The 53,958-nt window shown below is 68.1% G+C and carries 58 protein-coding genes and 2 tRNA genes (2 of these 60 only partly in view); 39 read left to right on the top strand and 21 right to left on the bottom strand.

Annotation, left to right across the window (positions count from 1 at the left end):
- The 3 genes in view from ftsH to glmM are tightly spaced (at most 59 nt apart) and all read left to right on the top strand, a layout consistent with a single transcriptional unit that may run on beyond the window.
- On the top strand, positions 1-872 hold the end of the coding sequence (ftsH, locus tag ACG00X_RS13785) for an ATP-dependent zinc metalloprotease FtsH (RefSeq protein WP_394488761.1). Its footprint begins 1,027 nt before the window's first position; 872 of the gene's 1,899 nt are visible here — the last part of the coding sequence; its start codon lies beyond the left edge, outside the window; the stop codon is at positions 870-872.
- A 59-nt stretch (positions 873-931) separates the two neighbouring features.
- Positions 932-1,774: a dihydropteroate synthase gene (folP, locus tag ACG00X_RS13780; protein ID WP_394488760.1), complete on the top strand. Its 843-nt coding sequence runs from the start codon at positions 932-934 to the stop codon at positions 1,772-1,774.
- A 13-nt stretch (positions 1,775-1,787) separates the two neighbouring features.
- On the top strand, positions 1,788-3,119 hold the full coding sequence (glmM, locus tag ACG00X_RS13775; RefSeq protein WP_394488759.1) for a phosphoglucosamine mutase: 1,332 nt from the start codon (positions 1,788-1,790) through the stop codon (positions 3,117-3,119).
- Between the two features lie 85 nt (positions 3,120-3,204).
- On the opposite strand, the gene ACG00X_RS13770 is transcribed toward glmM, so the two are convergent.
- On the bottom strand, positions 3,205-3,684 hold the full coding sequence (locus ACG00X_RS13770) for a fasciclin domain-containing protein (RefSeq protein WP_394488758.1): 480 nt from the start codon (positions 3,682-3,684) through the stop codon (positions 3,205-3,207).
- 222 nt (positions 3,685-3,906) lie between these two features.
- Here ACG00X_RS13770 and pstS point away from each other — a divergent pair, with 222 nt between their 5' ends.
- The 7 genes from pstS to phoR all read left to right on the top strand — a co-directional run bounded on the left by pstS (position 3,907) and on the right by phoR (position 10,780).
- Positions 3,907-4,947, top strand: coding sequence for a phosphate ABC transporter substrate-binding protein PstS (gene pstS / locus ACG00X_RS13765; RefSeq protein ID WP_394488757.1), 1,041 nt, complete (start codon positions 3,907-3,909; stop codon positions 4,945-4,947).
- A 166-nt stretch (positions 4,948-5,113) separates the two neighbouring features.
- On the top strand, positions 5,114-6,073 hold the full coding sequence (gene pstC, locus ACG00X_RS13760; protein ID WP_394488756.1) for a phosphate ABC transporter permease subunit PstC: 960 nt from the start codon (positions 5,114-5,116) through the stop codon (positions 6,071-6,073).
- Positions 6,070-6,933 carry a phosphate ABC transporter permease PstA gene (pstA, locus tag ACG00X_RS13755; RefSeq protein WP_394488755.1) on the top strand — a complete coding sequence of 288 codons (864 nt, stop codon included), beginning with the start codon at positions 6,070-6,072 and terminating at the stop codon, positions 6,931-6,933. Before pstC ends, pstA begins: the two co-directional genes overlap by 4 nt.
- Positions 6,934-6,945: 12 nt before the next feature.
- Positions 6,946-7,731, top strand: coding sequence for a phosphate ABC transporter ATP-binding protein PstB (gene pstB / locus ACG00X_RS13750; RefSeq protein ID WP_394488754.1), 786 nt, complete (start codon positions 6,946-6,948; stop codon positions 7,729-7,731).
- A 9-nt stretch (positions 7,732-7,740) separates the two neighbouring features.
- Entirely contained in the window at positions 7,741-8,448 is a 708-nt protein-coding gene (gene phoU / locus ACG00X_RS13745; protein ID WP_394488753.1) for a phosphate signaling complex protein PhoU, read from the top strand.
- A gap of 113 nt (positions 8,449-8,561) precedes the next feature.
- A complete protein-coding gene (gene phoB / locus ACG00X_RS13740; RefSeq protein WP_394488752.1) occupies positions 8,562-9,263 on the top strand; it encodes a phosphate regulon transcriptional regulator PhoB in 702 nt (233 codons plus the stop codon).
- Between the two features lie 149 nt (positions 9,264-9,412).
- Positions 9,413-10,780, top strand: coding sequence for a phosphate regulon sensor histidine kinase PhoR (gene phoR / locus ACG00X_RS13735; protein ID WP_394488751.1), 1,368 nt, complete (start codon positions 9,413-9,415; stop codon positions 10,778-10,780).
- On the opposite strand, the gene ACG00X_RS13730 is transcribed toward phoR, so the two are convergent.
- From ACG00X_RS13730 to trxA, 4 genes are all read right to left on the bottom strand, one after another.
- On the bottom strand, positions 10,774-12,414 hold the full coding sequence (locus ACG00X_RS13730; RefSeq protein ID WP_394488750.1) for a hypothetical protein: 1,641 nt from the start codon (positions 12,412-12,414) through the stop codon (positions 10,774-10,776). The two genes, phoR and ACG00X_RS13730, sit on opposite strands and share 7 nt — an antisense overlap.
- Positions 12,415-12,580: 166 nt before the next feature.
- Complete coding sequence (locus ACG00X_RS13725; RefSeq protein ID WP_394488749.1) at positions 12,581-12,832, bottom strand: type B 50S ribosomal protein L31; 252 nt, start codon at positions 12,830-12,832, stop codon at positions 12,581-12,583.
- 205 nt (positions 12,833-13,037) lie between these two features.
- The gene (gene rho / locus ACG00X_RS13720; protein ID WP_394488748.1) at positions 13,038-14,303 is read right to left on the bottom strand and encodes a transcription termination factor Rho; all 1,266 of its coding nucleotides are present in this window, start codon (positions 14,301-14,303) and stop codon (positions 13,038-13,040) included.
- Positions 14,304-14,560: 257 nt separating this feature from the next.
- Positions 14,561-14,890 (bottom strand): thioredoxin TrxA, encoded by a 330-nt coding sequence (gene trxA / locus ACG00X_RS13715; protein ID WP_394488747.1) that lies wholly within the window; start codon positions 14,888-14,890, stop codon positions 14,561-14,563.
- Between the two features lie 143 nt (positions 14,891-15,033).
- Between trxA and ACG00X_RS13710 the strand changes: the two genes are divergently transcribed.
- From ACG00X_RS13710 to ACG00X_RS13690, 5 genes are all read left to right on the top strand, one after another.
- Positions 15,034-17,586, top strand: coding sequence for a PD-(D/E)XK nuclease family protein (locus ACG00X_RS13710; protein ID WP_394488746.1), 2,553 nt, complete (start codon positions 15,034-15,036; stop codon positions 17,584-17,586).
- Positions 17,583-20,783, top strand: a complete 3,201-nt coding sequence (locus ACG00X_RS13705; RefSeq protein ID WP_394488745.1) for a UvrD-helicase domain-containing protein — start codon at positions 17,583-17,585, stop codon at positions 20,781-20,783. Before ACG00X_RS13710 ends, ACG00X_RS13705 begins: the two co-directional genes overlap by 4 nt.
- 22 nt (positions 20,784-20,805) lie before the next feature.
- Positions 20,806-20,882 (top strand) — tRNA-Pro (locus tag ACG00X_RS13700).
- Positions 20,883-21,048: 166 nt separating this feature from the next.
- Positions 21,049-23,031 carry an OPT family oligopeptide transporter gene (locus ACG00X_RS13695; protein WP_394488744.1) on the top strand — a complete coding sequence of 661 codons (1,983 nt, stop codon included), beginning with the start codon at positions 21,049-21,051 and terminating at the stop codon, positions 23,029-23,031.
- 135 nt (positions 23,032-23,166) lie between these two features.
- Positions 23,167-23,243 (top strand) — tRNA-Arg (locus ACG00X_RS13690).
- On the opposite strand, the gene ACG00X_RS13685 is transcribed toward ACG00X_RS13690, so the two are convergent.
- The 14 genes from ACG00X_RS13685 to ACG00X_RS13620 all read right to left on the bottom strand — a co-directional run bounded on the left by ACG00X_RS13685 (position 23,244) and on the right by ACG00X_RS13620 (position 29,628).
- On the bottom strand, positions 23,244-24,248 hold the full coding sequence (locus tag ACG00X_RS13685; protein ID WP_394488743.1) for a tyrosine-type recombinase/integrase: 1,005 nt from the start codon (positions 24,246-24,248) through the stop codon (positions 23,244-23,246).
- Positions 24,245-24,499, bottom strand: a complete 255-nt coding sequence (locus ACG00X_RS13680; RefSeq protein ID WP_394488742.1) for a DUF4224 domain-containing protein — start codon at positions 24,497-24,499, stop codon at positions 24,245-24,247. The genes ACG00X_RS13685 and ACG00X_RS13680 overlap by 4 nt, the downstream gene beginning before the upstream one ends.
- Positions 24,496-24,816 (bottom strand): hypothetical protein, encoded by a 321-nt coding sequence (locus ACG00X_RS13675; RefSeq protein WP_394488741.1) that lies wholly within the window; start codon positions 24,814-24,816, stop codon positions 24,496-24,498. Before ACG00X_RS13675 ends, ACG00X_RS13680 begins: the two co-directional genes overlap by 4 nt.
- The gene (locus ACG00X_RS13670) at positions 24,813-25,055 is read right to left on the bottom strand and encodes a hypothetical protein (protein WP_394488740.1); all 243 of its coding nucleotides are present in this window, start codon (positions 25,053-25,055) and stop codon (positions 24,813-24,815) included. The genes ACG00X_RS13675 and ACG00X_RS13670 overlap by 4 nt, the downstream gene beginning before the upstream one ends.
- A complete protein-coding gene (locus ACG00X_RS13665) occupies positions 25,048-25,431 on the bottom strand; it encodes an ASCH domain-containing protein (protein ID WP_394488739.1) in 384 nt (127 codons plus the stop codon). Before ACG00X_RS13665 ends, ACG00X_RS13670 begins: the two co-directional genes overlap by 8 nt.
- 5 nt (positions 25,432-25,436) lie before the next feature.
- Entirely contained in the window at positions 25,437-25,676 is a 240-nt protein-coding gene (locus ACG00X_RS13660) for a hypothetical protein (RefSeq protein ID WP_394488738.1), read from the bottom strand.
- Positions 25,669-26,088 carry a hypothetical protein gene (locus tag ACG00X_RS13655; RefSeq protein ID WP_394488737.1) on the bottom strand — a complete coding sequence of 140 codons (420 nt, stop codon included), beginning with the start codon at positions 26,086-26,088 and terminating at the stop codon, positions 25,669-25,671. Before ACG00X_RS13655 ends, ACG00X_RS13660 begins: the two co-directional genes overlap by 8 nt.
- Positions 26,085-26,567: a hypothetical protein gene (locus tag ACG00X_RS13650; RefSeq protein ID WP_394488736.1), complete on the bottom strand. Its 483-nt coding sequence runs from the start codon at positions 26,565-26,567 to the stop codon at positions 26,085-26,087. Before ACG00X_RS13650 ends, ACG00X_RS13655 begins: the two co-directional genes overlap by 4 nt.
- On the bottom strand, positions 26,564-27,214 hold the full coding sequence (locus ACG00X_RS13645) for a hypothetical protein (RefSeq protein ID WP_394488735.1): 651 nt from the start codon (positions 27,212-27,214) through the stop codon (positions 26,564-26,566). Before ACG00X_RS13645 ends, ACG00X_RS13650 begins: the two co-directional genes overlap by 4 nt.
- A gap of 79 nt (positions 27,215-27,293) precedes the next feature.
- Positions 27,294-28,385 (bottom strand): AAA family ATPase, encoded by a 1,092-nt coding sequence (locus tag ACG00X_RS13640; RefSeq protein ID WP_394488734.1) that lies wholly within the window; start codon positions 28,383-28,385, stop codon positions 27,294-27,296.
- A gap of 14 nt (positions 28,386-28,399) precedes the next feature.
- Entirely contained in the window at positions 28,400-28,759 is a 360-nt protein-coding gene (locus tag ACG00X_RS13635) for a hypothetical protein (protein ID WP_394488733.1), read from the bottom strand.
- Entirely contained in the window at positions 28,756-29,079 is a 324-nt protein-coding gene (locus tag ACG00X_RS13630; RefSeq protein WP_394488732.1) for an acyl carrier protein, read from the bottom strand. Before ACG00X_RS13630 ends, ACG00X_RS13635 begins: the two co-directional genes overlap by 4 nt.
- Positions 29,080-29,197: 118 nt before the next feature.
- On the bottom strand, positions 29,198-29,425 hold the full coding sequence (locus ACG00X_RS13625) for a hypothetical protein (RefSeq protein WP_394488731.1): 228 nt from the start codon (positions 29,423-29,425) through the stop codon (positions 29,198-29,200).
- Positions 29,422-29,628, bottom strand: coding sequence for an AP2/ERF family transcription factor (locus ACG00X_RS13620; protein ID WP_394488730.1), 207 nt, complete (start codon positions 29,626-29,628; stop codon positions 29,422-29,424). Before ACG00X_RS13620 ends, ACG00X_RS13625 begins: the two co-directional genes overlap by 4 nt.
- Positions 29,629-29,673: 45 nt before the next feature.
- On the opposite strand from ACG00X_RS13620, the gene ACG00X_RS13615 reads away from it, so the two are divergent.
- The 20 genes from ACG00X_RS13615 to ACG00X_RS13520 all read left to right on the top strand — a co-directional run bounded on the left by ACG00X_RS13615 (position 29,674) and on the right by ACG00X_RS13520 (position 47,977).
- On the top strand, positions 29,674-30,858 hold the full coding sequence (locus ACG00X_RS13615; protein ID WP_394488729.1) for a phage major capsid protein: 1,185 nt from the start codon (positions 29,674-29,676) through the stop codon (positions 30,856-30,858).
- A gap of 55 nt (positions 30,859-30,913) precedes the next feature.
- Entirely contained in the window at positions 30,914-31,204 is a 291-nt protein-coding gene (locus ACG00X_RS13610; protein WP_394488728.1) for a hypothetical protein, read from the top strand.
- Positions 31,205-31,231: 27 nt separating this feature from the next.
- Complete coding sequence (locus ACG00X_RS13605) at positions 31,232-33,040, top strand: GDSL-type esterase/lipase family protein (RefSeq protein WP_394488727.1); 1,809 nt, start codon at positions 31,232-31,234, stop codon at positions 33,038-33,040.
- A 27-nt stretch (positions 33,041-33,067) separates the two neighbouring features.
- Positions 33,068-33,637 (top strand): head-tail connector protein, encoded by a 570-nt coding sequence (locus tag ACG00X_RS13600; RefSeq protein WP_394488726.1) that lies wholly within the window; start codon positions 33,068-33,070, stop codon positions 33,635-33,637.
- On the top strand, positions 33,637-33,951 hold the full coding sequence (locus ACG00X_RS13595; RefSeq protein ID WP_394488725.1) for a phage head closure protein: 315 nt from the start codon (positions 33,637-33,639) through the stop codon (positions 33,949-33,951). The genes ACG00X_RS13600 and ACG00X_RS13595 overlap by 1 nt, the downstream gene beginning before the upstream one ends.
- 17 nt (positions 33,952-33,968) lie before the next feature.
- Positions 33,969-34,490: an HK97 gp10 family phage protein gene (locus ACG00X_RS13590; protein ID WP_394488724.1), complete on the top strand. Its 522-nt coding sequence runs from the start codon at positions 33,969-33,971 to the stop codon at positions 34,488-34,490.
- Positions 34,487-34,837 (top strand): DUF3168 domain-containing protein, encoded by a 351-nt coding sequence (locus ACG00X_RS13585; protein WP_394488723.1) that lies wholly within the window; start codon positions 34,487-34,489, stop codon positions 34,835-34,837. Before ACG00X_RS13590 ends, ACG00X_RS13585 begins: the two co-directional genes overlap by 4 nt.
- Before the next feature lie 110 nt (positions 34,838-34,947).
- Positions 34,948-35,601, top strand: a complete 654-nt coding sequence (locus tag ACG00X_RS13580; protein WP_394488722.1) for a phage tail tube protein — start codon at positions 34,948-34,950, stop codon at positions 35,599-35,601.
- Between the two features lie 112 nt (positions 35,602-35,713).
- Positions 35,714-36,091: a phage tail assembly chaperone gene (locus ACG00X_RS13575; RefSeq protein WP_394488721.1), complete on the top strand. Its 378-nt coding sequence runs from the start codon at positions 35,714-35,716 to the stop codon at positions 36,089-36,091.
- A gap of 101 nt (positions 36,092-36,192) precedes the next feature.
- Entirely contained in the window at positions 36,193-36,393 is a 201-nt protein-coding gene (locus ACG00X_RS13570; protein ID WP_394488720.1) for a DUF1799 domain-containing protein, read from the top strand.
- Positions 36,394-36,404: 11 nt separating this feature from the next.
- The gene (locus ACG00X_RS13565) at positions 36,405-40,154 is read left to right on the top strand and encodes a phage tail length tape measure family protein (RefSeq protein WP_394488719.1); all 3,750 of its coding nucleotides are present in this window, start codon (positions 36,405-36,407) and stop codon (positions 40,152-40,154) included.
- Positions 40,155-40,166: 12 nt separating this feature from the next.
- Positions 40,167-40,490 (top strand): hypothetical protein, encoded by a 324-nt coding sequence (locus tag ACG00X_RS13560; RefSeq protein WP_394488718.1) that lies wholly within the window; start codon positions 40,167-40,169, stop codon positions 40,488-40,490.
- Positions 40,487-40,996, top strand: coding sequence for a hypothetical protein (locus ACG00X_RS13555; RefSeq protein WP_394488717.1), 510 nt, complete (start codon positions 40,487-40,489; stop codon positions 40,994-40,996). Before ACG00X_RS13560 ends, ACG00X_RS13555 begins: the two co-directional genes overlap by 4 nt.
- A gap of 9 nt (positions 40,997-41,005) precedes the next feature.
- Positions 41,006-44,632 carry a phage tail tip fiber protein gene (locus tag ACG00X_RS13550; RefSeq protein ID WP_394488716.1) on the top strand — a complete coding sequence of 1,209 codons (3,627 nt, stop codon included), beginning with the start codon at positions 41,006-41,008 and terminating at the stop codon, positions 44,630-44,632.
- Between the two features lie 2 nt (positions 44,633-44,634).
- Positions 44,635-45,663 (top strand): hypothetical protein, encoded by a 1,029-nt coding sequence (locus ACG00X_RS13545; protein WP_394488715.1) that lies wholly within the window; start codon positions 44,635-44,637, stop codon positions 45,661-45,663.
- A gap of 1 nt (position 45,664) precedes the next feature.
- Complete coding sequence (locus ACG00X_RS13540; protein WP_394488714.1) at positions 45,665-46,330, top strand: DUF4376 domain-containing protein; 666 nt, start codon at positions 45,665-45,667, stop codon at positions 46,328-46,330.
- Positions 46,331-46,390: 60 nt separating this feature from the next.
- Positions 46,391-46,735, top strand: coding sequence for a hypothetical protein (locus ACG00X_RS13535; RefSeq protein WP_394488713.1), 345 nt, complete (start codon positions 46,391-46,393; stop codon positions 46,733-46,735).
- Positions 46,732-47,142 carry a DUF5675 family protein gene (locus tag ACG00X_RS13530; protein WP_394488712.1) on the top strand — a complete coding sequence of 137 codons (411 nt, stop codon included), beginning with the start codon at positions 46,732-46,734 and terminating at the stop codon, positions 47,140-47,142. Before ACG00X_RS13535 ends, ACG00X_RS13530 begins: the two co-directional genes overlap by 4 nt.
- Positions 47,142-47,498 carry a hypothetical protein gene (locus tag ACG00X_RS13525; RefSeq protein WP_394488711.1) on the top strand — a complete coding sequence of 119 codons (357 nt, stop codon included), beginning with the start codon at positions 47,142-47,144 and terminating at the stop codon, positions 47,496-47,498. Before ACG00X_RS13530 ends, ACG00X_RS13525 begins: the two co-directional genes overlap by 1 nt.
- Positions 47,499-47,677: 179 nt before the next feature.
- The gene (locus ACG00X_RS13520; RefSeq protein WP_394488710.1) at positions 47,678-47,977 is read left to right on the top strand and encodes a hypothetical protein; all 300 of its coding nucleotides are present in this window, start codon (positions 47,678-47,680) and stop codon (positions 47,975-47,977) included.
- A gap of 294 nt (positions 47,978-48,271) precedes the next feature.
- On the opposite strand, the gene ACG00X_RS13515 is transcribed toward ACG00X_RS13520, so the two are convergent.
- Positions 48,272-48,949 carry an NUDIX hydrolase gene (locus ACG00X_RS13515; protein ID WP_394488709.1) on the bottom strand — a complete coding sequence of 226 codons (678 nt, stop codon included), beginning with the start codon at positions 48,947-48,949 and terminating at the stop codon, positions 48,272-48,274.
- A 116-nt stretch (positions 48,950-49,065) separates the two neighbouring features.
- Between ACG00X_RS13515 and ACG00X_RS13510 the strand changes: the two genes are divergently transcribed.
- From ACG00X_RS13510 to ACG00X_RS13495, 4 genes are read left to right on the top strand one after another with little or no spacing between them, the layout of a single operon-like run.
- Positions 49,066-49,908: a cysteine hydrolase family protein gene (locus ACG00X_RS13510; protein ID WP_394488708.1), complete on the top strand. Its 843-nt coding sequence runs from the start codon at positions 49,066-49,068 to the stop codon at positions 49,906-49,908.
- An 8-nt stretch (positions 49,909-49,916) separates the two neighbouring features.
- Entirely contained in the window at positions 49,917-51,113 is a 1,197-nt protein-coding gene (pncB, locus tag ACG00X_RS13505) for a nicotinate phosphoribosyltransferase (RefSeq protein ID WP_394488707.1), read from the top strand.
- A complete protein-coding gene (locus ACG00X_RS13500; protein WP_394488706.1) occupies positions 51,110-52,822 on the top strand; it encodes an NAD+ synthase in 1,713 nt (570 codons plus the stop codon). The genes pncB and ACG00X_RS13500 overlap by 4 nt, the downstream gene beginning before the upstream one ends.
- Positions 52,819-53,856, top strand: coding sequence for a bifunctional nicotinamide-nucleotide adenylyltransferase/Nudix hydroxylase (locus ACG00X_RS13495; RefSeq protein ID WP_394488705.1), 1,038 nt, complete (start codon positions 52,819-52,821; stop codon positions 53,854-53,856). The genes ACG00X_RS13500 and ACG00X_RS13495 overlap by 4 nt, the downstream gene beginning before the upstream one ends.
- A gap of 25 nt (positions 53,857-53,881) precedes the next feature.
- Here ACG00X_RS13495 and ACG00X_RS13490 read toward each other — a convergent pair whose 3' ends face one another.
- A protein-coding gene (locus ACG00X_RS13490; protein WP_394488704.1) for an N-acyl amino acid synthase FeeM domain-containing protein crosses the window boundary here: on the bottom strand, positions 53,882-53,958 show its 3' portion. It continues 610 nt past the right edge of the window; 77 of the gene's 687 nt are visible here — the last part of the coding sequence; the start codon falls outside the window, past its right edge; it ends in the stop codon at positions 53,882-53,884.

The raw sequence follows: 53,958 nt of genomic DNA, 5'->3' as shown, positions 1-53,958 counted from the left end.
GCAAGGTGCCCATCGGGCAGGACGTCAACGCGTCCATCCTGGCGCGCGGCACGCCTGGCATGAGCGGTGCCGACCTGGCCAACCTCGTCAACGAGGCGGCGCTGTTCGCGGCTCGCCGCAATGGTCGCCTCGTGGAAATGATCGACTTCGAGCGCGCCAAGGACAAGCTCTACATGGGCCCCGAGCGCAAGAGCATGGTCATGTCCGAGGACGAGAAGCGGGCCACGGCCTACCACGAGTCCGGGCACGCCATCGTCGCGGAGATGCTGGAGGGGACCGACCCCGTCCACAAGGTGACCATCATGCCGCGCGGCCGTGCGTTGGGTGTGACCTGGCAACTGCCCGAGCGCGACCAGTACAGCAAGTACTTCAAGCAGATGCTCAACGAGATCAGCATCCTGTTCGGCGGCCGTATCGCCGAGGATCTGTTCGTCAAGGACATCTCCACCGGCGCGTCCAACGACTATGAACGCGCGACGCGCATCGCCCGCGACATGGTCACGCGCTACGGCATGAGCGAGTTGCTCGGCCCGATGGTCTATGCCGAGAACGAGGGCGAGGTCTTCCTCGGCCGCAGCATGACCAAGACGGCCAACATCAGCGAGAACACGCAGCAGAAGGTCGATTCCGAGATGCGCCGCATCCTGGACGAACAGTACGCGGTCGCGCAGAAGATCCTGGAGGACAACCGCGACAAGGTGGAAGTGATGACGGCAGCGCTGATGAAATGGGAAACCATTGATCGCGACCAGATCATGGACATCATGGCCGGCCGCCCGCCGCGCGAACCCGGTGGCGGTACGCCGACCGCCAGCAGCGGCCCCAGCGGCACGCCGCCCGTCAGCACCGACGGCGCCCCGGCAGCGGCCTGATTTCTCTTCACACGACGGGCCCGGCTTTCACCGGGCCCGTTTTTCATTCCAGCCGACCCATGCACTGGCAGACCCGCCGCTTTCGTATCGACCTCAGCCGGCCCCGGGTGATGGGCATCGTCAACGCGACGCCCGATTCGTTCTCCGATGGCGGGCGCCACGATGAGGCCCGCGCCGCGATTGCCCACTGCGAGCGCCTGGTGGCAGAAGGGGTCGACATCCTGGACATCGGCGGCGAGTCGACTCGCCCCGGCGCGCCGCGTGTCGATGCCGACAGCGAGTGGGCGCGCATTGAGCCCGTGCTCGCAGCCGCCGTGACGCTGGGCGTGCCCGTATCCGTCGACACCTACAAGCCCGACGTGATGCGGCGCGCGCTGGATGCCGGCGTGGACATCATCAATGACATCCAGGCCTTGCAGCTGCCCGGTGCGCTGGCTGCCGTGGCGGACAGCGAGGCCGGTGTCTGCCTCATGCACATGCGTGGCGAGCCGGCGTCGATGGCGGAGCTGGCGCACTACGGTGACGTGGTGGCCGAGGTGGCCGCGTTTCTCGCGCAGCGCGCCCAGGCGACACGGGCCAGTGGCCTGGCGGCGGAGCGCATCGTGCTGGACCCGGGCTACGGTTTTGCCAAGACGGGCGCGCACAACCTGCAGTTGCTGGCGGGGCAGCGCCGGCTGGCCGAGCTGGGTTATCCGCTGCTCGCGGGCTGGTCGCGCAAGCGCACGCTGGGTGACATCACGGGCAGGCCGGTGGATCAGCGCCTGCCTGCCAGCCTGGCCGCCGCGCTGCGATCCATCGCGGCGGGGGCCAGCATCGTGAGAGTGCACGATGTGGCGGCGACCGTGGACGCGGTCAAGGTCTGGGCGGCGGTCGACGCGGCGACAATGCCAGCCATTGCATAAGAGGACGCTCGCGATGAGCCGCAAGTATTTTGGAACCGACGGCATTCGAGGCACCGTCGGACAGGCGCCGATCACGCCGGACTTCATGCTGCGCCTGGGTCACGCTGTTGGTCGCGTGCTGCGCAAGACCAGCCAGCGCCCCACCGTGTTGATCGGCAAGGACACGCGCATCTCCGGCTACATGATCGAGTCGGCGCTGGAGGCCGGCTTCGCGTCGGCCGGCGTCAACGTGCTGCTGACCGGCCCGCTGCCCACGCCCGGCGTGGCCTATCTGACGCGCGCGCTGCGCCAGGATCTGGGCGTCGTCATCAGCGCCTCGCACAACCCGTTTGAGGACAACGGCATCAAGTTCTTCTCCGCCAAGGGCGAGAAGCTGCCGGACGCCTGGGAGCTGGCCGTCGAGGCGGCGCTGGACGAAGAGCCGCAGTGGGTGGATTCGGCCAGCCTCGGCCGTGCCAAGCGGCTGGAAGACGCGCGTGGCCGCTACATCGAGTTCTGCAAGGCCAGCTTCGGCTCCGACCTGACGCTGAAGGGCTTGAAGATCGTCGTCGACGCGGCCAACGGGGCGGCCTATCACGTGGCCCCTGACGTTTTCCACGAGCTCGGCGCCGAGGTCATCTCCATCGGCTGCAAGCCCGATGGCTTCAACATCAATGCCGGCTTTGGTGCCACCGCGCCGGGGGCGCTGGTCGAGGCCGTCAAGGCGCATGGGGCTCACTATGGCGTGGCGTTGGATGGCGATGCCGACCGCCTGCAATTGGTCGACGACCAGGGCCGTCTCTACAACGGCGATGAACTGCTGTTCGCCATGGTGGCCGATCGGCTGGACCAGGGGCAGCGCGTGCCCGGCGCCGTGGGCACGCTGATGACCAACATGGCGGTCGAGCTGGCGCTGCGCTCGCGTGATGTCGAGTTCGTGCGCGCCAAGGTGGGTGACCGCTATGTGCTGGAAGAGCTGGCCGCGCGCGGCTGGCAGCTGGGCGGCGAGGGCTCGGGCCACCTGTTGGCGCTGGACAAGCACACGACGGGTGACGGCATCGTCAGTGCGCTGCTCGTGCTGCAGGCCGTGTGCCGCAGTGGCCGCAGCCTCGCCCAGCAGCTCGCCGGCGTGACGCTGTTCCCGCAGACGCTGATCAATGTGCGTCTGCAGCCGGGGCAGGACTGGAAAAGCAGCCGCCGCCTGGCCGAGGTGCAGGCCGCCGTCACGGCGGAACTGGCCGGCAAGGGCCGTGTGCTGATCCGTGCATCAGGCACGGAGCCGCTGCTGCGCGTCATGGTCGAGGCCTCGGATGCTGGCCTGGCGCAGCGCTGTGCCCAGCGCCTGGTGGACGCGCTGGCGGACTGAAGTCCGCCGCCGCAGCCTGGCGGCAACCGTGACAACGACAAGGGCCGCTGCAATCAGCGGCCCTTGTCGTTGGTGATGTGGCGAATTACTTCTTGGGCGGCATCAGCACGCGGTCGACCACGTGCGCAACGCCGTTGCTCGCCTCGATGTCGGCGCGCTGCACGACGGCGTCGTCCACCGTGACGAAGCTGCCCGCCTTGGCTAGCGCCAGGCTGGCGCCCTGGTGGGTCTTCGTGGCGCCGGGCTTCACGTCGGCGGCAATCACGCGGCCATCGATGACGTGGTAGCCCAGCACGGCCTTCAGTTGCGCCGGGTCGGCTGCCAGCGCCTCCATCGTCTTGCTCGGAACGGCCTTGAAGGCGTCATCGCTGGGCACGAAGATGGTCAGCGGCCCGGCGGCGCGCAGTTCCTCTGCCAGGCCGGATTCCGCCGCCAGCCGGTTGAAGGTCGTGAGCTGAGGGTCCCGCGCCAATGTCTCGGCCAGCGGTGCCGGTGCGGGCGTTGTGGCGCAGGCGGTGAGGAAGGCGGCGGCCGTCAGGGCGAGGGCGGGCGAGAAACGGATCATTCGAGCTCCATGGGGCTGGACAATAGATGCGCCGCACTCTAGAAGTCGATCATGACGATTGAATGACTGGGCAAATGACGTTGTCACAATCGCAATGGACGACGTTTTCCCTCTGAGGGAAGGCCTTGCGAGGCGAGTTTGTGAACCCGTCGTCACTGAATCGTCATATTCGATCCCTAGGATGCAGGCATCGTCAAAACCGCTTTGCGGAAGGTGTTTCAGATGAACTTTGTCCAGGTCAGCAAGTCGCTCGTGGTGGTCGCGGGCTTGTTCGGTGCCCAAGTGGCGCTTGCCCAGGACGTCACCGGTGCCGGTGCCACTTTCCCCGCGCCGATCTACGCGAAGTGGGCCGACGCCTACAACAAGGCGACCGGTGCCCGCATCAACTACCAGTCGGTCGGCTCCGGCGCCGGCATCCGCCAGATCAAGGCCAAGACGGTGGACTTCGGTGCTTCCGACATGCCGCTGAAGGACGAAGACCTGGCCAAGGACGGTCTGGTGCAGTTCCCGACGGTCATCGGCGGCGTGGTGCCGGTGGTCAACATCAAGGGCGTTGCCGCAGGCCAGCTCAAGCTGACCGGCGCCGTGCTGGCAGACATCTACCTGGGCAAGGTCACGAAGTGGAACGACGCGGCCATCACCGCGCTGAACCCCGGCGTCACGCTGCCTGACGCGGCCATCGCGCCGGTCGCCCGTGCCGACGGTTCCGGCACCACCTTCATCTTCACGAACTACCTGTCCAAGGTCAGCCCCGAGTGGAAGGACAAGGTCGGCGAAGGCACGACGGTCAAGTGGCTGGCTGGCACCGCCGGCAAGGGCAACGAGGGTGTCGCCGCCTTCGTGCAGCGTCTGCCCAACTCCATCGGCTACGTCGAGTACGCCTATGTGAAGCAGAACAAGATGACCTTCGTCCAGCTGAAGAACAAGGACGGCCAGTGGGTTAGCCCGAGCGACGAGGCCTTCAAGGCCGCGGCCGCCGGTGCTGATTGGAACAAGACCTTCTACCAGATCACGACCGAGCAACCCGGCAAGACCGCCTGGCCGCTGACCAACCCGACTTACATCCTGATGTTCAAGTCGCAGGACAAGGCCGCGCAGGCCAGCGCCGCGCTGAAGTTCTTCGAGTGGGCTTATGTCAACGGCGACAAGCTGGCTGATGACCTGGACTACGTGCCGCTGCCGGCCAGCGTCAAGGACCTGGTGCGCAAGCAGTGGGCCGAGCAGATCAAGGACAGTGCCGGCAAGCCGGTCGCCTACAAGTGATCCCACGGGGCGCTTGCTGACCTGAAGGCAGGCCCGACCTCGGTCGGGCCTTGCCACATCGAAGCCCCCATCTTCTGAATCCATCTCCGGAGGTTCCTTGGCCGCCATCCTTCCCGCCGACCGTGCAGGCGCTGATCGAAGCGAACCTCGCACGCACACGTCCCCGATGAAACCGCAACCGCAACGTCGCCGCGTCGCCCCCTGGGCTGACGCCCTGTTTGCCGGCCTGTCGCAAGGCGCCGCCTGGCTGACGTTGGCGTTGATGGTGGGCATCATCGGCTCCCTCATCATCGGCGCGACACCCGCCCTCAAGGCCTTTGGCCTGGGCTTCCTGACCAGTGCGGAATGGGACCCGGTGCAGGAGAAGTTCGGCGGCCTCGTGATGATCTACGGCACGCTGGTCACGTCTGTCATCGCGCTGGTGATCGCCGTGCCGGTCAGTTTCGGCATCGCCATCTTCCTGACGGAACTCTCGCCCAGTTGGCTCAAGCGCCCGCTGGGCATCGCCATCGAGTTGCTGGCGGCCGTGCCGTCCATCGTCTACGGCATGTGGGGCTTGCTGGTGTTCGGCCCCATCCTGGCCACCTTCGTGCAGCAGCCGCTGCAGTCGCTGCTGGGCGGCGTGCCGGTGCTGGGTGCGCTGGTGTCCGGCGCGCCCGTGGGCATCGGCATCCTGTCGGCCGGCATCATCCTGGCGATCATGATCATTCCGTTCATCGCCTCGGTGATGCGCGACGTGTTCGAGGTCACGCCGCCGATGCTGAAGGAGTCTGCCTACGGCCTGGGCGCGACGACCTGGGAGGTCGTCTCCCGCATCGTGCTGCCCTACACCAAGACCGGCGTCATCGGCGGCATCATGCTCGGCCTGGGCCGGGCGCTGGGCGAGACGATGGCTGTCACCTTTGTCATCGGCAACATGACCCAGCTGAAGTCGCTGTCGGTCTTTGAAGCCGCCGCCAGCATCACTTCCACGCTGGCCAACGAATTCGCCGAAGCCGGCGAGGGCCTGCACCAGGCCTCGCTGCTGTACCTCGGCCTGGTCCTCTTCCTGATCACCTTTGTCGTGCTGTCCATCTCCAAGCTGCTGCTGCTGCGCCTGAAGAAGGGCGAGGGAACCCGCTCATGACCACTGCAATCGACTCGCGCCGCCTGGCGATGCACCACAAGCGCAAGCGCATCAATGCTGTCGCGCTGACGCTGTCGCTGGGCGCCATGTCCTTCGGCGTCTTCTGGCTCATCTGGATCCTGTTCGAGACCATCTATCAGGGCATCGGCGGCCTGAGCTGGGCCACCTTCACGCAGATGACGCCGCCGCCGCAGAGCGAAGGCGGTGGTCTCGCCAACGCGCTGTTCGGCTCCTTCCTGATGGTGACGCTGGCCACGCTGGTCGGCACGCCGGTGGGCATCTTGGCCGGCGTCTATCTGGCCGAATACGGTCAGAAGACCTGGCTGGGCAGCGCGGTGCGTTTCATCAACGACATCATGCTGTCCGCGCCGTCCATCGTCATCGGCCTGTTCGTCTACGCCATCGTCGTGGCCAAGATGCACACCTTCTCCGGCCTGGCGGGCTCGCTGTCGCTGGCGCTGCTGGTCATCCCGGTCGTCATCCGCACGACGGAGAACATGCTGAACCTGGTGCCGAACGCTTTGCGCGAGGCCGCCTACGCCCTCGGCACGCCGAAGTGGAAGGTCATCCTGGCCATCACGCTGAAGGCCGCCCGTGCGGGCGTCATCACCGGCATCCTGCTGGCGCTGGCCCGCGTGTCGGGTGAAACCGCGCCGCTGCTGTTCACCGCGCTGAACAACCAGTTCTGGTCCACCGACCTGACGCGCCCGATGGCCAATCTGCCGAAGACGATTTACGACTTCGCGATGAACCCCGACCAGCATCTGCAGCAGATCGCCTGGGCCGGCGTCTTCCTGATCACCGTGGGGGTGCTGCTGCTGAACATCCTCGCCCGCGTGCTCTTCAAGAACAAACACTAAGGACTCCCGATCATGGACGCCAAGATCGAAACCTCGTTGAGCGAACGCGCCAAGCTGTCGGTGCGCAACCTGAACTTCTTCTACGGCAGCTTCCACGCGCTGAAGAACATCAACCTCGACATCCCCGAGAAGAAGGTCACCGCCTTCATCGGCCCGTCGGGCTGTGGCAAGTCCACGCTGCTGCGCACGCTGAACCGCATGTTCGAGCTCTACCCCGAGCAGCGCGCCGAAGGCGAGATCCTGCTGGACGGCGAGAACATCCTGGAGAGCAAGGACGACGTCTCGCTGATCCGCGCCAAGGTCGGCATGGTCTTCCAGAAGCCCACGCCGTTCCCGATGTCCATCTACGACAACATCGCCTTCGGCGTGCGCCTGTTCGAGACGCTGCCGCGCGTGGAGATGGACGAGCGCGTCGAGTGGGCGCTGAAGAAGGCCGCACTCTGGACCGAAGTGAAGGACAAGCTCAACCAGAGCGGCGCGGGCCTCTCCGGCGGCCAGCAGCAGCGCCTGTGCATCGCGCGCGGCATCGCGATCAAGCCCGAAGTGCTGCTGCTCGACGAACCCTGCTCGGCGCTGGACCCGATCTCCACGGGCAAGATCGAAGAACTCATCCACGAACTCAAGAGCGACTACACCGTCGCCATCGTGACGCACAACATGCAGCAGGCCGCGCGCTGCTCCGACTACACGGCCTACATGTACCTCGGTGACCTCATCGAGTTCGGTCCCACTGCCGAGCTCTTCATGAAGCCCAAGCGCAAGGACACTGAGGACTACATCACGGGCCGTTTTGGTTAAGGAAACGTCATGGTCGACAAGCATCTCTCCACCCAATTCGACGCCGAGCTCAGCGGCATCTCCACCCGCGTGCTCGAGATGGGCGGGCTGGTCGAGGCCCAGGTGGCCCAGGCCGTGCAGGCGCTCAACGACTTCTCGTCGGAATCTGCCGACGACGTGCTGGCCAAGGAAGGCCGGGTCAACGCGATGGAAATCGAGATCGACCGTGATCTCTCCACCATCATCGCGCGCCGCCAGCCCACCGCCCGCGACCTGCGCCTGCTGATCGCCATCAGCAAGAGCATCGCCAACCTCGAGCGTGTGGGCGACGAAGCCGCGCGCATTGCGCGCACCGTGCAGCGCCTGGTGACGGGCGGCGTGTCGAGCCGCCTGCGCCTGCCGATGGCCGATCTGGCCTTCGAGGCCGAGCTCGCCACGGCACAGCTGCGCAAGGCGCTGGACTCCTTCGCGCGCCTGGATGTCGAGCGTGCGCTCGACGTGCTGAAGCACGACGACGAGATCGACAAGGAATTCGACGGCCTGCTGCGCAAGCTCATCACCTACATGATGGAAGACCCGCGCACCATCTCGTCGTCCATCGACCTGGTGTTCGTCGCCAAGGCCATCGAGCGCGTGGGCGACCACGCCAAGAACCTGGCCGAGGTGGTCATCTATGTGGTCAAGGGCCAGGACGTGCGCCACAACACGCCGGAAGCCGTCGAAACGATGGTTCGATAGCCCACTCCCTACCGGCTTCGCCGGCCCCCTCAAGGGGGCGCCGCTGGTGACCCGGCAAAGCCGGTTCCACGGCGGGCGCTGGGGAAGGCACTACGCATTGAGAGAGCATTTCCATGAGTCGAATCCTGGTGGTCGAAGACGAGTCGGCGATTGCCGAGCTGATTTCCATCAACCTGCGCCACGCCGGCTTCGAGGTCACGCTGGCCGCCAGCGCGAGCGCGGCGCAATACGAGGTGGACCGCGTCCTGCCTGATCTCGTCGTGCTGGACTGGATGCTGCCCGGCCAGAGTGGCGTGGCGCTGGCCCGCCAGTGGCGCGGTGCGGCACGCACGAAGGAGCTGCCCATCATCATGTTGACGGCGCGTGCGGACGAGGGCGACAAGATCGCCGGTCTCGATGCGGGCGCCGACGACTACGTCACCAAGCCGTTCTCGACCAACGAGTTGCTGGCGCGCATCCGCGCGGTGTTGCGCCGCAAAGCGCCCGAGGCGCTGGACAGCGTCGTCGAGGTCGGCCCGCTGCTGCTGGACCCGGGCACCCGCCGCGTCAGCCGCGACGGCGCCGAGGTCAAGCTCGGGCCCACCGAGTTCCGCCTGCTGCATTTCTTGATGACCCACCCGGAGCGTGTGCACAGCCGCTCGCAGTTGCTGGATCGCGTCTGGGGCGACCACGTGTTCATCGAGGAACGCACCATCGACGTTCACGTCAAGCGGCTGCGCGAGGCGCTGGAGCGCGTGCAGTGCGCGCGCATGATCGAGACCGTCCGTGGGGCCGGCTACCGCTTGACGCAGCAGAGCAGCGCACTGTCTGCTTGAGATGACGCGCTTGGCCCAGTCTGGCCGGCTGCTCCAGGTGACGGTGATGCCTGGGCGTGCGGCGGCGGGCATGTGGCTTGTGGGCACGCTCGGGCGTCGCACCCGCGTCCGGCCCGCTGCGTCGTGAAAACTGAGATGAAGCAAGCTGCATGACCTGGTTGTTGCCGCGACTCTTGATGGCCCTGGTGGCCGCGCTGCTCGGATTCGTCATTGGCGCTGCCGTGCGCTCCGCCAGCGGTGCGGATGGGCTGGGGCTGGCGGTCGGCGTCGTCAGCGGCGTGTTGCTGATGATGTTGGTGGATGCGGTGCGTGGCTCCCGCCTGCTGGGCTGGCTGCGGGGCAATCAGTTCGAGAACGCCCCGCGCGACACGGGCCTGTGGGGTGAGGTGGGCTACCGGATCGAGCGCGCGGTGCGCGACCGCGACCGTGCCGTCGCGCGCAGCCGGCTGGAGCTGGAGCAGTTCCTGTCGGCGATCGAGGCCTCACCCAACGGTGTGCTGATGCTGGACCTGCAGGAGCAGATCGTCTGGTGCAATCGCGTCGCTGCCGATCATTTCGCGCTGGACCCGCAGCGGGACCTGCGCCAGCGCATCACCAACCTCGTGCGCGCGCCGGCCTTTGTGGCCTACCTGCAGGCCGGGCGTTACGCCGAGCCGCTGGTGCTGGGCAACAGCCGCGGGCCCGGCACGTTGTCCATCGTCGTGCGCGAGTACGGCGAGGGCATGCGCCTGGTGCTGTCGCTGGACATCACCGAGCGCTTGCGCGCCGAAGGCATGCGGCGCGATTTCGTCGCCAATGTCTCGCATGAGATCCGCACGCCGCTGACCGTGCTGTCGGGCTTCATCGAGACCATGCATTCGCTGCCGCTGACGTCGGTGGAGCGTGATCGTGTGCTCGTGCTGATGAACCAGCAGACGCAGCGCATGCAGACGCTGGTTGCCGACCTGCTGACGCTGGCGCAACTGGAGGGCAGCCCGCGCCCCGGGCCGGATCGCTGGGTGGCGCTGGACGCGCTGCTGCTGCGTGTGGCGGCGGACGCGGAGGCGCTGTCCGCGGGCCGCCATCCGCTGCATCTCAAGCCGGTGACCGGCGTGGAACTGGCCGGCGTCGAGAGCGAACTTCTCAGTGCCATTGCCAACCTCGTGACCAATGCCGTGCGATACACGCCGGACGGTGGCGAGGTGGGCGTGGTGTGGCGGCTGCTGGAGGACGGCAGCGGCGAACTCGCCGTCGTGGATACCGGGCCCGGCATCGCGCGGGAGCACATCCCGCGCCTGACGGAGCGTTTCTACCGCGTGGACGGCAGCCGCTCGCGCGAGACGGGCGGCACCGGCCTGGGGCTGTCCATCGTCAAGCATGTCATGCAGCGGCATGGCGGCGAGCTGATGATCCAGAGCGAAGTCGGCAAGGGCTCGCGTTTCCGGCTGCTCTTCCCGTCGGCGCGCGTGCGCCAGGTCAGCGATTCAGCGCTGGGCGACGAGGCCGCTTTCGGTGCGGCCGCGGTGCCGGGTCACTGACGCTTCAGGAGGACGAGCCCGGCGCTGCCACTGCGGTCGGTGGGTCGCTTGACCTGCGCCATGGTCTGCCAGCCGTGCGGCACGGGCTGACCGGTGCTGATGACGGCATGCGTGCAGCGCGTGCTGGCGAGTTCGCCGCGGCCTTCCACGCGCCAACGGCCATGCCATTCCAGCGCGGCCAGCGTCGGCAGGCTTTGGCCAGGCGCGGCCAGGCAGGTCACATCGTTCGGCAGCCGCGCTTGCAGGCGCGACACCAGCGGCGCCAGGCTGCGCGCATAGTCCAGCGGCGGCAGCAGCAGGCTCATCACCAGCAACCAACCCAGTGCGACACCGCCGGCCGGCAGCGCGAGGCTCTTCCACAGCGCATGGCGATGCCGCGATGTGCGCCAGCGCACGAGCGCCAGCCAGCCGGCCGTGGCGGCCAGCGCAAAGACCAGCGCGAGCAGGCTGAACTCCGGCTCGAAGCCCTCGGCCAGGCGGCGCAGGTTGGCCAGCGGGCGCTCGGGCCAGCCGGTGTGCATCGACAGGTAGTAGAGCCAGAAGAACAGCGCGGCGGCGCTGAAGAAGAACACCGAGAACCAGTCCACCGCCGCCGCGAAGCCGCGGCTCAGTGTCGGCAGCGCGAAGGCTGCGAGGATGGCCAGCGACGGCAGGGCGAGCAACAGCGGGCGCTCAGAGCCTTCCATGGCGACGCAGGCGGTGAGCGGCACCAGCAGCGCGATGGCCGGCACGGTGATGTGCCGGCGCAGGCCGTGGCGGCGCCAGCGCCACAGCGTCCACAGGGCCAGCGGGCCGGCCGGCCAGCAGAACCACGCCAGCAGGCTCAGCAGCGACCCGACATCCAGCCCCGGCCGTGCCCGCCAGGCCCAGCCGTTGAACGCATAGGCCGACACCACGGCCAGCGTCAGCGCGCCCAGCAGCCAGACGCGCTGGTCCTTGGCTGCTTCATAGCTGGAGCGGTGGTTCAGCAGCAAGCCCAGCAGCCCCAGCGCGCAGGCCACGGTCGGCGCCTCGCTGGCGGCAAGCACCGGCAGCGCCAGCAGCACGGCCACCCTCGAATGCCAGCGGCGAAATGGCGCCGCGGCCAGCCCGTACAGATACACCGACACGGCCAGCAGCTGCACCAGCTCCGGCGTCGTCTCGTGCCCCAGTTGCAGCAGGCCGAGCGAGGCCATCAAGGCCAGCAGTGCGCCGTCCGCCAGGGCGCGTGCGTAGTCCACCGCCTGGGCCTCGCCGCCGAAGGCGAAGGCCACGGGCTGCGCGGCGTCGGTGCGGGCCAGGTGGAAACAGGTGTACCAGACGGCCACCAGCACACCTGCGAGCACGAGCGCGTAGGGCAGGCGGGCTGCAACGGGGGCGTCGAGGAAGGGCAAGGCCTTGATGGCCAGTGCGCCGAGCCAATAGGGCAGCGGGCCACCTTCGGCGGGAATGCCGGCGATGGCCGGCTTCCACCACGGGGCGTTGCCCTGGGCAATGCTGGCCATGAAGCCGAACGCGGTGAGGTCGGCATTGCGCCACGGTGCGCGGCCGAAGATGCCAGGGAGCAGGTAGGCCGCACACAGCAGCAGCAGCGCCAGTCTGGGCAGGCGCACGGCGCCGCGCTCGGCGACGATGGCGGGGGTGGGCAGGTTCACGAGGGGAGGGCTGCTTCTATCGGATCGGCCGGCATGATGCCGCAGAAAGACGCGCTCGGCCGTGGGTGGTGCCTGACAAAAATGGGGTGGCCGGACGTGCAGAAATGACAAAGGGCAGCCGAGGCTGCCCTTGCATGGCGGAAGCGGTGCGACACCGCCTCGGCGATTACTTCTTGAGGTGAGCGAACTTGTTGCGGAACTTCTCGACGCGACCGCCCAGGTTGTCCACGCTCTTTTGCGTGCCCGTGTAGAAGGGGTGCGACTCGCTCGTCGTTTCCAGCTTGACCAGCGGCAGGGTCTTGCCGTCGAGCTCGATGGTTTCCTTGGTTTGGACGGTCGAGCGCGTCACGAACTGGAAGCCGTTGGACTGGTCGATGAAGACGACGTCGCGGTAGTTGGGGTGAATGCCTTCTTTCATGGGAACCTCTCAGGTCTTCGGGAGCCACACCGACCGGGCGGGTCGATGCACTTTCCAGGGTGTCAGGGCGGAAAACCCGCGATTATAGCGAGCTTCCCTTGGGCTTGGCTAGTTTCAGGGCTGAAGGCGCCCGCGCATGCCAGACATGCGCGGGCGTTCGACGGCCGTCGGACAGGACGCAGGTCCTGCCGCCGGCCTGGTCTCACTACCCGCCGCGCCGCATCATGTCGAAGAAGTCCAGGTTGTTCTTCGACGCCTTCATCTTGTCGAGGATGAACTCCATCGCCTCGATCTCGTCCATGTTGTAGAGCAGTTTGCGCAGGATCCAGCTCTTTTGCAGGATCTCGGGCTTGAGCAGCAGCTCTTCACGGCGGGTGCCGGACTTGTTGATCAGGATGGACGGGTAGACGCGCTTCTCGGCCATGCGGCGATCCAGGTGGATTTCGCAGTTGCCGGTGCCCTTGAACTCTTCGTAGATCACCTGGTCCATCAGCGAACCGGTGTCGATCAGCGCGGTGCCGATGATGGTCAGCGAGCCGCCTTCCTCGATGTTGCGCGCCGCGCCGAAGAAGCGCTTGGGGCGCTGCAGCGCGTTCGCGTCGACGCCGCCGGACATCACCTTGCCCGACGATGGCAGCACGTTGTTGTAGGCGCGGGCCAGGCGGGTGATCGAGTCCAGCAGGATGATCACGTCCTTCTTCAGTTCCACCAGACGCTTGGCGCGCTCGATGACCATCTCGGCGACCTGCACGTGGCGGGCGGCCGGTTCGTCGAAGGTGGAGCTGATGACCTCGCCGCGCACGGTGCGCAGCATCTCGGTCACTTCCTCGGGGCGCTCGTCGACGAGCAGCACGATGAGATGGCATTCCGGTGCGTTGGCGACGAGGGCATGCGCGATGCTCTTCATCATCTCGGTCTTGCCGGTCTTGGGCTGCGCGACGATCAGCGCGCGCTGGCCTTTGCCGATGGGAGACGTCAGGTCGATGATGCGACCGGTGATGTTCTCCTCGCCCTTGTAGCCCTCACGCTCGAGCTTGAACTGCTCCTTGGGGAACAAGGGCGTCAGGTTCTCGAACATGATCTTGTTCTTGCTCTCCTCGGGCGTCTGGCCGTTCACGCGGTCGACCTTCACCAGCGCGAAGTAGCGCTCGCCGTCCTTGGGCACGCGCACTTCGCCTTCCACCAGGTCACCGGTGTGCAGGTTGAAGCGGCGGATCTGGCTGGGCGACAGGTAGATGTCGTCCGTCGACGCCATGAAGCTGGCTTCGATCGAGCGCAGGAAGCCGAAGCCGTCGGGCAGGACTTCGAGCACGCCGTCGCCGAAGACCTGCTCGCCGGCCTTGGCGCGCTTCTTCATGATGGCGAACATCAGCTCCTGCTTGCGCAGGCGCGAGACGTTGTCGATCTCCAGCTCCTCGCCCATCTTGATGAGGGCGGAGACGTGAAGCGCTTTGAGTTCGGAAAGATGCATGGGTGAACACCCGTCAGGGGTCGCGGCGCCAGCCAAGACGCAACGACGATTCCACGGCCGCCCCGGAACAGGGCCGAATGGCGCTCCGCTCAAACGACGAGCGGCTTGCTTCGGCTACTTACGCAATGGAGGGAGGGGGAGCCGAGTCCACGCTGGCTGGACTGCTGATTCGAGATCAGCAAGCCCGGGGCGTGTTGGCTTTGGCTGTTGCGGCGGGGCACCGGAGGCGCCAGGAGCGCCGCAACAGTTGGGCGCGATTATAGGTTCGCGTCGAGGAAGGCGGTCAACTGGGCCTTGGACAGCGCGCCGACCTTGGTGGCGGCCAGCTGGCCGTCCTTGAACAGCATCAGCGTCGGGATGCCGCGGATGCCGAACTTCGCGGGAACTTCGCGGTTCTCGTCGACGTTCATCTTGGCGATCTTCAGCTTGTCACCGTAGCCCGTGGCGACTTCGTCGAGGATGGGCGCAATCATCTTGCAGGGACCGCACCATTCGGCCCAGTAGTCCACCAGCACCGGCTTGCCGGACTGGATCACGTCGGCGTCGAAAGACGCGTCGGAAACATGCTTGATCAATTCGCTGCTCATGGAAAGTTCCTTGGCCTGAGAGAGGGGGCGGCCGCCTTTGGCGCCGTCCAGATAGGCAAAAATGATTGTGACATAGCCATCTTTACCCAGAAGGTCACGAGGGTGACCGAATGGGAACTAAACGTGAGGACGGGAGGCCTGGATTGCAAGCCATAAATCTGGGCCTGGAGCCTGGGGAAGACATCGACGGTTTCTGGCGCCGCGTCGCCGCGCTGAGTGCCGAGTGGTTGGACAGTCAGGGCGCGGCCTTGCGGGATGCCGTGCTGTTGCTGCCGTTCGCGCAGCAGCTGGCGCCGGCGCGGCGCGCGTTCCTGGCACGTGGTGGCTGGCTGCCGCTGTTGTCGACGACCCACAGCCTGGCTTCCGCCCTGGGGCCCACACCACTGGCTGCACCTGACCAGATCAGCGGCGACGCGCCGGTGGACGCCCTGGCCGCAGACGCGCTGCTGGTGCAGCAGAGCTGGGCCCAGGGGCTCAAGCGTGACGATCCGCGCGCTTACCGGCTGGCGCTGGCCCGCCTGGTGGAGACGGCGCATGCGTTTGCGCGCGCCGCCGCGCAGCGCGACCCGGCGCTGCGGGCCGCCTGGTTCGACACCGCGCGGCAGCACCTGCGCGAGGACCCGATCGGCGGCATCGAGCGCGCCCTGACGTGGGTGGCTCTGGAGTGGGCGGCCTCGGACGACCGCGCGCCGGCGACGGACGCCTTGTTCCGTCATCGCCCCAGCGCGTGGATCGTGTTGCAGGCCGGCGGCCCGGACCCGCTGGCCCAGGCGCTGCTGGCGCGCGGCGACGTGCCGGCGCTGCTGCTCAACGCCGATGCCGACCTGGATCAGTTGGCCGTGCCCGCCGCGCGTGTCGAAGAGGCGCTGTGCGCGGATTTCGAGACGCTGGCCGAGGCTGGCGCGGTGGCCGTGCTGCAGCACCTGGCGGCCGGACGTGCGCCGGTGGCGCTGATCGCGCAGGACCGGGTGGTTGTGCGCCGCGTGCGGGCGCTGCTGTCGCGGCAGGGCGTGCCGCTGCACGACGAGACGGGCTGGACGCTGGCGACCACGCCGGCAGCGTCCGCGCTGATGGCCTTGCTGCGTGCCGCGCTGGGCGGGGGTGCGGTGGACGACTGGCTTGCCTGGCTCAAGCTGACGGTCGAGCCGTCGCCCGCGCTGGATGCGCTGGAATCGCTGTGCCGGCGGCGCCGCATCGGGCGCGCCGAGGCGCTCGACGCGATGGACAAGCTGCCGGCCGAGGCCTTGTGGCGAGCCAAGCGTCAGGCGCTGGCGCCGCTGACGAGCAGTGGGCGTCGGCCGCTGGTGCAGTGGCTTTATGAGCTCAAGCGGGCGCTGGGCCCGGAACCGCTGGCGGGGCTGGAAGGCAGCGAGGGCGTGCTGACGGCGTTGTGGCTGTCACGCAACCCCTGGCCCGGCAGCGCCCACGAGGCGGTGCTGGACGGGGCCCGGCTGGACGCTGCCGGCTTCCTGGCCTGGGTCAGCGATGTGCTGGAGGCGGGGCAGTTCGCGCCAGCCGACCCTGGGCATGCGCCGGTCGTCGTCACGCCGCTCGTGCGGGCCATGCTGCGGCCTTTCCGCGCACTCGTGCTGCCCGGCGCCGATGCCGACACCTTGGGGCGCGGCGGCCGCGGCCTGAGCCTGCTGGGCGACGCCGACGCCGCCGCAATCGGCCTGCCGACACAGGCCCAGCAGCGCGAAGCCGAGGCGCAGGCTTTCGTGCAGGCGCTGCGGGCGCCGGTGCTGACGCTGCTGCGCTGCACACGCGCCGGTGCCGAGCCGCTGCCCGCCAGCCCGTTGATCGAACGGCTGGTGGCAGCCGCGCGCCGCGCGGGGCGGCCGTGGCCGTTGTTGCGCTGGCAGGACGAGCGCGTGCCGCAAGCCGTCGAACTGCGCCCCTTGGCTCGCGCCGGCGTGGCGGCGGCGAGGCTGCCGGCAGCGCTCAGCGCCAGCGCCGTGGAAGCGCTGCGCCGCTGCCCTTACCAGTTCTTCAGCCGGCACCTGCTGGGCCTGGGCGAGGCCGATGAGCTGGAGGCCGAGATCGAGAAGCGCGACTACGGCACCTGGCTGCATGCGGTGCTGCATCGCTTCCATACCGATCGCCAGCCGGGCGACGTGGCCGCGCAGTTGCGGGCCGCTGCCGAGGCCGAGAGCCGCGGCCTGGACGCGGCAGACTTCCTGCCCTGGCAGGCCAGCTTCGTGCGGCTGCTGCCGCGCTATGTGGACTGGCTGGCTGAGGCGGAGGCGCAGGGCCAGGTCTTTGCGGGTGGCGAGCTGGACCGGCGCTGCCAGCCGTTTGACGGTGCATTGGCCGAGCTGGTGCTGCGCGGGCGCATCGACCGCATCGACACCACGGCGTCGGCGCGTCGGCTGCTGCTGGACTACAAGACCGGCAGCGTCGCGAGCCTCAAGGCGCGCGTGGCGGAGCCGCTGGAAGACACGCAGATGGCCGTCTACGCGCTGCTGATGGACGCGGCGCCGGACCTGTCGGCGGCCTACCTGGCGCTGGACGATTCGACGGGTGTCGTGGCGGTCGAGCATGACGAGGTGTTCGTCACCGCACAGCGGCTGCGCGAGGGGCTGCAAGGCGACTTGCAGCAAGTGCTGGATCGAGAGCCGTTGCGGGCCTTGGGTGAGGGCGGTGTTTGCGATCACTGCGAGGCGCGCGGCCTGTGCCGCCGGGATGACTGGTCATGAGCACCACTTACGCTTATTACGCCGACGGCGCCCGGGTGCCGCGGGAGCGCTTCTACGCGCTGGCCTGCGACCCGGCGCGCAGTGCGGTGGTCGAGGCCTGCGCGGGGGCGGGCAAGACCTGGATGCTCGTGTCGCGCATCCTGCGCGCCTTGCTGGCTGGCGCGCAGCCGCAGGAGATCGTCGCCATCACCTTCACGCGCAAGGCGGCAGGCGAGATGCGCGAGCGCCTGCTCGAATGGCTGGCCGAGTTCGCGGCGGCTGGCGAGGAGCAGCGAGTGGCCGAGCTCATTGCCCGGGGCATGGAGCTGCCGCAGGCGCGCGCCGGCGCGGCGCGGCTGGCGGGCCTGCAGGACGAGCTGCTGCGTGGTGGCCGGCCGGTGGAGATCCGCACCTTCCACGGCTGGTTCTCGCAGCTGCTGCGCGCGGCGCCGCTGGCCGTGCTGCAGGCCGAGGGCTTGTCGCCGGAGTTGCAGCTCGTCGAGGACGAGGGCGAACTGATGCCGACCTTGTGGCGGCGCTTCCACGCCCGCGTGCTGGCCGATGCCGAGCTGGCGGCCGCCTTCCAGGCGCTGACGGGCACGCGCGGCCGACACAACCTGCGCGAATGGCTGCTCACGGCCTTCGGCAAGCGGGTGGAGCTGCGCCTGGCCATCCAGGCCGGTGTGCTGGCGACCAGCATGCCCGATGTGCCCGAGCCGCTGGCGGCGCTGGCCGGCTGGCGGCCCCGGCTTGCGGCGCTGGCCGTGCAACTGGGCGGTGCCAAGGGCGTCAAGGCGCGGGAGGCTGCCGGCGCGATCGAGCAGGCGCTGTCGCTGCCGGACGACGGCGCGACGTTCGCGGCGCTCTGGGCGGCGCTCTTCACGAAGACCGGCACGGCGAAGAAGGGGCTGGGCGACTCCGCCGAGCAACTGGCCTGCGTGGACGCGCTCGAGGCGATGGCGGCGGACATCGCCCAGCACGAAGCGGCCGTGGAGCACGCCCGCATGGCGGCGCTGGCCGCGGTGCTGGTGGGCGAGTTCGAGGCGCTCAAGCGTGAGCGTGGCCTCGTCGACATGAACGACCTGGAGCGCGGCGCGCTGGCGTTGCTGGCGCGGCCCGAGCTGGCGGGCTGGGTGCAGCAAAAGCTCGACGCCCGCGTGCGCCATTTGCTGATCGACGAGTTCCAGGACACCAGCCCGCTGCAGTGGCAGGCGCTGCACGGCTGGCTCGGGTCCTACGCCGGCCCGGGTGGCGGCGAGATCTCGGTCTTCATCGTCGGCGACCCCAAGCAGAGCATCTACCGCTTCCGCCGCGCCGAGCCGCGCGTGTTCACCGCAGCCGGCGAGTTCGTGCGTGACGGGTTGGCCGGTGTCAGCCTGGCCTGCGACCACACGCGGCGCAATGCCCCCGAGGTGCTGGCTGCCGTCAACGCGGCGTTCGACGGGCAGATGCCCGGCTTTCGGCCGCACACGACGGAGCAGGGCGCCGACCCGCAGGCTGGCTTGTTCACGCTGGACGGGCCGACCGCCGCCGATGCCGGCGCGGCGAGCGACCCCGAGCGCTGGCGCCCGAGCCTGACCGAGCCACGCGTGGAGGCCGAGGTCGCCCGCCGCGCGCCCGAATGCGAGCGCGTGGCGCACGTCATTCATGGGCTGCTGGCCGGTGGCCTGCGCCCGCGCGACATCTTCGTGCTGGCCCGCAAGCGCGAGCCGCTGCGGCAGATGGCGCAGGCGTTGCTGGCGGCGGGCATTGCGCATGTCGCGCCGGAGGACAACCGGCTGGCCGACCTGCCCGATGCGCAGGACTTGATCGCACTGCTGGACGCGCTGGCCTCGCCGGGGCATGCGCTGTCGCTGGCACGTGCGCTGCGCAGCCCGCTGTTCGGCGTCGACGAGGCCGACCTGCTGCAGCTGGCCGAGGCGGCCGGTGCCGCCGAATGGCTGGGCGTGGCGCCGCGTGAGCGGCGGGGCTGGTGGGAGGCGCTGGCCGAGCTGCAGGCGCCCAGCCCGGCGCTGGCGCGCGCGCAGCGCCTGCTGCTGGCCTGGCGCGAGGCGGCCCCGCGCTGCACGCCGCACGAGTTGCTGGACCGCATCGTCGACGAAGGCGAGCTGCTGCCGCGCCTGCTGGCCGCAGTGCCGCCGTCGGAGGCGGCCGCGCGCGTGCGCACCGTCCACGCGCTGCTGGAGGCTGCGCTGAACCTGGATGGCGGGCGCTTCGCCGAGCTGTACGGCTTTGTGCGGGCGCTGAAGTCCCGCAGTCCCAAGCTCGCGCCGGCGCCGGCCGACGATGCCGTGCAACTGCTGACGGTGCACGGCGCCAAGGGGCTGGAGGCGCAAGCCGTCATCCTGCTGGACGCCGACGCCGCGCCGCCGCGGGCCGAAACGCTGTCGCTGGCCTGCGACTGGCCGGTGGCGTCGCCGGCGCCGGTGCGGCTGGCCTTCCTGGTGTCGGAGCGGCGCCCGCCGCCGGCGCTGGCCGAGCTGATCGCCGAGGAGCAGGCCTTGCGCGAGCGCGAGGAGCTCAACGCGCTTTACGTGGCGATGACGCGGGCGCGTCGCCTGCTCATCGTCAGCCGCACGCCGCCGCGGCGTGGCGCCTCGGACTCGAGTTGGTGGGCGCGGCTGTCGCCGCTCGGCGAAGCGCTGGTGGACGTCGATGCGCCTGACGCGGCCGTGCTGGCGTCGTCGGCGCCGATGCACCTGCCGCTGCCGGTCTGGACGGCGCCGCCGGCGCCGGTGCGCGACGGCGCGGCCGATGACGCCGCGAAGGCCAACCTCGGCGAAGCCCTGCACCGCGTGCTGGAGTGGGCCAGCGCAGCCGGCCAGACGCAGCCGCTGTCGACGCTGGTGGCGGCTTCCGGCCAGGCCTTCGCGCTCGATGCCGCCGATCGCCAGCGGCTGGCGGATGCGGCGCAGGCCATCCTGCGCAGCCCCGATTGCCAGCCCTTCTTCGACCCGGCCCGGCTGCGCTGGGCGGGCAACGAGGTGGGCATCAATGCCGCCGGCGAGGACCGGCGTATCGACCGGCTCGTGCTGCTGGACGACGGCACCTGGTGGGTGCTGGACTACAAGCTCGGCGCCACGCCGGAGCGCGAGCCGGCCTACCTGGCGCAGATGCGCAGCTATGTGCAGGCGGTGCGCGAATTGCAGCCGGGCGAGCCCGTTCGGGCGGCCTTGATCAGCGGTTCCGGCCGGTTTGTTCCGGTGGGGGAAGAATAGGCATTAGAATGGCGGGCTTGATCGGGGCGTAGCGCAGCCTGGTAGCGCATCTGCTTTGGGAGCAGAGGGTCGCGAGTTCGAATCCCGCCGCCCCGACCAAACCTTTCCATGAACCCGCCGTGGCCTGCTGGCCCCGGCGGGTTTGTCTTTTTGAGGACCTGCATTCAGGGGGAAATCCCGGTAAATCAAGCGGGAGCGAGGTCCGGACAATCGTCGGCTTTTTGCTGCAACCCTGGCGCTGCCACGAGCGGTGCCCGAGATTTCCATGCCTCTTCCCCACCTGACCGACGAGCAGATCGCCACCTGGACCCGTGCCCAAAAGGACGAGTGGTGGTTCAAGAACGTCTATCGCCGCGACATGCCGCAGCTCACGCTGCGCTCGGCGTCCACCGGCTTCCTGCTGGGCATCGTGCTCACCGCGACGGCGCTGTACGTCGGGGCCAAGACGGGTGTGGGCATCGGCGTCGGCCTCACCTCCGTGATCCTGGCCTTCGCGCTGTTCAAGGCGCTGTCCAACGCCGGTCTGGCGCAGGACTTCAGCGTGCTGGAGAACAACTGCACGCAGTCCATCGCCACGGCCGCCGGCTACACCGTCATGCCGCTGATCGCCGGGCTGCCTGCCTACATGCTCGTGTCGGGCCAGATCATCCCGTGGTGGCAGCTGATGCTGTGGCTGGTCGTGGTGTCGGTGCTGGGCGTGCTGGTGGCCTTCCCGATGAAGCGTCGCTTCATCAATGAAGACCAGCTTCCGTTCCCCGAAGGCCGCGCCTGCGGCGTGGTGCTGGAGTCGCTGTACTCGGGCGATGGCGGCGACGGCATGTACAAGGCGCGCCTGCTGGGCAAGGTCGCCGGTTTCGCGGCCGTGTACCAAGCGCTGGTCAGCGATGGCTGGATGAAGCTCGTGCAGTTCAAGCTGCTGATGCTGGACAAATGGGCGGGCCTGAAGGAGCCCTGGCACCTGCAGGAGCGGCTGGACCAGTACTACTACGACTGGGCGGTCAAGGCCGATGCCTACATCCCCAAGATCCTGGGCACCGACTTCCGCGTGCTGGGCCTGCGGCTCACGCTGGACATGGCGATGGTGGGTGTCGGCGGGCTGATGGGCATCGCCGTCGCCAGCAGCTGCATGCTGGGCGCGATGCTGAACTTCGGCCTGCTGGCGCCGCTGATGATCCAGGCGGGCGACATCGCGCCGCGCGTCAAGCTCGACGGCACGCTGGTGCCGCTGAACCGCGCCGAGATCGTCAACCAGTGGTCGCTGTGGTGGGCGGTCACGATGATGGTGGTGGGCGCCATCGTCGGGTTGCTGGCCAAGCCGGAGCTGATCACCAGTCTGTTCAAGCGCCGGGCGCGTGCGGCCGAAGCGCCGGCCGAGGACCTGCTGCGCGACATCGAGCTGCCGCTGTGGCTGTCGTACGTGGGCGTGCCGGTGTTCGGCCTGCTCAGCGTCTGGCTGACGCACGCGTTCTTCGGCGTGCCCTGGCTGCTGGGTCTGGTGGCGCTGCCGCTGATCCTCGTGCTCACCGTCATCTGCACCAACGCGATGGCGCTGACGTCGTGGACGCCGACCGGCGCGCTGTCCAAGATCACCCAATTCACGATGGGCGCGCTGGACCGCAGCAACCCCGCCTCCAACCTGCTGCCCGCGACGATGACGTCCGACGTGGCGGCGAACGCGGCCAACCTGCTGTCCGACATCAAGCCCGGCTACATGCTCGGCGGCAAGCCACGCCACCAGGCGCTGGGCCACGTCGTCGGCATCATTGCCGGCGTGCTGGCGGCCGTGCCGCTGTTCTACCTGCTGTTCCTGCCGCCGGACGCCCAGGGTGTGCGCAGCGTTGCCACCATCGTCAGCGACCGCTTCGCCTTCCCGGCGGCGCTGCAGTGGAAGGGCGTGGCCGAGCTGATCGCCAAGGGCGTGAGCCAGCTGCCGGCGTCGGCCATCGTGTCGATGGTGGTGGCGGCCGTCGTCGCCGTCGTGATCGAGGTGCTGCGCATTGCCACGCGCGGCCGCTTCCCGCTGTCGGCCGTGTCCATCGGCCTGGGCGTGGTGCTGCCGCCGGACGCCGTGATCTGCATGTTCATCGGCGCCGTGCTGTTCTGGGGCATGCGCGCACGGCACGAGTCCAGCCCGGGCACGGCCGGCCATCGCCGCTGGGTGGAAGGCATGGAGCCGATCTGCGCCGGGTTGGTGTCGGGTGCGGCACTGATGGGCATTGGCAACGCGATCATCAACGTGTTGATCTGATAATCACGCGTTCTGGCTGTCCGTAGCTCAACTGGATAGAGCAGCTGCCTTCTAAGCAGCGTTGCAGTTGAGTTTTCATAGGAGAATCGCGCGCCGTCTGTCTAAGACGGGCCGATTTGTCTAAGTTTTGCCGCGCCGTCCGTAGCTCAGCTGGATAGAGCACGCGCCTTCTAAGCGCGGGGTCGGGGGTTCGATTCCCTCCGGGCGGGCCATTATCTTGATGGCTTGACGCGCTTGTGATACTTGCCCTCGACATAGTGCCTTGTCATGCCCTCGGACTTGTGGCCGAGCAGGCGCTGGGCGGCCTTGATGTCCTCTTCGCCGTCGTCGTCCAGCATGGCGTCCACGCCGGCCCGTCCGCGCAGATCGTGGATGTGGAGATCCTCCACCTTGGCGCGCTCGCAGAGCCGCTCCCAGCTGCTGCGCAGGCCGCCGTAGGTGTAGCCGGTGCCTCGCTCGGACTTGAGGACGTGGCCGATCTTGTCGCCGCCTCTCCCGCAGGCCGCGATGGCGGCGCGCAGCGCTGGCGACCACTTGACCAGCAGCTTGGTGCGGCCTTGGCCCTTGCCCTGGTCGATCATCAGCCCCTGGTCTGTGACGTCCTGCCATCGCAGCTTGATCACGTCGCCAATGCGCTGGCCTGTCAGCATGGCCAGCTCGATCATCTGCACCAGCGCGTGCCCGTTTCGCGGCTGTTGCGCGGCAGCCTCCTTGAGGCGCCTGACCTCATCGTCTGTGACGACGCGGTGCCGGCCCTCCAGCTTTTTGGGTGGGATGTTGTCGACTGGGTTGTGCCCCTCTCGCAGGCCCTCCAGCGCGGCGAAGGCCAGTACCTGGCGCAGCATGGTCCGGTGCAGGTTGTAGGTGCGCTTTGTGGTGGCGTAGCCGCCCAGGTACTTGGCGCAGACTGGCGTTGTGACTTGGGACGGATCAAACTCCGCGAATGCCTCGGCCATCTGGTCGGCAATGCGCCGCTGGTCGTCTGCGGTCTTGTCGGCCCACTCTGGACGCTTGGCGTCGTACCAACGCGAGATGACGCCGGGCATCAGCTCGCGCGTCAGTTCGGCGTCTGCGACCTTGGCCAGCGCGCGGTACATCGCGGGCAGGCCGTCCTTGAGCGAGCACAGGCGCACCCACTTGTTGGATAGCGTGACCAGGTAGTAGGCGCTGTGCTTGGCATAGACCCGCGGCGGCAGGCCGGACGACTTGCGAATCATGAGGATCGGCGCAGGACTGGCGTCCTGAGTCTAGGTCCATCATCAGGCGCTGGCGCGCCTGCACCGGCGCACACGGCGTCGTAATGCCTGCGCTCCAGCACCACGGCGCCAGCGGCATTGCGCCGCGCGCGCCAGAATCCCTGGCGTCGCAGCTCCTCGACCTGCCTGGCAGGCTTGATGTAGCCGGTAATCTCGCGCAGCTCATCCGTGCTGAGCATCAGGTCTGTGCGGGGTGGTGCGTCAACGGTCATGGGGTCAAGGTGCGACCGGCGGGGGATGGGCGGGCGGCTGCCAGGCGCGTGGCGAAGTGCTCCCACGGATCCGGGCGTGCGCCGACCTGAGCGTTCCAGTCCGCGCACGCGAGACGCCACATCTCCGCAAGCTCGGTGGCCGATAGGGCTGCCGTCCCCTTGGGCTGGGGCTGGGCGGCCAGACGATGCATCACGGCCTGGCCGAGTGCAACGGCCTGCGCAGTCGGGCAGTCCGGGGCGTGTTTGTGGCAAAGGTCCAGCAGCTCGGCGCTGAGCAGCGCCGGCCCACCCTCAGGGGCTTGGTTTTCGGCGGTCATGCTTGTGCTCCGTAGGCGTCAAGGGCCTTTTGCAGTTCGGGGTGTGCGCCGTGCCAGCGCATGTTTTCCTTGATGTCCTTTCTGCTCATCCAGAGCCAGCCGCCGCCTTCCGGGTCGGCCGCGTCGATGACCTCCACTCGGGCGGCATCGGCGCCACGCATGGCACGGCGCGGGTTGAACTCGATGAACTTGAAGTCCAAGGCTGCGGGTGCAGGCTGGGGGGATGGCAGGTCAGACATGGGATTCCTCGGCTTGGGTGTAGGCGAACTCGATGCGGGTCACGACGCTGTGCGGCATGCAGCCCTTGTGGCTGGCGCAGAACATCCGCACCCACTCGCTGGGCCAGCGGTAGGTCGGGTGGTCGGCGAAACCCTCGCGGCGCACCTCGGCCATGCCGTAGTCCAGGTCCGTGGTCATCATGTCCAGCGGCTCGCGCCGGACGTCGACGATGCGCAGCGGTGCGCGCAGGCGTTCGATGGACTCGCCGGGGCGCAGGCCCATGCACTTGCGCACAGGCTGGATGAGGTCGCCGGGCTTAAGCTGCAGCCAGCCCAGGCGGCGCGTCACGTCTTTCGTGCCGGACTGGATCTGCGGCACGGTCAGGGCAAAGCTCATGTTTCTCATGGGGTGGGCGTCGCAGGGTGAAGGCCGGCCGGTCGCGGCGGGAACATCTGATCGAAGGTCATGCACTCGACCTGTGCGCGACGCACGTCCAGGGCGGCCAGGCATTCCGCCTTGGCGCGCTCGAACCACTGCTCCGGCGTCTCGGAGTGGTGCTGTGTGACGCGGTAGCCGTCCACCAGCATCCGCGCGTCGGCGCGCTGGTACTGGTTCATGTCGGCCCAGGAGACCTTAGCCATTGGTGCCTCCCGGTGCGGCGCCAGGGGCTTGGATTTGGGGCGCGGCGACACGCTCAAGGTCGTTCGGGTGGCAATTGCAGACGCGGCCGTGGAGGCTCGTGCCCTCGTCGAACAGGACATCGAAGTTGGCGCTGTCGTTGTGGCCGACGATGGTCCCAAGCTCGCCGCCGTCCTTCAGTCGGACGCGCTGGCCGCACTTGACGCCGGCCCAGCCGCGATAGGCTGCCGTGCGCTCGAATGCTGCGCTGGTGTGGGCCTGACCCAGCTTGCGGGCGCGGAAGTCTGTGAACCGCACATCAGGCCAGCAGTCGCGCACGTCGCCCATGTACTCAGCGATGGCTTTGCCACGGTTGTGGGCATTGACGATGCGGGAGTACTCTCCGCAGCGCACCTCGAAGGCATACACCGTCATGCGGCTTCTCCAGTGGCAGGGGCTTGAACTCCGGCCAGCGGATCGAACCAGTACGTCAGGTCGAAAATCTTCCTGTCCGCTTCGTCGAAGGCGACCCAGCCGTCGTTCGTCTTGATCGGCGAGACGAACCAGACATGGGACATGCGGCCCATTGCGTCGCGCGCTTTGACGTTGTTGGTGACCAGCACCCGGCGGCCAGCGACGACTTCCGGGTTGTCGAGGCGCGCATCACGCGGCGGCTCAAGGTCAGCGAACGAGACCCAACCGGCCGGCACGCTTGGTGCGGCAGGGGCTGCGGCGATGGTGGCGAAGTCCCGCGCCACGGCCTTGATAGCGTTCAGAAAGCCGTCGGGCTGGTCGCTGTTCCAGTCGGCGTTGACGTGGCGCTGCGCCAGGTCGTACCACTGGTCATTGGTCAGGCCGGCCGGAATCCCATCCCCTGCGCGGGCACCCGTCTTGTCGTGTGCTGCGCCAGTCATACAGCCCCCACCGTCTGCTTGCTGCAGGAGTGGCCGCGCTCTGCCTTTTCGGCCGCCTCGTCAATCGCGCTGCCGCTCATCGAGTACATACCTGACGGCGAGTGTGAGCGCAGCTTGCGAAAAAACGCCAGGGCATCGCGGTATCTGTCGGGGTGGGTGCAGTAGATCCACAGCACAGCAAAGGCGTCAGCCATGGCCTCGGCCTGCGGGCTGCGCACGGGCGGCATGTCGGCGTCGCCGCGCTCAATCCCGCGCACCTGGAGGCAGTGCCAGTACTCGTGCGCCACAGCCGCCAGCCGGGCTGTAGCCGCCGACCGCGCGTATCGCTGGACCTCCTGGCTGTATGAATTGCCGGCAGCGGAGACGATGAAAACGCAGCGGCCGCCCATCCACGCCATAGACACAGGGCTGGTCTTGTCGTCAGCGTCCTTGATGACCGCGATGGAGATCGGGACGCCCATGTCGGCGACGTCGGCGGCGAAGTCGTTGATCGTCTCGATCCACGCGGTTTCGTCGGGCGTGAAAGCCGCCGCCGGCGCGGCGATGGTGGCAGCGAGCAGTGCGGCCAGCAGGTGGCGCAGCGATCGGCGCGCCATGTCGATTGCAGGGTTTGTCATGTCGTCCTCGGTGTGGGTGGGGCGGCTCACGGGTCGCATCAAGCAGCGTGTTGGAGTCGGAGCAACCTGCGGCGCTAACCCGCAGTTCCGTTGCCGCCCCGTTGAGTGGTTAGGCGGGCACGTCAGAAAGCTCTTCTTCGGGCCGCTTCTCGTGGTCGGGCGGCTGGTAGCTGTACTCCACGCCCTCCAACTGCAGCCAAAGAAAATTGCGGCCGGCGCGGACGGTTGGCCAGTCGAGCGACTGAATCCGCTCCCAGCTGCGCGAGCTGAATGCCTTTTCGAGCCAATCGGCCTTTGCGCGCTTGGCGTCTTGTGTCGTTCCGCCGTGATGCTTGTTCAGCACTTCCGTGATCTCGTCGAGTGCGATCTCCTTGGCGCGCCTTTCCTGCATCCAGCGAGGCGTCCCGTCATCAGCAAACAGCGCCGAGTTGTCGCGGCCCGTGTCCACGCTGAAATGCTGGCCGCCCAGGTTCAGGTACTCGATATGCGGCAGGAAGTCCTTGAACGTCGGGTTCTCGAAGGTCTTTCCGTCGATCTTGGTTGAGCGGTCCTTGAGCACCGTTGCCGTGCGCCACACGCGGTTTCCGTCCAGCGCTTGGTGCTTCTCCATCAGCACGAGGATTGAGGGCTCATAGCCGGTCTCGGCCTCGGCCTTCATCTTGATGCCCGTCTTCTCCAGCTGCTTCTTGCCGGCGTCATCTTCGAAAAAGTCGTATTCGAAGCCGGCGCGGCCGCACATGATGATGTGGCACTGGCTGTTGACGAAACGGTCGGTGAACTTCGACCACTCGCCCTTGAGCCACGCCCAGTCCGAGAACTCCAAGCCGCGCTTGCGGTTGCGCTTTTGAGCGTACTCATCACACAGCACGCGCCAGAAATGGCTGATGGAGTCGATCAGCAGGACGGACCCCTCGCGCTCGGCCACGTCGACCGCCTCCAGCAGGTCCACAAACGAGCGGGTTTTGGCGACCATCAGCGAAAGGTCTGCCTCGTCAAATCGGGGCTTGACCCAATCAGAGCCGGTCTCCGTGTCGATGAAAAAGGCCGGCCGATTGCCCAGGTCCAGGCCGCGCTTGCGCATGAGTTGCACCATGCCGATGGCGACTTGGGTAGCGGTGTACGTCTTGCCGTCGCCCGCGAACCCCATCAGGCCCATCTTGAGGAAAGCTTGGCCGTTGGTGGCCGGCTGAAAGAGTGGCATGGAAGCTCCTGTGGTTAGTGGTGGCAGCACTCGCGCAGTTCGGCGCGTGCGTCGTCGGCCATCTGGCGCGCGATGTCATCGGCACCATCCTCGATAGCTGCCTTGACGGCAGGCTGCGAGCAGTAGCGCGCGGAAAGCGCATCCATCGCTGCGCAGCGCACGGCGTGCCGCTGGCCGGCATCGAACGCGAGCGCGACGAGCGCGGGGACGGACGTGGAGGCGAAGTCCTCGGCGGTCTTGTCGCGCAGGACTCGGCACCAGCCGACCGTCGGCGCGCGCGTGCACTCGCCAGATAGCCAGTCGGTCAGGCCCTCGCTGTCGCGCAAGGCATTCGCCGATGCCGCCGACAGTGCGGCGCCTGTGTAGTCGCTCATGCCGGCACCCCATGCTGCTTCGGCGCCGCAGCCTGGACGACCAGGCCGCAGACCGTGAGCACGACGTCCTTGACGGTGGGTAGCTTGCACCAGGCGTCGTCGTCTTCGATGCGGACGCTGAGCAGGCGCTCCAGGTCGATCGCCAGCTCCATGCGGTCGAGCTCGTCGGCGCCCAGCGCGCTGAGCTTGGCGTCGTCGGTCACCGTTTCGACCGGCGCGCCCAGCTGCTCGGCGATGACCTCGCGGACCTGGTTGGCGGTGTGTTCAAACAGGCCGGGCTGCGCGTCTTCAGCGCGGGCCACTTCTTCGGCGATATCCATTGCAGACCTCAAGGCAAGAGGAGGGGGAGTGCCGGCGCGATTACCAGGCACAGGGCAGCCAGCAGCGCAGCGCCGGCCGTGATGAGGCTCAGGGCCTCCTCGGTGGTGGTGTCGGTGCTCATCGCGCGGCCACCTGCACAGCAGCGGGCATCAGCACCAGCACGAGGTGCAGCACCAGGGGCACGCAGAGCAGGACCGCGCAGCCAGCGCCCAGCGCGCGCCACGGCATCGCGGGCGGCTTGCGCTCGGGCTCGCGCTGCAGGCACTCGGCCGGCTCCAGCTCGCCGGGGCAGGTGTTGCAGGTGCCGGCGGCGTCTTCCCACTGGATGAGGTCGATGATGCTCATGAGGCGCTCCCAAAGTTCAGCTTCGCGTACTGGCCGTACTTGGCGACTGCGGCAGCGTCATAGGCGCGGCCAGCTGCCTCGGCTGTGTCAAACAGACCGAGGTACTTCTTCGCGCAGGTGGCTTGGTATCGGCCGGTCTGCTTGTGCATAACGACCCCCTTCAGCTTCACGGCGCCGATCGCGACGCGGTTGGCGCAGTTCATCCACGGCTCGACATTCCGAAGGTTCTCGGGGCGGTTGACCAACGCATGCCTGCGGCCGATGCCGCCGACATGGACAACCTGCTCGGCGAGATCGAGTCCATCGACGCCGAGATCGCGCGCGAACTCCGCGCTGCGGCGCTGGCTGGCGCCAACGGCCCCAGCGAGGAGGAACTGCGCAACCGCCACACCCGCACGCAGGGCGCCCACGCCGCGACCTCCAGCGCCTTCCGCGCGTTCCTGACGGGTGGCCTTGCCGCCCTGTCCCAGGACCAGCTCGGCGAACTGCGCGCCCGCCAGGCCGGCGGTGACCAGAACGCCGCCTGGAACCTGCCCCAGGCCGCCATGAGCACCACCACGCCGGCGGAAGGCGGCTTTACCGTTGCGCCTGAGTTCAGCAAATCTCTGGAAGTCGCCATGCGCGCCTACGGCGCCATGCTGGGCGAAGGCGAACGTGTGCGCACCAGTAGCGGCGCGCAGATGAACGTGCCGGCCGCTGACCCGACTGCGGAAGAGGGCGAGATCGTTGGCCAGAACGGGCCTGCCACCGGCCTCGACACCGCCTTCTCCAACATCACGATCGACGTCTACCGCTACAGCTCCAAGAAGATCGCTGTTCCGTGGGAGCTGATCCAGGATTCAATGTTCGACATTGAGGGCTACATCCAGAGCATCCTTGCCGTTCGCCTGGGCCGCATCCGCGGCAAGCACACGACCATCGGCACCGGCACCGGCCAACCTCGCGGCATCGTCACGGGTTCTGGCACCGGCAAGACCGGCACGACTGGCCAGACCACGAGCGTCATCTACGACGACTTGATCGACCTGGAGCACAGCGTCGACCCGGCCTACCGCAACCTGCCCGGCGTCGGCTTCATGATGCATGACACCAGCCTGGCCAAGGTGCGCAAGCTGAAGGACTCCAACGGCCGCCCGATCTTCGTTCCGGGCTATGAGCAGGGCAACCCTGGCGGCGCCCCCGACCGCCTGCTCAACCGCCGCATCGTCATCAACCAGGAAATGCCGACCATGGCGGCCAGCGCCAAGTCGATCCTCTTCGGCGCCTTCAGCAAGTACTGGCACCGCGAGGTGATGGACTTCACCCTGTTCCGCTTCACCGACTCGGCATTCACGCTGAACGGTCAGGTCGGCTTCTGCGCCTTCCAGCGCTGCGGCGGCAACCTGGTGGACGTTGGCGGCGCCGTCAAGGCCTACGTCAACAGCGCGACCTGATCGCGTGAGTCTCCCGGGGCTTCGGCCCCGGGTGTGCAAATCCATCGGAGATCACATGGCCACCAAGAAACCCACCTCAGCAGACGCGTCGACCGCCGAGCCGACCTCCCCAGCAGACGCGCCGGCCGCCGCCGAGCTGACCGTGCTGCTGCTGCGCGCGGAGCACATCGATGGCGTGCGCTACGCGGCCGACACGCTTCTGACCCTGCCCGCCAGCCGTGTGCAGGCGCTTGTTGACGACGGCGCCGTCGATCAGCACCCCGAAGCCATCGAAGCCGCCGCGCAGCGCGGCGCCGCCTCCGTTGTGCACGTCGAGCCCGCCGCCGAGGCGCAGGCCGCCGAGTAATCAGCCCCATCAGATCCAGCCACCGCCATGACCATCAAGCTGCTCACGCCCCGGGGCTCCATCCCCGTGAACGCCATCATCACGCTGGACGCAGCCACGGAGGCCGCCCTGGTGGCGGAAGGCGTTGCGACGACCAACACTGCCGGCGGCACGGTGTGGAACGGCCCGCCGCGCAATTCGTCGGAGCCGGCGGCGCAGGCGTATGCGGGCGCGGGTGCGGTGTCAGGGGGCGGGAAAACCGCTGCCCTGACTCTGGTTTCCATCGGGGATTCGAACAACAACAACGCGAATTCGAACAACGGCCAGACCGGCGCAGCCAACTTCACGCGCCAGTTCAAGACCAGCGACATCGGCTGGCTGACTTGGTTCCTGATCTTTATCGCAGGCGCACTCAAGCTGATTCGGAACTCGGGCCGTGCAGGTGACACGTCGGGAGACATGCGCGCGCGGTTCATGACCGATGTTGTTGCGCTGTCGCCATCTGTGGCGCTCATCGTGTGCTCCATCAATGACCGCCAGTTGGGCGGGCAGGCTGACCTGGGCTACCAATATTCGATCGACAACTACCAGTGGATGGCTGAAACGGCTTTGGCTAACGGCATCCAGGTGATCTTTGCGACGGCCCTGCCGAACAACTACATCAACAGCCTTGGCGCCGGCCACATCAAGGTCGAGAACATGCTGCGCGTGAACGACTGGATGCGCCGCTACGCCGAGACCAAGCCGGGCGTGATGCTGCTCGACGCCTTCACGCCGATCCAAGATCAGACGACGTTGTGTGATGCGGTTGCTGGCAGCTTTAACACCCCGACCGACAAGACGCATACCCTCGTCATCTCCGCCTGGAAAACGGGCCTGGCGTTGGCTAAGTCAGTGGCCGGGATCTTCAAGCCGCGCCCGGTGATCGCCTCGCTGGGCGGTGTGGCGTCTGCCACCAACCCTTACGGCAACCTCGTGAAGTACCCCACCGTGAGCGGCACGGGTGGGACTATGCCGGGGGTTTACACATCGACGCTTGCCGGAGTTTCGATCACCGGCACCGGCGGCCAGTTCAGTTGCAACAGCACGTCGTTGGTGGTAGGCCAGGCTGTCACGATCAGCGGAACGTTTGCCGGCGGTGGCAGCATCACCGGGTATTCGAACCCGACGACTTACTACATCATCGCCACGAACGGCTCGACCACGTTCACGCTGTCTGCAACGCAAGGCGGGGCGGCCATCACGACAACCGCCGGCACGCCAACTGGCCTCACTTACACGGTGAGCGGCAGCGTGCCCGACGGCTGGTGGCTGCAGAACGACGGCAACGCGGTTTCCAACGCGGCGCACACCGCCGTGATGACGCGGCCGGCGCGCACCGATTACCCCGACATGACCTGGTGGCAGTCAACCGTCACCTGGTCGGCATTGCAGAACACCGTCACGGTGTTCACACATCGGCTTTTGTCGGCGGCAACGCTCACCATTCCGGCGGGTGTCAATGTGGGCGATCTGATCGATTGCGCCATCGAGCTGGAGTACAGCAGCGTCAAGAACGCTGGCGCGTACACGGCCGGAGCGCTGACTGTCGAGTTTGTCGCGCGGCAAGGTACCACTGACCTGACGTTCACTGATGGCCAGTGGGACAACGGGCAAACCTATGTGGCCGGTCTGACCAGCGGTCAGTCGCCCACAACCCCAACGCCTGACTTTGCCGGTGTTGTCGCTGCCAACGGCATGCCGCTTCCTGCCGGCTGCGACAACATCATGGTCCGCATCCAGTGCCGCAACCTTGCAGGCACGGTGGGGGGCTACACGCTGCGTATCGGCCGCACGTTTGTCGGCAAACGGCTCTGATTCCCATCCCCTCCGCGAGCACACCCTATGCCCACTCGCATCTCCTACGTCGACGGCAGCGTCGAGCCTGTCACCCTGGCCGAGGCCAAGCTGGCCGCCCGGTTTGACGGTGACGACCTCGACGCGCTGATTGCCGGCGCCATCACGGCGGCGCGGGAGTCGGCCGAGCAGATCACCGGCCGCATCTACCGGCCGCAGGTGCTGCGCACGGAGCTTGATGACTGGCCGGCCGACGCGATCGCCGTCAGTGCGGCCACCGGCTGCGCGATCAAGTACTGGACTGCCGGCGGCTTTGCTGCGCTCGCTGGCAGTGCCTACGCCTTCGCGGCGGGCGGCATCGGCGGCAATGGCACGGTCATCGCGCCGGCCATCGGCGCCAGCTGGCCGGCGCTGGCCGATCGCGCCGCCGGCCCGCGCGTGCAGATCGACCTGACCGCAGGCCCGGCATCGCCGGCCAGCGTGCCCGAGCAGGTCAAGCTCTACATCAAGGCTACTGTCGCCGCCTGGGTTCGCAGCCCCGAGGCGATGACCAGCACCAGCCTCGCACCCAACCCGCTGCACGAGCGCCTGCTCGACGCTGAGCGCACGTTCGCGTGATGACCCTCAATCACCGCATCACACTGCAGCGCCCCGCGAGCGGCGAGGACGCTCTGGGGCAGCCTGTCGTCGGCTGGGTCGATGTTGCGCCGCTGTGGGCCGATGTGCGCCACCTGTCGGGCGCCCAGGCCATCAAGGCCGACGCCGCGCTCAGCAAGGTGCGCGCGAGCATCCGCGTGCGGGTGCGCGGCGACTTGGCGGCAGGCATGCGCGTGGTGCACACGGCCGCCGGCCGAACCACGACCTACGAAGTGCAGGCCGTGCTGCGCCCCAGCGCCGACATGGTCGACCTTGTCTGCGAGGCCGTGTCGTGAGCGCCTTTGCAATCACCATGACCGCCGCCGACTTCGGTCTTGACGCGCTGGCGGCCGATGCTCACGCCGCCGCCCGTCCGGCCGCGCAGGCGGCGGCACAGGTGCTGTACGACCAGGTCAAGCTCAACGTCAGCCGCCTGCGCCGGGTCACTGGCAACCTCGACCGCAGCATCTACCAGGCCTTCATCGACGGCGACACCACGCCGGGGCGGGCCAGCTACCGCGTCAGCTGGAACAAGACCAAGGCCCCGCACGGCTTCCTGGTCGAGTTCGGCTACCTGCAGCGCTACGAGATCGCACGCGACTCGCGCGGCCGCATGTTCCCGATGGTTCGGCCCGAGATGGTGGGCCAGCCCAAGCCCAAGCGCAGCGCCCCCCAGGCCGTGAAGGACGCCTACTACGTGCCACGCATCGGCGGGCCGCGCCAGATCCCGGCCAAGGCCTTCCTCCGCAGCGCCGCCGCCAAGATGCCGCAGGCGCAAGCCGCCATGCGCGAGCGCTGGCTCGCCGAGCTCGCAGCCAAGGGGTACGTCAAATGATGGAGGCCGATCTGGTCACGGTGCTGAAGACCTGCTGCCCGCGCGTCTACCCTGACTTCGCGCCGGCTGGCGCCGCGCTGCCCTATGTGGTCTACCAGCACATTGGCGGCACCCCTCAGCGCTATGTCGATGGCGGCTCTGGCCTGCGGCACACCATGCTGCAGATCAACAGCTGGGCCACCACGCGCGGCGACTCGCTGACGCTGGCGCGCGCGATCGAGACGGCGCTGTGCGCAGCGACCGCATTCACGGCCAAGCCCGACTCCGAGCCCATCGGCGATCTCGACGACGACACCGAGCGCCGCGGCTCCATGCAGGACTTCTCGGTCTGGAGCGCTCGCACCTGACCTAACGCCGGCCGCAAGGCCTGACACCCAACAACCCGCCCGGGGCAACTCGCGGCGGGTTTTTCTTTGCCCGCTGCAGCGGGCTTTTTCACATCTGAAAGGCCCTCACCATGGCTCAAGTACCCACCGGCACCACCGTTGCAGTTGCGGCGGTTTTCGCCTCCTCGCTGCCCTTCACGACGGCGTCCAACGCCACCGAGGCCGTGCTCGGCATGGCCAGCACCACCGGCCTTTCTGCCGGCGACATCGTGGAAGTCACCAGCGGCTGGGGCCGCCTGAATCTGCGGTCTGCCCGCATCAAGGCGGTCACTGCCAACGTCTCCATCACGCTGGAGGGCATGGACACCACCAACACCACGTTCTACCCGGTCGGTGTTGGCGCCGGCTCTGTGCGCAAGGTCACCACCTGGCAGACCATCGACAAGATCACCGGCATCAGCAGCTCTGGCGGCGATCCCGTGTCCGTTGACTACAAGTACATGGACTCCGACGTCCGCTACTCGATCAACGACGGTTTCAACGCCTCAAGCTACCAGCTGACCATCGACGCCGACGCCATCGGCGGCGCTGGCTACACCACGCTCAAGAGCCTCACCGACGTCCAGACCAACACCATCCTGCGCATCACCACGCGCTCGGGTCAGGTCAACCTGGTGCCCGGCACGGTGGCGCTGAACGAGGCCGTGCAGCTCAACGACGGCCAGATCAACACGGTCACCTGCGCGGTCAACGGAAACAATCGTCTTACCCGCTACGCCTCCTGATCACCGCGCCTAACGGCGCACCTCATGCCACGGCCCGGCCGGGTTCTCCTCTTCGCGGGGGATGCCTGGCTGGGCACGGGCTTTTCAACATCCCCGCGAAGGACACCAAACCATGACAGCCAAGATCACCCTGGGCAAGCCGCCCAAGACGTTCGCTCCCGTCGACGTCAAGTTTGAAATGCCCGATGGCACCGAAGGCGCCATTCGCTGCACCTTCAAGTACCGCAGCCGCAAGCAGTTCGGCGCGTTTCTGTCGCAGACCTTCGACGCGCCGGACGCCGATGGCGCCGACCCCAGCGTCTCCGACATCATGGCCGCGGCCGTCGAGAAAAACGGCGCCTATCTCGTCGACGTGCTCGACAGCTGGAGCCTCGACGAGGCGCTGAATGCCGAGAACGCGGCGCAGCTGGCCGACGAGTACCCGGCAGCCGCTCGCGCCATCATGGCCGCCTACGGCCGCGCCGTGAGCGAGGGCCGGCTGGGAAACTGACCCAAGCCGCCAGGGCCCTTTACTACAGGTCGAAGCCTGGCGGCCTCTTCACCGCTGAGGACTACGGTTATGACCACGTCGAGCTGTGGCCCGACAACTGGTTGCCTTGGCGGCTTTTCCTCGACGTGTCCACTCAGTGGCGTGTCGGGATGGGCGGTGCTACCGGCCTTGACTACACGCCGCTCATGCGGCTGCTGGACCGCGAGCAGCTGAACGCCGACGACTGGCGCGACACCTTCGACTCCGTGCGCGCCATTGAGGCCGCAGCCCTTGACCAGATGCGCGAGAACGCCGCGCCCTGAAAGACCACCCCATGACCGAGAACGCCCGCGAAGTTGAACTGCGCGCCACCATGGACGCCTCCGGCGTCCGTGCCGGTGTCGAGCAGGCCAAGACCGCCATCGTCGATCTTGGCAAGACCGCCGAGCGCGAGGGCGCCAAGGCCGGCGATAACCTGGGCAAGACGGGCGACGGCGCCGAGAAGGCGGCCGCCAAGGTCGCCGCCGCGCAGAGCAAGATGCAGGCCGCCATTGAGCGGTCCACTGCAGCGCTGCAGGCTGGTGAGCGGGGAACGTCTGCCTACTTCGAGGCGCTGTCCAAGCAGCGCGGCCTCTCTGTCGACGCCCTCAAGCCCTACCTCGACGACCTGCGCAAGGCTGAGGTGGCTCAGAAGGCGGCATCGTCCAGCCTGGGCGGCATCGGCGTCAGCGCTGCACAGACGAGCGCCGCACTGCGCCAGCTGCCGGCGCAATTCACCGACATCGTCACCAGCCTGCAAGGCGGCCAGGCGCCGCTCACGGTGCTGCTGCAGCAGGGCGGGCAGATCAAGGACAGCTTTGGCGGCGCAGGTGCTGCTGCGCGCGCACTTGGTGGTTATGTTCTAGGGCTGGTGAACCCGTTCACCGTGGCCGCTGCGGCTGCTGGCTTGCTGGGGCTGGCATACATCAAGGGTGCCGAAGAGGCTCAAGCCTTCCAGAAGACGCTGATCCTCACTGGCAACGTGGCCGGCGTCACTGCGCAGGAGCTCAGCGGAATCTCGGCAAGCATCGCGGGCTCTGGCGTCACGCAAGGAGCAGCCGCTGAGGCGCTGAACTTGCTGGCGTCATCCGGCAAGATCGGCGCCGAAAGCCTCGGTCGCTTTGCGGCTGCTGCCGTCCAGCTGCAGCGAGTTGGCGGCCCCGCCGTCGAAGATACCGCCAAGGCCTTCGCCGATCTTGGCAAAGACCCGCTCAAGGCGTCGATCAAGCTCGACGAGTCCACCAACTTCCTGACTGCCTCCGTCTACAAGCAGATCAAGGCGCTTGAAGAGCAGGGCCGCGCCGCCGAGGCTGCGAGGGTGGCACAGGAGGCATACGCCTCCGCGATTGAGGACCGCTTCCCCAGGCTGGAGAAAAACCTCGGCTCACTGGAGCGCCTGTGGCTCAACATCAAAGACGCCACCTCTTTTGCAACCAGCGCGGCCAAGGCGATCGGCCGGGATGACACGATCGTCAGCCTGGAAGCCAAGATCGCGCAGGCGAAGAGGCGCCGGGACGTGCTCTCAACCGGCAACGCCGCCGACCAGACGCGCGCCGTGCAGCTCACTGAAGAACTGCGCATCATGGAGCAGCAGCTTGCGACCTTGGAGGCGCAGGAAAGCCCCGCCAAAGCGCGCGCCGCGACGGCCGCTCAAGAGGCCAAGGACAAGGCCGCGCTGCAGGAGTTCGACAAGCAGTCCCTGCAATACCTGTCCAAGTCTGCCCAAATGGAGCGCGAGCTGACGGCTGCTCGCAATCAGTATCAGGTCCTAGTCGAGCGCGGGCTGATCAGCGTCCAGCAGTACCGTGACGTGCTCGATGGGATCCGCGACAAGGCGCGCGACAAGAGCGCCGACAACGCCGCCCAGCGGGCGCTGGAGCAAGAGGCGGCTCTGCTGGAGCGCCTGTCTGGTCTGTCTGGCACGTATCAGAAGGATCTGCGAGCGCTCAAGGTGCTGCGTGATGGCACCGCAGCCGGCGAGGAGCGCTACGTTGATGCGGTCAAGGAGCTGATCGCCAAGCAGCCTTTCGCAGTGAAGCTGGAGAAGGAGCAGGCTGAGGCGGCAAAGCAGGTGGCCGACGCCATGGCCCGAGGAAACGACCTTTACCTCAAGAAGATCGACGCCATGGACCAGAGCGCCGAAGCGGTGGCAAAGCAGGTCCAGAAGCTGCGCGACGAGGAAGAGGCATTGGGCGTTTCAGCAGCGCTCAATGTCAGCCTGGCCCAGGCCGTCGAGTTGGTCGCGATCAAGCGGCTGGATGAGCAGAGGGCCAGGGCTGTCGCTGCGAACGATCAACGCACGGCAGACGCACTGCAGCGCGAAATCGACAAGCGCAAGGAGCTGGCTGATGTCATCGGCAACAAGGAGACCCGCGACGCCGCCAAGAAGTCGGCCGAGGAGGCGACCAAGGAGTGGACGCGCGCCAGCAACGAGATTGAGCGGACCCTGACCGACGCGCTGATGCGCGGATTCGAGAGCGGGAAGGGCTTCGCGAGGAACCTTTGGGATGCCGTCGTCAACCTGTTCAAGACTCAGGTGATCAAGGCAAACATTCAGCCTTACATTTCCCAGTTCGCCGGCGGCATCGGCTCGATGCTGGGCCTCACCGGCACTGCAACGGCCGCCACAGGCAGCGGCGTCCTGGGTGGCGCCGGCTCCATCGGCAGCTTGGGATCGCTGCTGGGCTTGAGCGGGCTTGGCAGCGCGTTCAGCGGCGGCGCCATGCTGGCCATCAACGGGGGCACCGGCCTTGCGCTTGATGGCGCAGGCGCGCTGCTCGGCAGCGGTGCGTGGGGGCAGGGCCTTGCGCAGGGTGCCGGCGCGCTGGCGCCGTGGGCACTTGGCGGCGCGGCGGGCATCTTCGGCGGCCGGGCCATCAGCGGCGGCTACTCGGCGTTTGGCGGCAGCGGCAATGCGGCCGTCAACATCGGCACAGCGCTGGGCACTGTCTTCGCTGGCCCCATCGGCTCTGTCATCGGTGGCGCCATTGGCGGCATCGTCAACCGTGCTTTCGGCATGGGCGCGAAGCAGACGGGCGAAACCGGCATCACGGGCTCTGTCAACGCGAGCGGCTTTGCTGGCCAGGCCTACGCCAACTGGACGAAAAAGGGTGGCTGGTTCAGGTCCGACAAACACGGCACCGACCTCAGCGCCATCAGCGCCGAGCAAGATGCCGTGCTCGACACCGGGATCAAGGCGCTCTACCAGGTCACGAGCGAATACGCCAAGGTGCTCAGCCTGCCGGTCGACACGGTCAACAACTACGCGGCTGACTTCAAGGTCGCCTGGGGTAAAACGGAAGACGAGAACAAGGCCGCCATCCAGGCGGCCATCACCAATCTCGGCGATGACCTGGCGAAGCAGTTCACCGCACAGCTGACGCCGTTTCAGAAGGCCGGCGAGACGCTGTCGACGACTCTGGCGCGCCTGTCGACGCTGCAGACCTTCTCAAACTCGATCAACTCGCTGGGCGGCATCTTCGCCAAGATCGCCGGGTCCAGCGTGGATGCGCGCGAGCGCATGATCGAGCTGGCCGGCGGCATGGATGCGCTGAGCCAGCAGGCCCTCGGCTTCGCGCAAAACTACTACAACCGCGACGAGATCGCTGGGTTCAAGGCCAAGGACATTCAGGCCGCTCTGTCGTCTGCCGGCATCACCACCGACGTCAACAGCCGCGAGCAATTCCGCGCGCTGGTCGAGAGCATCAACCCCGCCACGGAGACGGGCGCCAAGCAGCTCGCCGTGCTGCTGCAGCTGCAGGGCAGCTTCGCCACCGTGGCCGACTACCTGGCCGAGACGGGGCAGACGCTCAGCGGCGCAGCCGCACAGGCCCCCGCGTCCGACGCCCTGAGCCCGCTGCTTGCCAGTGCCACGCAGCAGGTGCAGCTCGCGCAGCAGGGCATCGACGCCCAGTACCAGACGCGCGACGCGACGCTGCAGATCGTCACGGCCGTTCAGCAGCTCACCAGCGTGCTCATCACAGGCACAAGCGCCGTCTGCACGCCGTCCAGCAGCTCGCGCCAGCCTGAGGTCGTCCTGGCCTGACAGAGACCACGCATGCCATACCCAACCTATCCCATCGTCCAGGACGAGAGCGAGTCCGTTGTGGGCGCCGGCATCCAGGCCGTGCGCGCCACAAACGGCATGCTCAAGCGCCGCCGCCTCTACAGCGCCGACAAAGCTGACTTCACGATCGTGCACATCCTCGGCCGCGCTGACCGCGACACCCTGCTCGCGTTCTGGGAGGCCAACAAGGACGCCAACTTCGATTTCCGCTGGCCGGTCGATGGCGCCACCTACACCTGCGGCTTTGTCGACAAGCCGCAGGTCTCCCCGCGCACTGCCTATTACCACGTCACCGTGAGGCTCGCGCAGGTATGAAGGCCCTGTCCGCCGCCCTCTCCACGGCGCTGGGCGCGCCCGTGCAGCGACCCGCGCTGCTGGTGGAGCTTGCGTTCTCACCGGCCAAGCGCTGGAGCAGTTACTCGGATCTCACATGGGCCGGCGTCAACTGGGCCAAGGAGGATGTGTCGCTGGAGTCGCTGCAGGTCGGTGCGCTCAGCCTGACGGGCGCGCTGCGCATCGGCAACGGCGACGGCGCCATGGCGGCGCTGGTGCGGGCCCAGGGCGTGCAGGACCGCAGCGTGCGCATCTGGGGCTACGACGCTGGCGCCACCGCCGCGGGCGATGTCGTGTGGCTGGCAGACGGCATCTGTGGCGCCGCGCAGATCGGCGCCGATGCCGTGCGCATCGAGCTGCGCCACCCGTGTGAGTACACCCTCTCGCCGCGCACCTTTGTGACTGATGGTGATTTCGCGCCGCTGCTGCCCGCCGGCACGGTGCTCAAGATCAACGGCCAGGCCTACACGCTGGCACGCCGCAACTGACCGCACGCGATGGCACTCGTCTCCGACTCCCTCACCATTCCGCCTGCGTCCAGCCTCAACGGCACGGGCGCCAGCGCCTCGGCTCGCCAGGTCGCCGCAGCCGCCTCGCGCGCCGTCGTGCCGCTGGTCTACGGCGAGGACCGCATTGGCGGCCTGGTGCTCAACGTGCTGCCCAAGGCCGGCACGCCCGGCACGCTGCTCGTGCAGGTGCTGTGGTGCCTCGGCTGCGACAGCATCAACGACCTTCGCCTTGGCGACGAGGTGCTGCCCGCCAGCATCACGGCCGTGCACTACGCGGGCGACCAAACAGCCGCCGACGCCACGCTGGCCGCCGCGATTGCGGCCCAGGGCATCACCGCCGCCGTGCGCCCGCTCACCGGCCACGCGTGGAGCCTCATCACCATGCCGGCGGCGCTCTTCAGCGGCACGCTCAACTTCACCGCGCGCATCCGTGGCCGCAAGTGCTACGACCCGGCGTTTGACACCACTGCCGGCGGCGCCGGCCCGCAGCGCCTGGCCGACCCGAGCACCTGGGCCTACAGCGAGGTGCCGGCCGTGTGCCTGGGCGACTTTCTCGCCAGCAAGGCCTACGGCTGCGGCGTGGCGGTGGACTGGGCCAGCGTCAAGGCCGTGGGCGCCGCCAACCGCGCCATCGTGCCCGGCAGCAGCGAGATGCGCCGCGTGCTGGGCGTGAGCTTCACGACGCCCTCGGCCGCCAAGGACGTGGCCGAGACGCTGCGCGCCTATGCCGGCTGCTTTTTGCTGCCGAGCGCCGGCGGCGTGCGCCTGCTGGCCGACGCCAACGACGCACCGGCGGCCACCTACCGCCACACCAGCGGCGACATCAGCGCCATCGACTCGCTGGAGCTGCGCGACCTCAACCAGGCGCCCACCGCCGTGGAGGTCATCTACACCGACACCAGCGCCATCCCCTGGCGCGACGCCTCGGCCGTGGCCCAGCTCGACGGCGCCGGCACCACCAAGCCCTGGCGGTTGAGCCAGGTGCGCATGCCCGGCATCCACCGCTACAGCCAGGCCCTGCGAGAGGCCACCGAACGCCTCAACAAGCTGGTGTTGTTCGATGTGTCGACAAGCCTGGAGGTGTTTGACAACGGCATCCGCCACGACGAGGGCGACATCATCAACGTCGAGCACCCCATCGGCCTGGCCATGGAGGCGATGCGGGTGACGGCCGTCAGCCTCGCGGGCCCGGGCCGCTGGCGGCTCGACCTCGTGCGCCACAGCGCTGCCGCCTACAGCGACAGCGTGGCCACCGTCGCCGCCACGGTGGACGGCGCCCGCGTGCTGCCCATCGCACCGCCGGCCAACGTGGAGGGCCTGGTCGGCGCCGTGGGCAAAGGCGTCATCACCTGGAGCTGGACACCCAGCGCCGAGCGCTACTACCTGGAGACCCGCGCCCGCCTCAACGGCAGCAACTGGGACACCGCCACGCCGCTCTGGTTTGGCCGCGCCAGTGCGCTCGTGCAGACAGTTGGCGCGCCGGGCACCTACACGCTGCGCGTGCGCCACGCGGTCATCGATGGGCAGGAGAGCCTGGGCACCACATCGGCCAGCGTCACCGTCACCACGGCCGACCTCGACCCAACCCAGCCCGACCCCACGCCACCACCCCAGCCCACGCTTCCCACGCTCACTCCTGGCTTTGCCACCGTGCTCATCGAGCAGGCCCTGCCCACCTACACCGTGGGCCACGGCCACGGCACCACGCGTGTTTACGGCAAGGCCTACACCAGCGGCCCGCTGCCGACCTTCGCCGACGCCAAGCTGCTGGGCGAGTTCGCCGGCGGCGCCTACGGCCTTCCGTGCGCGCTGGGCACCACGCTGCGGCTGTGGATCACCTGGGTCACCCGCGACGGCTACGAGAGCACCACGCCGGCTGGCGGCACCAACGGCATGGCCGTGACCACGGGCAAGATCGGCAATGCCGACATCGCGCCCCTGGCGATTGCTGCAGCTCAGCTGGCCAATGATGCGGTGGACCTCGGCGGCAGCAAGGTCACCGGCACCATCACCGACCCTGCGCGCTTTGGTGCTGCTGCCATCGGCTACACGGTCACACAGTACCTCGTGGCCACGAGTGGCGTGATGGGCAACCTGGTGGTGGACAACGGCCAGATCTCCAGCCTGAGCGTGGCCAAGCTGCTGGGCGGCTCGCTGTCGGTCAGTGCGTACATCCAGAGTCAGAACTACTCGCAGGGCGTCAGCGGCTGGCGGATCAACGCGGACGGCACCGCCGAGTTTTCGGCTGCCTCCATTCGCGGCCAGTTGACTGCAGCGCAGATCGATTCGCGCGGGCTTAGCATCAAGGATGCCGCGGGCAATGTGCTCCTGGCCGCCGGCACGCCGCTTGCGGCCAGCAACATCACGCCGGCGGCGGGATGGCTCAACAGCAACATCAGCATCGGCGCCAACGGCGCTCTGATCGGCGGCGCCGGTGGGCAGGTGACGCTGCCAGGGCTGGGCCTGCGCGCGTACACGATCAGCTCGACAGGCTACACCTCGACGCCTCGAATTGCGATTGGCCTGTGGCGCGATGGAGCGCAGATTGATGGGTCCGGCGCATGGTGGAATTTCCGCGTCATCAACCGCTACACCGGCGTACTTGGATACGCGGTCACCTGGCACCCCGGAGATGCTGACTCCAAGTGCGACGACATCGCGGCAGCTCTCAATGCCTTTGGCAATAGCTACATCCTGGCAGTCTGGACCAACGACCATCCGAGCGGCAAGATGCCGCTGGCGCCGCTGATCGCGGCCATGAAGCGCTGCGGCGCTTCGGCGCTCAAGTTGCAGGGTGCAACCTTCACCGGCATGTTCCGCGCAGCCTACTGCATGGTTGGTGTGTGCGGCGCGGGTGAGGGCACTGGGCTTGAGGTCATCGCGCCGGCATCGGCGATGGCGATTGAGCTGCCGTTTTCCCTCGACGCCAACGGCAACTTGCTCGGCGTCAATGCCGGCAAGACAACCATCGTCGACTACGGATACACGGGCGACCTCAACGCCACCAATGGCGCCCCGGCCGGCACCTACGTGGGCTCCAATCTCGCGCAGGATCTGGAGACGCTGGCCGGCGCGCAGGCCAAGGCGGATGCAGCCGCCAACTCGGCAACGTCGGCGGCAAATACATACGCTGCAGCCGTGGCCGACCTGGCGCGCATCAACGCCCAGGCCCATGCCGACAACATCGTGGACGCGGAGGAGACCCGCGCGATCGCCGACGCCTCCAACAAGGCCGAGGCCGCGCGAGCTGCTGCGGTGGCCGCCGCTGCCGCAGATGCCACAGCCAAGGCCGACGTGGCGGCGCTCACTGCCAACTGGTCCGGCGTGACGGGCCCCGGGAAGCCGCAGGACAACGCCACCGTGGGCGCCACGATCGGCACCAATCTCGGCGGCGCGTTTACGCAGGCCAGCTGGGACGTCGTGATGTCGAACGCCTACATCCGAGCCTCGCACATCCAGCAGCTTACGGCCAACAACCTGACGGTGGACGCGCTGAGCAGGACGGTCAATGGCCAGGTCTCAGGATCGCCCAGCGGCGCCCGGGTTGAGATCACGGCCAACCGCGTCAGCATCTACAACTCGTCCAACGCCGAGCGCGTGCGGCTGAGCGCCTGACCATGCCGATCAAGACTTGGGACACGTCCGGCAACGTGCTGTTCGACTCCGACGCCGTTGTCAACGGCGTTTGCTTGGGCGCCTATCTGATCGGTGCCGGCACGAGTTTCAGCAGGTCTTTTTCGCTGCTGGCTGGCGCGACGGTGCGCGTGATGGGGCTCAATGGCGGCACGGACCTATCCGGCGTGACGGTCAGCTACCCTGGGTCGGTGCCCACGGTGAGTGCGACGGCGATACCGGTTGACCGCTATGTGGTGCTGTGGGCCACCGGCACGCCGACCATCACGTCAGGCGCAGGCATCCAGGCGGTGGGCGCGACCGACACGGTGGCTCTGTCCCCGGCGGCGCGAGGCTGCAACTACATCGGCAAGGCTGTCTATGTCGGCACCACAGCCTCTGCTGGCAGCCCCCTGAACGGCGGCACGCTCGGGAGCGTGAGCCTGCGAGTCACGAGTCCCACGCCGCCGGTCATGGTGCTAGGCGTCACGAGCGGCGCCTACTCGCGCATCTCGCGAGGCCCGTACTCACTGGGCGGCAACGATTGGGGCGTCGATGTGCAGAGCGTGGCCAGCTTGCCCACGGCGGGCGCGTCGTCTTGGCCGGCGCTGCTGACGCCGGATGTCTACGTTTTCGCCGCGCCGGCTCTACCAGGCGCCGGCGCTCAGGCAGCCATCTACGACACGGACGGCACGCTCGCTTACGACCTGCTGGCCGGACGAGTGCTGACATCGTCGGGCCCGCTCTCCTACCCGGCGGGCAGCGGCGTTGATGACTACTCGGCCGCGCTGCCCGCTGGCATTTCGTCGACCCTGTGCGGCGCCTTCGGCACCCCCTATTACTCCGAGGTGCGCAGCGCGGCGCGCGGCGGCCAATACATCCAGCGCACGTATGCAGCGGCGTGGACCCTCAGCGGCGGCTCGCTGTATCGCTTCCGCACGATCGTGTTCACCGAGCTTGACATCGACCCTCTAACTCGACTCAACGAGTCATCTGCGGTCGTCGAGATCGTGGACCTCAATGGACTCACCTGACATGCCCATCACCAAAGCCATCAAGACCCCCGGCGGAGCCGACATCGCCTACCACGTTGCCACCCGCGTGGAGGCGCAGACCCTGGACGCAGCCCAGGTGCTGCTGGTGCAGGTCTCAAGCTGGCCCAGCGTCGAGGCCTACGACCTGGCGGGCGGCAAGGCCGCAACCTGGAATGACTGGCACCCGGTGGACTTTGCGGCCCTTGCCAACTCTGCGGCGCTGGGCCTTGGCCCGGCCTGCGAGCAGGCGCTGGCCGCGTCTCCCAACTCATCGCTGGCTGGCGGAATCGTCAGCGCTATGCGCGACGGACTGGACGGTGCGCGGGCGCGCCAGTGGGCCAACATCAAGCAGCAGCGCGAGCTGTTGGACAACTCGCCGATCGACCACGACGGCTACCAGGTGGACGCTGGTGCCAGCTCACGCCTCGACATCATGGGCGCGGTCATGGCGATGCAGGCCGGCGGCCAGGCCTCGCGGCTCTGGCGCTGCAGCGACAACGTGATGCGCGAGCTGCTGCTGGCCGACCTGCTGGCCATCGGCCAGGCCATCGCCGCGCGCCGACAGGCGCTCATCGAGACATCGGACGCGCTCTACCAGCAACTCAACGACGCAGCCGATGCCGCCGCCGTCGCGGCCGTGGTGTGGCCCACATCCCCAAGCGCCTAACGCGCACCTTCATAGCATCCCCAGCAAACAGCAGTACGAACACCCATGAAAGGTCAAACCATGAGCGAACCCGCAACGAGCGCGGCGGCGGGCTTCGCCCTCGCCAAGCTCCTCCCCGCCGGCATCGGCGCAGCCCTGATGGTGGCCGTTGACATGCCGCGCACGCGCGGCGAGTTGTTCGCGCGGTTCTTCGTCGCGTTCGCGTGCAGCCACCTCTTCGGGGATGTGGCGCTGGCCATCCTGCAGCAGTGGGCGCCGATGCTGACGGCGCGGGCCGTGGACGGCGCCATGGGCGCGCTGGGGTACTTCCTGGCCGGCGGTGTGTCGGTGCTGGCCAAGCGCTTTCGGCGTCAGCCGCTCAAGACCGCCGGCCAGCTGCGCCGCGCGGTGAGGGGCGAGGAGTGAGGCGCGCCGTCCTCACGCGCTCGCCCAGCACCGACGAGGGCACGTTCGGCGTGCTGCAGTTCGACGGCCAGGTGTTGCACACCACCGAGCTGCCGTGGCGCGACAACGCCACCGGCGCCAGCTGCATCCCGACAGGCACCTACCGGTGCGAGATCGTGCAGAGCCCAAAATTTGGCCGCGTCTACGGCGTGCGCGACGTGCCCGGCCGGTCCAACATCCTCATCCACGCCGCCAACTATGGCGGCGACAAGGCCAAGGGCCTGCGCTCCGAACTGCTGGGCTGCATTGCGCCTTGCATGGTCCACGGCCAGCTCAACGGCCAGATGGCGGGGCTGCAGAGCCGGCAGGCGCTGACCGAGCTGATGGCCTGGGCCGCCGGCGCGCCGTTTGAGCTGGAGATCCGGTGATGCCCGCCTGGTCCATCAGGCTCACCGCAGCACTGGTGCTGCTGGCCGGTGCTGCTGGCTACGGCTACCACCACGGCGCGGCCCGCGTGCAGGCCCGCTGGGACGCCAAGGCCCGGGCCGAGCAAGCAGCAGCCGACACCGCCCGCGAGGCCGACCGGCTGCGCGCACGCGCCGCCGAGACGCGCTACGAGGCCCAGCGCGCCGCGATCGCGGCGCGGGCCACCCAGGTATCACCGGAGGTCCGCCATGCGCTCCATGCCCCGATCTGCCAGCCCGGCGCGGCCCTTGAGCTGGGCGACGTGCCTGTGCCTGCTGCTGTGCTGCAGCGCCTGCACGACGCCGGCGCCGATTACTAGGCCCGTCGACCCGCCGCCGGCCGCGCTTGCCGCGCCGTGCGTTGCTGGCCCGGCCTACCCGCAGGCCACCGGCGCGCCGCTGCGGGAGGTGCTGGACGTGGTGGCCGCCCGTGAGGCTGCTGCTGCCGACTGCCGCGCCCGGCACGCCGCGCTGGTCGGCGCCTGGCCGAGGTGACGCCGTGACCTGGCACATCCAGCCGACCCGCGTCACCGCGCGCCTGTTCGGCCCTGGCCGCAGCTTCGAGCACCGCGACCCGCCCGACGTCATCGCCCAGGTGGACCTGACCGCAGACGGCCACGCCTACATCCACGCCACCATGAGCCGCCAGGACGGCGGCACGCCGGCCGGCGCCTGGCGCGAGTTGGTGCGCCAGTTGCGCCGAGCGTTTGGCGTCACCCGCATCGACTACGAGCACAAGGGGCGCGACGGCGGGCTGGAGTCGGACCGGCTCTACGCGGACACGGTGCAGGAGCTGTAGGTTTTGGCTGTCTAACGTTGCGAGGCGCGCCCCAGGGATATGGCCTCATTTATCCATCCATGAGACTTAGACAAATCGCCAGCAAACCCGCATGGATACTGGATTTGCTGCCTGCCTTCTAAGCAGCAGGTCGGGGGTTCGAGTCCCTCCGGACAGGCCAAATCTCTGGCATATGGGGCGTTGTCGCCGTTCGACGATGTCGATGGCGGCATCCTTCTCTGGGCTTGGCGGCTTTCTTCGCTGTCGCCGGTCTTGCTCGGTAAGGACGTGGGCAAGCCTTGCCCAACGCCTTCTTCAGGCGTTCAGTCCTCGCCCCACGAGTTGCAGCTTCTGTCGGAACTCATCCTTCAACCGGTACAGCTGCGCCGGCCGATGCGCGCCTTCCGCGCGCTTGGCGCCGGGTACGGCTTCCAGGATGGCCAACTCGTCCATCTTGCGGCGAAAGCTCACCGGGTTGATGGCTTCGCCCAGCAGCGCTTCGTAGATGGCGTGCAGCTGCGGCAGCGTGAACGGCTCGGGGCACAGGTGCACCGGCAGCGACGAATACTGGCTCTTGTTGCGCACGCGCTCGACGGCGGTGGCGACGATGCGACCGTGGTCGAACGGCAGTTGCGGCAGGCGGTCCACCGGCAGCCAGTGTTGGCCGGGCTGGCTGGTCTCCGGCACCGGCACCAGCGCGAAGTAGGCGACCGACACGCTCCAGCCGCGCGGGTCGCGGGCCGGGCCGCTGAAGCTGGCGAGCTGCTCCAGGTAGGGGCTTTGCAGGCCCGCCTTCTGCTGCAGCACGCGTTGCGCGGCATCCTCGCAGCCTTGGTCTTCGTCGGCATGCACGTAGCCGCCCGGTAGCGCCAGTGCGCCGCTGAACGGTTCGCGGTCACGCTTGTGCAGCAGCACTTGCAGTTGCCCGTCGCGCAGCGTCAGCAGTACGACGTCGACGGTGCAGATCAGCCGGGTGTCGGGCGGGGAGTTCATTGTGTCGTTCACTGAAGCGAGGATAAGCGCTCGCACGCCTCTGGGAACTTTCCCTTTCAACTTAATTGCACAATTAATTTAAGTGAGCTTATGATGGGCGCACCCCACGAGAGGACATGCACATGAACACGCATCTGCTGTTGATCGACCCGCAGAACGATTTCTGCGACCTGCCTGAAGACTGGCTGCCGCGCTCGCCGGTGACGGCTGAGGCCATCCGCCCCGCGCTGCCGGTGGCGGGCGCGCATGCCGACCTGCAGCGGGCCGCCGCCCTCGTGCAGCGCCTGGGCGCGCAGCTCGATGCCGTCACCGTGACGCTCGACTCCCACCACCGCATCGACATCGCCCACCCGGGCTTCTGGATCGAGGCGGCCACCGGCCGTGCGCCGGGCCCGTTCACGCCGATCACCGCCGCGCAGGTGCGGGCTGGCGCCTACCTGCCGCGCGACGCGACGGCGCTGCCGCGCACGCTGGCCTACCTGGATGCGCTGGAGGCCACCGGCCGCTACACGCTGATGGTCTGGCCCGTGCACTGCCAGATGGGCACCTGGGGCCACGCCGTGCATGCGGGCCTGCAGGCCGCGCTGGATGGTTGGGCCGATGCGCAGGGCCGGTCGGTGTCGGTCGTCACCAAGGGCGAGAACCCCTGGACCGAACACTACAGCGCGCTGCAGGCCGAGGTGCCGGACGCGGCCGACGAGCGCACCGAGCTGAACGCGGCGCTGCTGGCCGAGCTGGACCGCTTCGACCGCGTGCTCATCGCGGGCGAGGCCGGCAGCCACTGCGTGCGCGCCACGGTCGAGCACCTGGCCGCGCATCTGCCGTCCAAGCAACTGCGCAAGCTGGTGCTGCTGACCGACTGCATCAGCCCCGTCACCGGCTTCGAGGCGCAGCAGGCCGACTTCCTGGCCGCCATGCAGGTGCGTGGTTTGCAATTGCTGCGCAGTACCGATCTCTGAGAGAACACATGAACACGCCCGTCATCACCAGCCTGCTGGATACCGACCTCTACAAGTTCACGATGTGGCAGACGCTGCTGCACCGCCACCCGCAGACGCAGACCGAATACCGCTTCGTCTGCCGCAACCAGCCAGGCTACCCGCTGGCCGAATTGAAGGCCGACGTCGAGCGTGAGCTGGACGCGCTGTGCGCCTTGAGCTTCCGCGAGGACGAGCTGGCCTACCTGAAGGGCCTGCGCTTCATCAAGAGCGACTTCGTCGATTTCCTGCGCATCTTTCGCTTCCAGCGCGCCTTCATCGAGGTGACGACCGACGGTCCGCAGCTGCAGATCGTTGCCCGCGGTCCGCAGGTGCATGTGATGGGCTTCGAGATCCCGGTGCTGGCCATCGTCAACGAGCTGTACTTCCGTCGCCTCGACACGCCCGAGGTGAGGGCGGAAGGCCAGCGCCGATTGAGCGCCAAGATCGCCGCGCTGCAAGCCTTCGCCGCCGAGCCGCGGCCGCAGCGCCACCCCTTCGACCTGTTCGACTTCGGCCTGCGCCGGCGCTTCTCGGGCGCCTGGCAACGCGAGGTGGTGCGCCAGCTGCGCGACGCGCTGCCGCAGCATTTCAAGGGCAGCTCCAACGTGCTGCTGGCCAAGGAGCTGGGCCTGGTGCCCATCGGCACGATGGCGCACGAATACCTGCAGACCTACCAGGCGCTGGGCACCGTGCGGCTGCGCGACCACCAGAAGGCCGCGCTGGAGGACTGGGTGCAGGAGTACCGCGGTGACCTCGGCACGGCGCTGACCGACGTGGTGGGCATGGACGCCTTCCTGGCCGACTTCGATCTCTACTTCGCCAAGCTGTTCGACGGCCTGCGCCACGACAGCGGAGACCCGGTCGTGTGGGGTGAGAAGGCGCTCGCCCACTACGCCAAGCTGCGCATCGACACCCACACCAAGCGCCTGGTGTTCAGCGACGGCTTGACCGTCGCCAAGGCCATCGAGCTGTACCGTCACTTCGCCGACCGCGTGCAGCTGGGCTTCGGCATCGGCACCCACCTCAGCAACGACATGGGCCTGCAGACGCTGAACATCGTCATGAAGCTCACGCACGCCAACGGTCAGCCCGTGGCCAAGCTCAGCGACAGCCCCGGCAAGACGCTGTGCGAGGACGAAACCTTCCTGGCCTATCTGCGCCAGGTCTTCGGCATCAAGTCATGATCAAGCTGACGATTGCCCAGCTCAACCTCACGGTGGGCGACGTGGCCGGCAACGCGGCGCGCATGGTGGCCGCCGCGCGGCAGGCAGCCTGGGCCGGCTCGCAGCTGGTGGTCTTCCCCGAGCTGGCGCTCAGCGGCTACTACCCCGGCGACCTGCTGGACGAGCCGGCCTTTTTGCGCCAGCTGGATGCCGGCCTGGACGCGCTGCGTGCCGCCTCGCGCGAGCTGCCCGAGCTCACCTGGGTGTTCGGCGCGCCGCTGCGGCGCGAAGGCGCCGGCAAGAAGCTCGAGAACGGGCTGCTCGTGCTGCAGCACGGCGAGGTGTTGCTGCGTTATGCCAAGCAGCTGCTGCCCACCTACAACATCTTCGACGAGCGCCGTCACTTCGAGCCCGGCCCGGACGTTGCCAAGGTGCTTCGCATCGGCGCGGCCCAGGTGGGCCTGCTGATCTGCGAGGACGGCTGGAACGACGACGGCGCGGACTACGGCGTGAATCCCTTCGACCGCCTGCGCGACGCGGCACCCGACCTCGTCATCAGCATCAACGCCAGCCCCAGCAACATCGGCAAACGCGAGCAGCGGCATCAGGTCTTCACGGCGGCGGCGCGTCGCAACGGCCTGCCCATCCTGTACGTGAACCATGTCGGCGGGCACGACCAGCTCGTCTACGACGGCGCCAGCTTCGCCGTCGAGCCCGAGGCAGGTGTGGTCTTCGAGGCCGAGCGCTTTGCCGAAAGCGTGCGCACGTTGGGCTTCGAGGGCGGCCGCTTCGTGGAGCCCGACGGCGGCGAGTTGCCCCGTCCCGCGCCCGAGGGGCTGAGCGCGATGGCCTTCTACCGCGCGCAGATCGTGCTGGGTCTGCGCGACTACGCGCGCCGCTGCGGCTTCACGAAGGCCGTCGTCGGCAGCTCCGGCGGCATCGACAGCGCGCTGACGCTCGCACTCGCCGCCGAAGCGCTGGGCGCCGACAACGTCGTCGGCATCACGATGCCGTCCAGCTTCTCGTCCAGCGGCTCGGTGACCGACTCCGAGGCGCTGGCCCGCAACCTGGGCATCAGGTTGCTGAACCATCCCATCCACGGCGCCGTCGACGCGCTGAAGGCGCAGTTCGCCGACAGCTTCGGCGCGGCCATGCAGGGGCTGACGCTGGAGAACCTGCAGGCCCGCGTGCGCGGCACCATCCTGATGGCCTACTCGAATGCGAACGGCCACCTGCTGCTGACCACGGGCAACAAGAGCGAGGTGTCGGTGGGCTACTGCACGCTGTATGGCGACACCAACGGCGGCCTGGGGCTCATCGGCGATCTCTACAAGACGGAAGTCTTCGCGCTGAGCCGCCACCTCAACGAGGCGGCCGGCCGCGAGCTGATCCCGACGGCCATCATCGACAAAGAACCTTCTGCCGAACTGGCGCCGGGTCAGCGCGACAGCGACAGCCTGCCGCCGTACCCCGTGCTCGATGAGATGCTGAAGATCCTCATCGAAGGCGAACGTCTTGCCGCTGACGAGCGCGGCGCCGCCGAGGCCCGCATGGCCACGCTGCGTGAGACGGCCGAGGGCAGGGCGCTGATCGAGAAGGTCGCCCGCATGATCCAGCGTAGCGAATACAAGCGCCGGCAGGCGCCGCCGCTGATCCGTCTGCGCGGGCGCGCCTTCGGCCAGGGGCGGCAGATGCCCATCGCGGCGGTGTTTCCGGGAGTGTTGTCATGAGTTCAGAGGTTGCTGTCGTCATCGGCCGTTTCCAGCCCTTCCACAACGGGCACCTGGCCTTGTTGCGCGCCGCGCTGGCCGAGGCGCCGCGTGTCGTCGTGCTGCTGGGCTCGGCCCACCAGGCACGCTCGCCGCGCCATCCGTTCAGCTGGACGGAACGCGCCGAGATGCTGAACCTGGCGCTGACCGAGGCGGAGCGGGCGCGCGTCGAGGTCGTGCCACTGCGTGACCTCTACGACGAGGCCCGCTGGGTGCAGGCCGTGCGCGCCGCCGTGCAGCAGCGCGCCGGCAACGGCGACGTGACGCTGGTGGGCCACTTCAAGGACGCCACCAGCGACTACCTGCGCCGCTTCGCGCCGTGGAAGCTGCTGAGCCTGCCGCGCCAGCACCGCGTGGACGCCACCGACCTGCGCGCCGCGCTGTTCGAGGCCGAGCCGCAAGACCTGGACGGCGTGCTGGCCAGCTGGGTGGACCAGGTGCCGCCGGGCACGCGCGCCTTCGTGCAGGCCTGGGCGCATCTGCCTTATCTGGCCGCCTTGCGGCGCGAATGGGCCATGCTCAGGCGCTACCGCGAGGCCTGGGCGGCGGCGCCCTATGCGCCGGTGTTCGTGACGGTGGACCTGGTGCTGCAGTGCGCGGGCCGTGTGCTGCTGATCCAGCGCGGCCGCGACCCCGGCCAGGGCCTGTGGGCGCTGCCCGGCGGCTTCGTGGAGCCGCGTGACACGCTGTACCAGTCGGCCGTGCGCGAGCTGGAGGAAGAAACGGGCCTGCGGCTGCTGCCCGACACGCTCTCACGCGCGCTGCGGGGTGTGGCGGTGTTCGACCATCCCGACCGTAGCCAGCGTGGCCGCACGATCACGCACGCGCATCACTTTGACCTCGGCGACCGTGAACTCCCCGAAGTGCAAGGTGCCGACGACGCAGCGCTCGCGCGCTGGGTGCCGGTGAGCGAACTGGCCGGCATGGAAGCGCAGTTCTTCGACGATCACTTCCACATGCTGGACCGCTTCCTCGGGCTGCTGCCGGCGCCCTGAGCAGGGCGGTGCTGCCGGCGAGTCGTCAGGGCAGGCGGGCCAGCATCGTGGCCTCAGTGCCAGCGTCCCAGAACAGCGGGTAGAGGCTGCGCACGTTGTCCA

This window comes from Pelomonas nitida, assembly GCF_043555975.1.
Lineage (GTDB): Bacteria > Pseudomonadota > Gammaproteobacteria > Burkholderiales > Burkholderiaceae_C > Pelomonas > Pelomonas nitida.
The sequence above is the reverse complement of the archived record's forward strand: the minus strand, read 5'-3'. Positions and strand labels throughout refer to the sequence as shown.

Coding starts and splice junctions, on each gene's coding strand:
- folP (WP_394488760.1), top strand. CDS start 932: ATGCACTGGCAGACCCGCCGCTTTCGTATCGACCTCAGCCGGCCCCGG.
- glmM (WP_394488759.1), top strand. CDS start 1,788: ATGAGCCGCAAGTATTTTGGAACCGACGGCATTCGAGGCACCGTCGGA.
- ACG00X_RS13770 (WP_394488758.1), bottom strand. CDS start 3,684: ATGATCCGTTTCTCGCCCGCCCTCGCCCTGACGGCCGCCGCCTTCCTC.
- pstS (WP_394488757.1), top strand. CDS start 3,907: ATGAACTTTGTCCAGGTCAGCAAGTCGCTCGTGGTGGTCGCGGGCTTG.
- pstC (WP_394488756.1), top strand. CDS start 5,114: ATGAAACCGCAACCGCAACGTCGCCGCGTCGCCCCCTGGGCTGACGCC.
- pstA (WP_394488755.1), top strand. CDS start 6,070: ATGACCACTGCAATCGACTCGCGCCGCCTGGCGATGCACCACAAGCGC.
- pstB (WP_394488754.1), top strand. CDS start 6,946: ATGGACGCCAAGATCGAAACCTCGTTGAGCGAACGCGCCAAGCTGTCG.
- phoU (WP_394488753.1), top strand. CDS start 7,741: ATGGTCGACAAGCATCTCTCCACCCAATTCGACGCCGAGCTCAGCGGC.
- phoB (WP_394488752.1), top strand. CDS start 8,562: ATGAGTCGAATCCTGGTGGTCGAAGACGAGTCGGCGATTGCCGAGCTG.
- phoR (WP_394488751.1), top strand. CDS start 9,413: ATGACCTGGTTGTTGCCGCGACTCTTGATGGCCCTGGTGGCCGCGCTG.
- ACG00X_RS13725 (WP_394488749.1), bottom strand. CDS start 12,832: ATGAAAGAAGGCATTCACCCCAACTACCGCGACGTCGTCTTCATCGAC.
- rho (WP_394488748.1), bottom strand. CDS start 14,303: ATGCATCTTTCCGAACTCAAAGCGCTTCACGTCTCCGCCCTCATCAAG.
- trxA (WP_394488747.1), bottom strand. CDS start 14,890: ATGAGCAGCGAATTGATCAAGCATGTTTCCGACGCGTCTTTCGACGCC.
- ACG00X_RS13705 (WP_394488745.1), top strand. CDS start 17,583: ATGAGCACCACTTACGCTTATTACGCCGACGGCGCCCGGGTGCCGCGG.
- ACG00X_RS13695 (WP_394488744.1), top strand. CDS start 21,049: ATGCCTCTTCCCCACCTGACCGACGAGCAGATCGCCACCTGGACCCGT.
- ACG00X_RS13685 (WP_394488743.1), bottom strand. CDS start 24,248: ATGATTCGCAAGTCGTCCGGCCTGCCGCCGCGGGTCTATGCCAAGCAC.
- ACG00X_RS13680 (WP_394488742.1), bottom strand. CDS start 24,499: ATGACCGTTGACGCACCACCCCGCACAGACCTGATGCTCAGCACGGAT.
- ACG00X_RS13675 (WP_394488741.1), bottom strand. CDS start 24,816: ATGACCGCCGAAAACCAAGCCCCTGAGGGTGGGCCGGCGCTGCTCAGC.
- ACG00X_RS13670 (WP_394488740.1), bottom strand. CDS start 25,055: ATGTCTGACCTGCCATCCCCCCAGCCTGCACCCGCAGCCTTGGACTTC.
- ACG00X_RS13665 (WP_394488739.1), bottom strand. CDS start 25,431: ATGAGCTTTGCCCTGACCGTGCCGCAGATCCAGTCCGGCACGAAAGAC.
- ACG00X_RS13660 (WP_394488738.1), bottom strand. CDS start 25,676: ATGGCTAAGGTCTCCTGGGCCGACATGAACCAGTACCAGCGCGCCGAC.
- ACG00X_RS13655 (WP_394488737.1), bottom strand. CDS start 26,088: ATGACGGTGTATGCCTTCGAGGTGCGCTGCGGAGAGTACTCCCGCATC.
- ACG00X_RS13650 (WP_394488736.1), bottom strand. CDS start 26,567: ATGACTGGCGCAGCACACGACAAGACGGGTGCCCGCGCAGGGGATGGG.
- ACG00X_RS13640 (WP_394488734.1), bottom strand. CDS start 28,385: ATGCCACTCTTTCAGCCGGCCACCAACGGCCAAGCTTTCCTCAAGATG.
- ACG00X_RS13635 (WP_394488733.1), bottom strand. CDS start 28,759: ATGAGCGACTACACAGGCGCCGCACTGTCGGCGGCATCGGCGAATGCC.
- ACG00X_RS13630 (WP_394488732.1), bottom strand. CDS start 29,079: ATGGATATCGCCGAAGAAGTGGCCCGCGCTGAAGACGCGCAGCCCGGC.
- ACG00X_RS13625 (WP_394488731.1), bottom strand. CDS start 29,425: ATGAGCATCATCGACCTCATCCAGTGGGAAGACGCCGCCGGCACCTGC.
- ACG00X_RS13620 (WP_394488730.1), bottom strand. CDS start 29,628: ATGAACTGCGCCAACCGCGTCGCGATCGGCGCCGTGAAGCTGAAGGGG.
- ACG00X_RS13615 (WP_394488729.1), top strand. CDS start 29,674: ATGCCTGCGGCCGATGCCGCCGACATGGACAACCTGCTCGGCGAGATC.
- ACG00X_RS13610 (WP_394488728.1), top strand. CDS start 30,914: ATGGCCACCAAGAAACCCACCTCAGCAGACGCGTCGACCGCCGAGCCG.
- ACG00X_RS13605 (WP_394488727.1), top strand. CDS start 31,232: ATGACCATCAAGCTGCTCACGCCCCGGGGCTCCATCCCCGTGAACGCC.
- ACG00X_RS13600 (WP_394488726.1), top strand. CDS start 33,068: ATGCCCACTCGCATCTCCTACGTCGACGGCAGCGTCGAGCCTGTCACC.
- ACG00X_RS13595 (WP_394488725.1), top strand. CDS start 33,637: ATGACCCTCAATCACCGCATCACACTGCAGCGCCCCGCGAGCGGCGAG.
- ACG00X_RS13590 (WP_394488724.1), top strand. CDS start 33,969: ATGACCGCCGCCGACTTCGGTCTTGACGCGCTGGCGGCCGATGCTCAC.
- ACG00X_RS13585 (WP_394488723.1), top strand. CDS start 34,487: ATGATGGAGGCCGATCTGGTCACGGTGCTGAAGACCTGCTGCCCGCGC.
- ACG00X_RS13580 (WP_394488722.1), top strand. CDS start 34,948: ATGGCTCAAGTACCCACCGGCACCACCGTTGCAGTTGCGGCGGTTTTC.
- ACG00X_RS13575 (WP_394488721.1), top strand. CDS start 35,714: ATGACAGCCAAGATCACCCTGGGCAAGCCGCCCAAGACGTTCGCTCCC.
- ACG00X_RS13565 (WP_394488719.1), top strand. CDS start 36,405: ATGACCGAGAACGCCCGCGAAGTTGAACTGCGCGCCACCATGGACGCC.
- ACG00X_RS13560 (WP_394488718.1), top strand. CDS start 40,167: ATGCCATACCCAACCTATCCCATCGTCCAGGACGAGAGCGAGTCCGTT.
- ACG00X_RS13555 (WP_394488717.1), top strand. CDS start 40,487: ATGAAGGCCCTGTCCGCCGCCCTCTCCACGGCGCTGGGCGCGCCCGTG.
- ACG00X_RS13550 (WP_394488716.1), top strand. CDS start 41,006: ATGGCACTCGTCTCCGACTCCCTCACCATTCCGCCTGCGTCCAGCCTC.
- ACG00X_RS13545 (WP_394488715.1), top strand. CDS start 44,635: ATGCCGATCAAGACTTGGGACACGTCCGGCAACGTGCTGTTCGACTCC.
- ACG00X_RS13540 (WP_394488714.1), top strand. CDS start 45,665: ATGCCCATCACCAAAGCCATCAAGACCCCCGGCGGAGCCGACATCGCC.
- ACG00X_RS13535 (WP_394488713.1), top strand. CDS start 46,391: ATGAGCGAACCCGCAACGAGCGCGGCGGCGGGCTTCGCCCTCGCCAAG.
- ACG00X_RS13525 (WP_394488711.1), top strand. CDS start 47,142: ATGCCCGCCTGGTCCATCAGGCTCACCGCAGCACTGGTGCTGCTGGCC.
- ACG00X_RS13515 (WP_394488709.1), bottom strand. CDS start 48,949: ATGAACTCCCCGCCCGACACCCGGCTGATCTGCACCGTCGACGTCGTA.
- ACG00X_RS13510 (WP_394488708.1), top strand. CDS start 49,066: ATGCACATGAACACGCATCTGCTGTTGATCGACCCGCAGAACGATTTC.
- pncB (WP_394488707.1), top strand. CDS start 49,917: ATGAACACGCCCGTCATCACCAGCCTGCTGGATACCGACCTCTACAAG.
- ACG00X_RS13500 (WP_394488706.1), top strand. CDS start 51,110: ATGATCAAGCTGACGATTGCCCAGCTCAACCTCACGGTGGGCGACGTG.
- ACG00X_RS13495 (WP_394488705.1), top strand. CDS start 52,819: ATGAGTTCAGAGGTTGCTGTCGTCATCGGCCGTTTCCAGCCCTTCCAC.